The 55,394-nt window shown below is 70.9% G+C and carries 54 protein-coding genes and 1 tRNA gene (1 of these 55 running past the window's edge); 6 read left to right on the top strand and 49 right to left on the bottom strand.

The annotated features are described in order from the left end of the window. From NYP07_RS10185 to rpsB, 24 genes are all read right to left on the bottom strand, one after another. Window positions 1-772, bottom strand: the 5' portion of a protein-coding gene (locus tag NYP07_RS10185; RefSeq protein ID WP_268149983.1) for a DUF2325 domain-containing protein. 416 nt of this gene lie to the left of the window's left edge; 772 of the gene's 1,188 nt are visible here — the first part of the coding sequence; it begins with the start codon at window positions 770-772; its stop codon lies off the left edge, out of view. Beyond that, window positions 765-1,373, bottom strand: coding sequence for an energy transducer TonB (locus NYP07_RS24050; protein WP_268149981.1), 609 nt, complete (start codon window positions 1,371-1,373; stop codon window positions 765-767). The genes NYP07_RS10185 and NYP07_RS24050 overlap by 8 nt, the downstream gene beginning before the upstream one ends. Continuing rightward, complete coding sequence (locus NYP07_RS10175) at window positions 1,370-2,158, bottom strand: ATP-binding cassette domain-containing protein (protein ID WP_268149979.1); 789 nt, start codon at window positions 2,156-2,158, stop codon at window positions 1,370-1,372. Before NYP07_RS10175 ends, NYP07_RS24050 begins: the two co-directional genes overlap by 4 nt. Further along, window positions 2,155-3,207, bottom strand: coding sequence for a FecCD family ABC transporter permease (locus NYP07_RS10170; RefSeq protein ID WP_268149977.1), 1,053 nt, complete (start codon window positions 3,205-3,207; stop codon window positions 2,155-2,157). Before NYP07_RS10170 ends, NYP07_RS10175 begins: the two co-directional genes overlap by 4 nt. Next, window positions 3,191-4,024 carry a heme/hemin ABC transporter substrate-binding protein gene (locus NYP07_RS10165; protein WP_268149975.1) on the bottom strand — a complete coding sequence of 278 codons (834 nt, stop codon included), beginning with the start codon at window positions 4,022-4,024 and terminating at the stop codon, window positions 3,191-3,193. Before NYP07_RS10165 ends, NYP07_RS10170 begins: the two co-directional genes overlap by 17 nt. Then, on the bottom strand, window positions 4,021-5,088 hold the full coding sequence (locus tag NYP07_RS10160) for a hemin-degrading factor (protein ID WP_268149974.1): 1,068 nt from the start codon (window positions 5,086-5,088) through the stop codon (window positions 4,021-4,023). The genes NYP07_RS10165 and NYP07_RS10160 overlap by 4 nt, the downstream gene beginning before the upstream one ends. 11 nt (window positions 5,089-5,099) lie before the next feature. Next, on the bottom strand, window positions 5,100-7,223 hold the full coding sequence (locus NYP07_RS10155) for a TonB-dependent receptor domain-containing protein (RefSeq protein ID WP_268149973.1): 2,124 nt from the start codon (window positions 7,221-7,223) through the stop codon (window positions 5,100-5,102). 75 nt (window positions 7,224-7,298) lie between these two features. Continuing rightward, window positions 7,299-7,475 (bottom strand): hemin uptake protein HemP, encoded by a 177-nt coding sequence (gene hemP, locus NYP07_RS10150; RefSeq protein WP_268149971.1) that lies wholly within the window; start codon window positions 7,473-7,475, stop codon window positions 7,299-7,301. Between the two features lie 236 nt (window positions 7,476-7,711). Further along, a complete protein-coding gene (locus NYP07_RS10145; protein ID WP_268149970.1) occupies window positions 7,712-8,482 on the bottom strand; it encodes a TrmH family RNA methyltransferase in 771 nt (256 codons plus the stop codon). Continuing rightward, window positions 8,479-9,096: a ribonuclease HII gene (gene rnhB, locus NYP07_RS10140; protein WP_268149969.1), complete on the bottom strand. Its 618-nt coding sequence runs from the start codon at window positions 9,094-9,096 to the stop codon at window positions 8,479-8,481. The genes NYP07_RS10145 and rnhB overlap by 4 nt, the downstream gene beginning before the upstream one ends. After that, window positions 9,068-10,204: a lipid-A-disaccharide synthase gene (lpxB, locus tag NYP07_RS10135; protein WP_268149968.1), complete on the bottom strand. Its 1,137-nt coding sequence runs from the start codon at window positions 10,202-10,204 to the stop codon at window positions 9,068-9,070. Before lpxB ends, rnhB begins: the two co-directional genes overlap by 29 nt. 5 nt (window positions 10,205-10,209) lie before the next feature. Next, window positions 10,210-10,998 carry an acyl-ACP--UDP-N-acetylglucosamine O-acyltransferase gene (lpxA, locus tag NYP07_RS10130; protein WP_378990576.1) on the bottom strand — a complete coding sequence of 263 codons (789 nt, stop codon included), beginning with the start codon at window positions 10,996-10,998 and terminating at the stop codon, window positions 10,210-10,212. Beyond that, window positions 10,998-11,459: a 3-hydroxyacyl-ACP dehydratase FabZ gene (fabZ, locus tag NYP07_RS10125; protein ID WP_268149966.1), complete on the bottom strand. Its 462-nt coding sequence runs from the start codon at window positions 11,457-11,459 to the stop codon at window positions 10,998-11,000. The genes lpxA and fabZ overlap by 1 nt, the downstream gene beginning before the upstream one ends. After that, window positions 11,456-12,484 (bottom strand): UDP-3-O-(3-hydroxymyristoyl)glucosamine N-acyltransferase, encoded by a 1,029-nt coding sequence (gene lpxD / locus NYP07_RS10120; RefSeq protein ID WP_268149964.1) that lies wholly within the window; start codon window positions 12,482-12,484, stop codon window positions 11,456-11,458. The genes fabZ and lpxD overlap by 4 nt, the downstream gene beginning before the upstream one ends. A gap of 10 nt (window positions 12,485-12,494) precedes the next feature. Beyond that, window positions 12,495-13,004 carry an OmpH/Skp family outer membrane protein gene (locus NYP07_RS10115; protein WP_268149962.1) on the bottom strand — a complete coding sequence of 170 codons (510 nt, stop codon included), beginning with the start codon at window positions 13,002-13,004 and terminating at the stop codon, window positions 12,495-12,497. After that, a complete protein-coding gene (gene bamA / locus NYP07_RS10110) occupies window positions 13,004-15,250 on the bottom strand; it encodes an outer membrane protein assembly factor BamA (RefSeq protein WP_268149960.1) in 2,247 nt (748 codons plus the stop codon). The genes NYP07_RS10115 and bamA overlap by 1 nt, the downstream gene beginning before the upstream one ends. A 93-nt stretch (window positions 15,251-15,343) precedes the next feature. Next, window positions 15,344-16,714, bottom strand: a complete 1,371-nt coding sequence (rseP, locus tag NYP07_RS10105; protein ID WP_268149958.1) for an RIP metalloprotease RseP — start codon at window positions 16,712-16,714, stop codon at window positions 15,344-15,346. Next, a complete protein-coding gene (gene ispC, locus NYP07_RS10100; RefSeq protein ID WP_268149956.1) occupies window positions 16,711-17,877 on the bottom strand; it encodes a 1-deoxy-D-xylulose-5-phosphate reductoisomerase in 1,167 nt (388 codons plus the stop codon). The genes rseP and ispC overlap by 4 nt, the downstream gene beginning before the upstream one ends. Beyond that, window positions 17,874-18,710: a phosphatidate cytidylyltransferase gene (locus NYP07_RS10095; protein WP_268149954.1), complete on the bottom strand. Its 837-nt coding sequence runs from the start codon at window positions 18,708-18,710 to the stop codon at window positions 17,874-17,876. The genes ispC and NYP07_RS10095 overlap by 4 nt, the downstream gene beginning before the upstream one ends. Window positions 18,711-18,721: 11 nt before the next feature. Beyond that, entirely contained in the window at window positions 18,722-19,474 is a 753-nt protein-coding gene (uppS, locus tag NYP07_RS10090) for a polyprenyl diphosphate synthase (protein ID WP_378990572.1), read from the bottom strand. Then, window positions 19,471-20,031 (bottom strand): ribosome recycling factor, encoded by a 561-nt coding sequence (frr, locus tag NYP07_RS10085; protein WP_268149952.1) that lies wholly within the window; start codon window positions 20,029-20,031, stop codon window positions 19,471-19,473. The genes uppS and frr overlap by 4 nt, the downstream gene beginning before the upstream one ends. Before the next feature lie 27 nt (window positions 20,032-20,058). Further along, window positions 20,059-20,769 carry a UMP kinase gene (gene pyrH, locus NYP07_RS10080; protein ID WP_268149950.1) on the bottom strand — a complete coding sequence of 237 codons (711 nt, stop codon included), beginning with the start codon at window positions 20,767-20,769 and terminating at the stop codon, window positions 20,059-20,061. Between the two features lie 88 nt (window positions 20,770-20,857). Beyond that, entirely contained in the window at window positions 20,858-21,751 is an 894-nt protein-coding gene (tsf, locus tag NYP07_RS10075) for a translation elongation factor Ts (protein ID WP_268149948.1), read from the bottom strand. Window positions 21,752-21,820: 69 nt separating this feature from the next. Next, complete coding sequence (rpsB, locus tag NYP07_RS10070; RefSeq protein ID WP_268149946.1) at window positions 21,821-22,567, bottom strand: 30S ribosomal protein S2; 747 nt, start codon at window positions 22,565-22,567, stop codon at window positions 21,821-21,823. 196 nt (window positions 22,568-22,763) lie between these two features. Between rpsB and NYP07_RS10065 the strand changes: the two genes are divergently transcribed. From NYP07_RS10065 to NYP07_RS10055, 3 genes are read left to right on the top strand one after another with little or no spacing between them, the layout of a single operon-like run. Beyond that, window positions 22,764-24,089, top strand: a complete 1,326-nt coding sequence (locus NYP07_RS10065) for an amidase (protein ID WP_268149944.1) — start codon at window positions 22,764-22,766, stop codon at window positions 24,087-24,089. Next, window positions 24,089-25,327, top strand: a complete 1,239-nt coding sequence (locus NYP07_RS10060; protein ID WP_268149942.1) for an FAD-dependent oxidoreductase — start codon at window positions 24,089-24,091, stop codon at window positions 25,325-25,327. The genes NYP07_RS10065 and NYP07_RS10060 overlap by 1 nt, the downstream gene beginning before the upstream one ends. A gap of 1 nt (window position 25,328) precedes the next feature. Beyond that, a complete protein-coding gene (locus tag NYP07_RS10055; RefSeq protein ID WP_268149940.1) occupies window positions 25,329-26,690 on the top strand; it encodes an NAD(P)H-hydrate dehydratase in 1,362 nt (453 codons plus the stop codon). 4 nt (window positions 26,691-26,694) lie between these two features. Here the strand turns inward: NYP07_RS10055 and rnr are convergent, their stop codons facing one another. Next, complete coding sequence (gene rnr / locus NYP07_RS10050) at window positions 26,695-28,995, bottom strand: ribonuclease R (RefSeq protein ID WP_268149938.1); 2,301 nt, start codon at window positions 28,993-28,995, stop codon at window positions 26,695-26,697. Window positions 28,996-29,064: 69 nt separating this feature from the next. Here rnr and NYP07_RS10045 point away from each other — a divergent pair. Further along, window positions 29,065-29,149, top strand: a tRNA-Leu gene (locus NYP07_RS10045). 199 nt (window positions 29,150-29,348) lie between these two features. Here the strand turns inward: NYP07_RS10045 and NYP07_RS10040 are convergent. From NYP07_RS10040 to NYP07_RS09945, 20 genes are all read right to left on the bottom strand, one after another. Further along, a complete protein-coding gene (locus tag NYP07_RS10040; protein ID WP_132574344.1) occupies window positions 29,349-29,870 on the bottom strand; it encodes a phosphoribosyltransferase in 522 nt (173 codons plus the stop codon). Between the two features lie 30 nt (window positions 29,871-29,900). After that, window positions 29,901-31,232, bottom strand: a complete 1,332-nt coding sequence (locus tag NYP07_RS10035; RefSeq protein WP_268149935.1) for an adenylosuccinate synthase — start codon at window positions 31,230-31,232, stop codon at window positions 29,901-29,903. A 44-nt stretch (window positions 31,233-31,276) separates the two neighbouring features. Next, a complete protein-coding gene (locus tag NYP07_RS10030) occupies window positions 31,277-32,440 on the bottom strand; it encodes an ATP phosphoribosyltransferase regulatory subunit (protein WP_268149933.1) in 1,164 nt (387 codons plus the stop codon). A 63-nt stretch (window positions 32,441-32,503) separates the two neighbouring features. Next, on the bottom strand, window positions 32,504-32,686 hold the full coding sequence (locus NYP07_RS10025; protein ID WP_268149931.1) for a DUF2065 domain-containing protein: 183 nt from the start codon (window positions 32,684-32,686) through the stop codon (window positions 32,504-32,506). Beyond that, complete coding sequence (hflC, locus tag NYP07_RS10020; RefSeq protein WP_268149929.1) at window positions 32,683-33,585, bottom strand: protease modulator HflC; 903 nt, start codon at window positions 33,583-33,585, stop codon at window positions 32,683-32,685. Before hflC ends, NYP07_RS10025 begins: the two co-directional genes overlap by 4 nt. Window positions 33,586-33,600: 15 nt before the next feature. After that, on the bottom strand, window positions 33,601-34,848 hold the full coding sequence (hflK, locus tag NYP07_RS10015; protein ID WP_378990568.1) for an FtsH protease activity modulator HflK: 1,248 nt from the start codon (window positions 34,846-34,848) through the stop codon (window positions 33,601-33,603). Beyond that, on the bottom strand, window positions 34,845-36,089 hold the full coding sequence (gene hflX / locus NYP07_RS10010) for a GTPase HflX (RefSeq protein WP_268149927.1): 1,245 nt from the start codon (window positions 36,087-36,089) through the stop codon (window positions 34,845-34,847). The genes hflK and hflX overlap by 4 nt, the downstream gene beginning before the upstream one ends. Window positions 36,090-36,099: 10 nt before the next feature. Continuing rightward, window positions 36,100-36,342: an RNA chaperone Hfq gene (gene hfq / locus NYP07_RS10005; RefSeq protein WP_268149925.1), complete on the bottom strand. Its 243-nt coding sequence runs from the start codon at window positions 36,340-36,342 to the stop codon at window positions 36,100-36,102. 77 nt (window positions 36,343-36,419) lie between these two features. Beyond that, window positions 36,420-37,751, bottom strand: coding sequence for a ribosome biogenesis GTPase Der (gene der / locus NYP07_RS10000; RefSeq protein WP_268149923.1), 1,332 nt, complete (start codon window positions 37,749-37,751; stop codon window positions 36,420-36,422). A gap of 10 nt (window positions 37,752-37,761) precedes the next feature. Continuing rightward, window positions 37,762-38,898 carry an outer membrane protein assembly factor BamB gene (gene bamB / locus NYP07_RS09995; RefSeq protein WP_268149921.1) on the bottom strand — a complete coding sequence of 379 codons (1,137 nt, stop codon included), beginning with the start codon at window positions 38,896-38,898 and terminating at the stop codon, window positions 37,762-37,764. Continuing rightward, window positions 38,895-39,566 (bottom strand): YfgM family protein, encoded by a 672-nt coding sequence (locus NYP07_RS09990; RefSeq protein WP_268149919.1) that lies wholly within the window; start codon window positions 39,564-39,566, stop codon window positions 38,895-38,897. The genes bamB and NYP07_RS09990 overlap by 4 nt, the downstream gene beginning before the upstream one ends. Before the next feature lie 33 nt (window positions 39,567-39,599). Continuing rightward, the gene (gene hisS, locus NYP07_RS09985; protein ID WP_268149917.1) at window positions 39,600-40,907 is read right to left on the bottom strand and encodes a histidine--tRNA ligase; all 1,308 of its coding nucleotides are present in this window, start codon (window positions 40,905-40,907) and stop codon (window positions 39,600-39,602) included. Continuing rightward, window positions 40,904-42,166: a flavodoxin-dependent (E)-4-hydroxy-3-methylbut-2-enyl-diphosphate synthase gene (gene ispG / locus NYP07_RS09980; RefSeq protein WP_268149915.1), complete on the bottom strand. Its 1,263-nt coding sequence runs from the start codon at window positions 42,164-42,166 to the stop codon at window positions 40,904-40,906. Before ispG ends, hisS begins: the two co-directional genes overlap by 4 nt. Further along, window positions 42,166-43,059, bottom strand: coding sequence for a helix-turn-helix domain-containing protein (locus NYP07_RS09975; RefSeq protein WP_268149913.1), 894 nt, complete (start codon window positions 43,057-43,059; stop codon window positions 42,166-42,168). The genes ispG and NYP07_RS09975 overlap by 1 nt, the downstream gene beginning before the upstream one ends. A gap of 34 nt (window positions 43,060-43,093) precedes the next feature. Then, a complete protein-coding gene (gene pilW, locus NYP07_RS09970; RefSeq protein WP_268149911.1) occupies window positions 43,094-43,876 on the bottom strand; it encodes a type IV pilus biogenesis/stability protein PilW in 783 nt (260 codons plus the stop codon). Window positions 43,877-43,893: 17 nt separating this feature from the next. After that, window positions 43,894-45,006, bottom strand: a complete 1,113-nt coding sequence (rlmN, locus tag NYP07_RS09965) for a dual-specificity RNA methyltransferase RlmN (RefSeq protein WP_268149909.1) — start codon at window positions 45,004-45,006, stop codon at window positions 43,894-43,896. Window positions 45,007-45,134: 128 nt separating this feature from the next. After that, window positions 45,135-45,563: a nucleoside-diphosphate kinase gene (gene ndk, locus NYP07_RS09960; protein WP_132574374.1), complete on the bottom strand. Its 429-nt coding sequence runs from the start codon at window positions 45,561-45,563 to the stop codon at window positions 45,135-45,137. 103 nt (window positions 45,564-45,666) lie between these two features. Next, on the bottom strand, window positions 45,667-47,655 hold the full coding sequence (locus NYP07_RS09955; protein WP_268149906.1) for a pseudouridine synthase: 1,989 nt from the start codon (window positions 47,653-47,655) through the stop codon (window positions 45,667-45,669). Continuing rightward, window positions 47,652-48,359, bottom strand: coding sequence for an SMC-Scp complex subunit ScpB (scpB, locus tag NYP07_RS09950; RefSeq protein ID WP_268149904.1), 708 nt, complete (start codon window positions 48,357-48,359; stop codon window positions 47,652-47,654). Before scpB ends, NYP07_RS09955 begins: the two co-directional genes overlap by 4 nt. Window positions 48,360-48,611: 252 nt before the next feature. Beyond that, entirely contained in the window at window positions 48,612-49,634 is a 1,023-nt protein-coding gene (locus NYP07_RS09945) for an RluA family pseudouridine synthase (RefSeq protein WP_268149902.1), read from the bottom strand. Between the two features lie 43 nt (window positions 49,635-49,677). Between NYP07_RS09945 and NYP07_RS09940 the strand changes: the two genes are divergently transcribed. Then, complete coding sequence (locus tag NYP07_RS09940; protein ID WP_268149900.1) at window positions 49,678-50,493, top strand: outer membrane protein assembly factor BamD; 816 nt, start codon at window positions 49,678-49,680, stop codon at window positions 50,491-50,493. Between the two features lie 18 nt (window positions 50,494-50,511). On the opposite strand, the gene NYP07_RS09935 is transcribed toward NYP07_RS09940, so the two are convergent. Together NYP07_RS09935 and NYP07_RS09930 are read right to left on the bottom strand one after the other, a co-directional pair. Then, a complete protein-coding gene (locus NYP07_RS09935) occupies window positions 50,512-52,563 on the bottom strand; it encodes a DNA repair helicase YoaA (protein WP_268149898.1) in 2,052 nt (683 codons plus the stop codon). Then, a complete protein-coding gene (locus tag NYP07_RS09930) occupies window positions 52,550-52,753 on the bottom strand; it encodes a YdcH family protein (RefSeq protein WP_268149896.1) in 204 nt (67 codons plus the stop codon). Before NYP07_RS09930 ends, NYP07_RS09935 begins: the two co-directional genes overlap by 14 nt. A 65-nt stretch (window positions 52,754-52,818) precedes the next feature. Between NYP07_RS09930 and NYP07_RS09925 the strand changes: the two genes are divergently transcribed. Next, window positions 52,819-53,586, top strand: a complete 768-nt coding sequence (locus NYP07_RS09925; RefSeq protein ID WP_268149894.1) for a PP2C family protein-serine/threonine phosphatase — start codon at window positions 52,819-52,821, stop codon at window positions 53,584-53,586. A gap of 3 nt (window positions 53,587-53,589) precedes the next feature. On the opposite strand, the gene NYP07_RS09920 is transcribed toward NYP07_RS09925, so the two are convergent. Then, window positions 53,590-54,174, bottom strand: a complete 585-nt coding sequence (locus tag NYP07_RS09920) for a hypothetical protein (RefSeq protein WP_268149892.1) — start codon at window positions 54,172-54,174, stop codon at window positions 53,590-53,592. Continuing rightward, complete coding sequence (zapE, locus tag NYP07_RS09915; RefSeq protein ID WP_268149890.1) at window positions 54,174-55,274, bottom strand: cell division protein ZapE; 1,101 nt, start codon at window positions 55,272-55,274, stop codon at window positions 54,174-54,176. The genes NYP07_RS09920 and zapE overlap by 1 nt, the downstream gene beginning before the upstream one ends. Window positions 55,275-55,394: the final 120 nt, after the last annotated feature.

The raw sequence follows: 55,394 nt of genomic DNA, 5'->3' as shown, positions 1-55,394 counted from the left end.
GCCGCGCCACGTCGCGCTGCAGCGCCTGGTTGCGCTCGATCTGCTCGGCCAGCCGCTCGCGCAGCTGCTCGCGCTCTGGCAGGTTCGGCCGCGCCGCCTGCCAGTGCTGGAGCTGCTCCTGCGCGTGCGCGAGCTGGGTCTGCAGCGCGATCAGCGCGGCACGCTGGCGCATGCGCTCCTGCTCCCAGGCCTGCTGCTCGCGGGCGCGCTCCCGGCCCCAGGCCGTCACGCGCTGCTGAGCGTCGGCGTAGTCGCTCGCCAGGGCCTGGTGCTCGGCAGCCAGCTCGCGGTGGCGGGCCAGATCCACGCGCTGGGCGGCGCCCAGCTGGTGCTGCAGCATGTGGACCTGGCCGAGCACGCGCATCTCCAGCCATTCGTCGCAGCGCGCATGCGTCAGCGTCGCCCACAGCGCGCCGGCGATCTCGCCCTGGGCCGCGCGCTGGCGCCACCACGCCATCAGCGTGTCGCGGCACTTGGCCTGCGCGGCCTGGCGCAGGTCGAGCGAGAAGCGCTGCTCCAGGTCCTTCTGCAAGGCCTCGGCCACCGCGTTGCGGCGCGCCGCGGCGGTGACGAGGCTGCAGTGCAGCGTGTAGTCGTCCTCGTCGCCCTGCAGCACCAGCAGCTTCCTGGCGAGCACGCGCACGCGCTCCAGCGGCACGCAGACGCCGATGACGGGGCAATGCGCATGGCTGCCCAGCTCCCACAGGCGGCGGCGGCGCGAGCCGGTGACGGGGGACGGGGCCGCGTGCGCGGCACAACAGGCTTCAGCCATTGGAAGTCTCCAGGGTAAAACGGACAGGGAACTCCACCCAGCTGCCGACGGGCTGGGTACCGCGCAGCGCCGGCTGGAAGGGGCAGCGGCGGGCCTGCGCCACGGCCGCGTCGTCGAACAGGCGCCAGCCGCTGCTCGCGGCCAGCAGGATCTGACCCGCGCGGCCCAGCTCGTCCACCCAGACGCGCAGGCGCACGACGCCCTCGATGCCGCGCTCGCGCAGCGACGGCGGGTGCGGCGCCGGTGCGCAGGCGGTGCGGCGGGCGGCTTGCAGCGGCGGCTCGGCATCGCGCGCTGCCGGCGGCACCACGAAAGCGACCTGCACCGGCGTGGCGGCCGGGGTCATCGCGACGGGCGCGGCGGGGCCGGGCCCATCGGCCGGCACATCGAAGCTGGGCGGCGCGACGGAGGCGACCGCGGGCACGACCAACACGGGCGGCAGCGCCCGCGGTGCCGGCGCCACCGAGGCCGCCGTGGCCGGCAGCAGCCGCACCACCAGCTCGCGCCGCACGGCCGGCGCCGCGCGCTGGACCGGGGGGCACAGCGCCAGCAGCAAGGCGCCATGCAGCGCCGCCACGGCCAGCAGCGGCGCGGCTCTCACGCAGCGGCCTCCGGCCGGCGGGCCGACAAGGCCCAGTCGCCGGCCGCCGTCGTCAGCACCTGCAGCCGCAGGCCGAACAGCGTCTCCAGCGCCGGCAGCGCGGCGGTGCCGGCGGGCAGGTCCGCCTGCAGCTGGCCGCGGCGCACGAGCAGCAGGCGCTCGAAGCCGTTCAGCGCCTGCTGGATGTCGTGCAGCACGGCCACCAGCGCATGGCCGCGCTCGCGGCAGAAGCGGCCCAGCGTGTCCAGCAGCTCCAGTTGCAGGCCCGGGTCCAGCGACGCCAGCGGCTCGTCCACCAGCAGCAGGCCTGGCCTCGCGTCGGCCAGTTGCGCCAGCACGCGGGCCAGCTGCACGCGCGCCTGCTCGCCGCCGGAGAGCTGGTCATAGCGGCGGCCATGCAGGTGGCCGGCGCTGGCCCAGGCCAGGGCCTGGCGCACCCAGCGGTCATGGTTCTCGCCAGTCGAGCCAGACCAACGGCCGAGGCTGACGATCAGCTCCACCGGCAGCCCGAACGCGACCTGGTGCGACTGCGGCAGCACCGCGCGGCGGCGCGCGCGCACGCGCGGCTCCAGCGCGGCGGCGGGCCGGCCGTCCAGCAGCACGCGGCCCGTCGTCGGCGCGATGTCGCCGGACATCAGCGTCAGCAGCGTCGACTTGCCCGCGCCGCTGGGGCCCAGCAGCGCGACGCGCTCGCCGGCGTCCACGCGCAGGTCGAAGGGCCCGAAGCCCTGGCCGTGGCGGGCCAGCACGGCGTCGTCGAGCAGCAGCAGGCGATGCGTGCTCACCAGCCGCCTCCGATCTCGCGCTGCGCGCGCTTCAGCAGCACGAACAGCACCGGCGCGCCGAACAGCGCGGTCAGGATGCCCACCGGCAGCTCGGCCGGCACGGCCAGCGTGCGCGCGGCCGTGTCGGCCAGCAGCAGCAGCATCGCGCCGAACCACGCGGCCAGCGGCAGCAGGCGCCGCGCGTCGGCGCCGACGAGGCCGCGCGCCGCGTGCGGCGCCAGCAGCCCGACGAAGCCGATCAGCCCGCACCAGGCCACGGCCAGCCCGCTGAGCAAGGCCAGCGCCAGCACCAGCAGGCGCCGCAGCCGCGCCACCGGCACACCGACCTGCGCGGCCACGCGCTCGCCCAAGGCGAGCGCGTTGAGCGCCTGGCCCCAGCGGCACGACATCGCGAGCGCACCGACGACCGCCGCGCCCAACGCCGCGACGACCGGCCAGCTCGCCAGCGCCAGCGAGCCGAGCTGCCAGAAGGTCAGGTTGCGCAGCTGCTCGTCGGTCGCGACATAGGTGCACAGGCCCACGGCCGCCATCGCCAGCGCGTTCAGCGCCAGGCCGGCCAGCAGCAGGCCGGCCACGGCGCCCGGCACCAGCAGCCGCGCCAGGCCCTGCAGCAGGCCGCACATGACCCAGGCGCCCAGCAGCGCCGCGGCTGGCACCGCGACGGGCCGCCACGCGGCCGGCAGGCCGCCGGCCCAGGCGGACGGCAGGGTCAGCATCAGTGCCACGGCGCAGATCGCGCCGCTGGGGATGCCCAGCAACGCGGGCTCGGCCAGCGGGTTGCGGAACAGGCCCTGCGACAGCACCCCGGCCAGGCCCAGCGCCGCGCCGACGACGACGGCGAACGCCACGCGCGGCAGGCGCAGTTGCGCGAGCACCACCGCGCCCTGCGTGTCGTCGCCGCGCAGCAGCGCCTGCCAGTCGGCCAGGCCCAGCTTCAGCGCGCCGCTGTTGGCGGCGACGACGATGGCCACGCCCAGCAGCGCGAGCGCGAGCGGCCAGCCCGGCACGGCGGGCCGGCGCATCAGCGCCCGGTCAAGCCGCGCGTCCATGCAGCTTGCCCGTCAGTTCGGCCAGCGCCTGCGGCAGCCGCGGCGTGAAGCCCAGCAGCAGCAAGGCCTCCATGCCCGCCACGCGGCGCGCGCGGCCGGCGGGCGTCAGCGCGAGGCCGGGCGCCTTCAGCAAGCCATCGATCCCGCCCTGCGCCTCCAGGCCCTGGTCGGTGCAGAGGATGACGTCGGGCGCGGCCTGCAGCGCCGCCTCGGCCGTCAGCGGCCTGTAGCCCTGCACGCCGGCGAAGGCATTGCGCGCGCCGGCCAGCGTCAGCATCGCGTCGGCCGCGGTGCCCTCGCCCGCCACGCGCAGCTGGCCGCCGGCATGGGCCAGCACGAACAGCACGCGCGGCAAGGAGCCGGCCGGTGGCTTGGGCCGGGCGGCCCAGTCCTGCTGCAGCTTCGCGATGAACTGCTGCGCCTCGCGCTCGCGGCCGGACAGCATGCCGATGCGCTTCGTGCGCTCGACCACGCCGTCGAAGCGGTGGTGTTCGTCCAGCACCTCCACGCGCACGCCGGCGCGCTTGAGCTGCGCCAGCACCTGCGGCGGCCCCGCCTCGCCGCCGGCCAGCAGCAGCTGCGGCGCGAGGGCCAGCACGCCCTCGGCGGACAGCGTGCGCGCATAACCGACCTGCGGCAGCCGGGTCGCGTCGACCGGGAACAGCGACGTCGTGTCGACACCGGCCAGCTGGCCCTGCGCGCCGAGCGCGAACACCGTCTCCGTGACCGCGCCGCCGACGCTGACCACGCGGGGCTGCGCCTGGGCCAGCCCCAGCCCGGGCAGCAGCCCCGCCAGCAGCAACTGGCGCCGTTTCATGCGGTGCACCCTGCGGCTTCCTGGCTCCAGGCCCGATCGTCGACCAGGCCGTCCAGCAGCTGCCGCCATGCGCAGCGCTCGGGCTGGCCGGGCTTGCGCCGGCCGAAGAACTGCGCGATCAGCTCGCCGTCCGGCGCGTACAGCTCCAGCGAGCTGACGAGGCCGTCGACGGTGGGCTTGCGCACGGCCCAGGCTTCGGCGATGGCGTCCTCGCGCAGATGCAGGTTGAAGCACGCGTCCAGCACGTTGAGCCACGGCCCCATGACGGCCACGCGCTTGATCGGGCCGCCGTGGATCTGGATGACGCCCTTGTTGCCGACGAACACCATGATGGGCGTGCCGTTGGCCGCCGCGCCCTCCAGCAGCACGCGGGCGGCGTGCGGGTCCACGCGCTGCGCGAACTCGGGCGCGGCCAGGTGCATGGCGGTGCGGCGCGTCAGGCCGTGCCGGCGCAGCAGGCCGAAGAACTCGTGCGTGTCGCGCAGCGCCGCCCAGCCGGCGCGGAAGGCGTCGGCGTCCACGCCGGGCGCGTCCACCGGCGCCGGCGGCGCGGCGTGGCGCCACTGCGGCGCGGGCGCGTCGGGGTCGGCCCAGCTGGCGCGCAGCGCCTGCCAGGCGGCCAGCTGGGTGGCGGGCCGCGCGAAGACCTTGTGCACGGCCACGCCCTGCGCGTCGAAGAACTGCAGGCTCTGCTGCTCGCCCTCCCTCACGGCGTAGCCATGCGCCCAGTGGCTGTAGAACAGCCGCAGGTCGATGTCCTCGCCCAGCGCCATGCCTATCTCGCGGCCGGGCTCGCCCTGGGCGCTGAGATGCTCGTAGACGCCGGTGCGCTCGTGCACGCAGTGCGCATTGCGCGTCAGCGCCATCAGCTCGCCGGCGCGGCTCAGCTCGGCCAGCAGGCGCGGAAAGTCGCGGCGCAGGCGCCGGGCCTGCAGGCCGCCGGCCGGCGCGCCGACGTGGGCGTCGACGAGCATGCCCTCGGTGACGCCGAGCGCGGCGGCGATGTCGCGGTGGCGCGTGGCGCCGGCGGCGCGCGCGTCGAGATAGGCCTGGCGCAGATCCATGCGGGTCTCCTTCACAGCTGGGCTTGCAGCACGAGACCAAACTGACGGCCTGGCGCGGTGTACGCATCCAGCGCAGCGCTGGTCGCGGCGAGGCCGCGCACATCGGCCCAGCGCCAGTAGGTGCGGTCGGTCAGGTTGTCGACGCGGGCCTGCAGCGACCACACGGGCGTGATCTGCCAGCCGGCGGTCAGGTCCAGCACCGTGTAGCCCTTGGGCAGGAAGGGGTTGGTCGCATCGACGCGGCTGGCGGCCTTGCCCTGGGCGCGCAGCACGGTGGCTTCCCAGTGCCAGGCGGCTCGCTGCTGGCGCAGGCTGGCCGAGGCCTTGGCGGGCTCGACGGTGTCCAGCGCGTGGCGCACGCCCTTGCGGTCGTAGTCGCCGCGCGTGCGGGCGTAGGCCAGCCCCAGGCGCCACTGCCTGTCGAGCTGGCCGCTGAGCCTGGCCTCCATGCCACGGATGCGGGCCTCGTCGAGGTTGACGGACTGGAACACCAGCGGGTCGGCCGTCGTGCCGGCACCGGCGACGACGGTCTGCTGGATGAAATCGTCGTAGCGGTTGTCGAAGGCCGCGAGCTGCCAGCGCCAGCCGCCCAGCTCGCCGCGCAGGCCCAGCTCGCGGCTGTCGGCGCGCTCGGCCTTCAGGTTGGGGTTGCCGATGGACTTGTAGCCCTGGGCGGGGTTGCTGAAGCCGCTGTTGACCTGCGACGGCGTCGGCGCCTTGAAGCCCCTGGCCCATTGCGCATAGGGCGCGAGGCCGGGTGCGGCCTTCCACACGGCGCCGATGCGCGGCGTCACGGCGCTGTCGCCGAGCTCGACGATGGCGGCGCCGTAGCCGTCGGCCGAGGGCTTCAGCGAGAAGTGCTCGTAGCGCAGCGCGGGCAGGAACTGCCAGTCGCCTTCGGTGAACTCGCCCTGCACGAAGGCGCCGACGAGGCGGTAGCCGGTGTCGGGGAAGGGCTTGGACGGCAGCGTGTCGCCGACGGACGCCGTGGTGCCGTCGCGCAGGCCGGCCATGGTGTTGCGGCTGGCGTCCAGGCCCAAGGTGACGCGCTGCGCACCCCAGCCGATCTGGCCGGTGGCGGACAGGCCGGTCAGCGTCTCGTCGTAGCGGTTGTCGCGCGAGCGGGCGGTGCTGGTGCGGTCCTCGAAGGCGTACTGCGCGACGCGCGAGTCCTGGTGGTAGACCTGCACGCCGGCCTGCTGAAGCCACTCGGCGTTGGGGTCGTCCAGCGTCCACGCCAGCGACGCGCGGCCGCGGCGGCTCCTGTCGTCGGCCTTCAGGTCCAGCGTCGTCGCGCTGCGCGCGGACAGCACCTCGACCTGGTCGCGCTGGCGCACGCCCTCCAGCGTGGCCTCCAGGCGCTGCTGCGCGTTCAGGCGGTAGCCGGCCTTGGCAAGCAGCGTATTGCGCGCGCGGTCCAGCGGGTCGGCTCGGGTGCGCGCGGCACCGTCGCCGCCGACCGTGCCCTTGTTCGCCAGCTCGTGCGAGCGCCGCGTGGCACCCTGCAGCAGCCAGTCCCAGCCACCCGAGCGCCAGGCGCCGGCCAGGTTCAGCGCGGCGCCGTCGTCGCCGCCGTAGGCCGAGGCCTGGGCGCGCAGGCCGAAATCATGGCCGGGCTTGAGCAGGTCGCCGGCGCGCAGCGTGCGCACGGCCAGCGCGCCGGCCAGGCCGTCGCTGCCGAACTGCGTGGACGCGGGGCCGCGCAGCACTTCCAGCTGCTGTGCGCCCTCCAGGTTCAGCAGGCCCGCGCGACCGGTCGCGAACGGGCCGAAGCTGAAGGCCTGCGGCATGCGGATGCCGTCCACCAGCATCAGTACCTGGTTGCCTTCGAGGCCGCGGATGTTGATGCCTTCGTTGCCGGCACGGCCGGTGGCGCTGGCGGCGAGGCTGAAGCGCGGGTTGGGCGCGCGCACGGCAAGGTCCACCTCGTCGCGCAGCAGCTCGCGCAGGTCGCGCGCGCCGGCCTTGGGCTTGAACACGCCGACCGTGGCGGGCACTTCGTCCACGCGGCGCTCGCCGCGCGTGGCGGTGTTGGTCAGCTCGGGCAGCTCGGTGGCGGCGGCTTCAGCTCGGGTTTGGGCCTGGGGGCAGGCACCGGCGCAGGCAGCGGCCAGCGCGATGGCGGTCTTCAGCACGGGGGCTCCGGAAAAAGAGCGCGGGCTGGCTGCGGCTGGCTGGCGCGGGTCTCGAAAGAAGGGAAGGCGGGCGGCTTACTTGGTCAGGATCAGCTTGCCCAGGGACGTGATGCGCAGGCGGTAGACCTGCTGCTGGTGGACGATGAGAACCTCGCCCTGCGGACCGAGCAGCGTCGCGCTGTCGATGCGGCGGGCTGCGCCTGGCGCCGGAGGCCGGGCCGGGGGTTGGGGCGCTTGGGAATCAGCGAGCATGCCAACACTGTAATGAGAATCATTCTCGATTGCAAGCTGTCGGCACCACCTGGCGGTGCATGCGCTCTTCGTCGACCGAGACGGTGGGCGCCGGGAAGCCCCGGGGCGGCGAAGGCGCCGACCGGAATCGCGGGGAACTCTTGCAGCCCCTCGGGCTCGCAGCAGACGGCGGCACCGCGCTGCGGGCAGAGGTGGAACTTCACGCAGGCGCGATTCCGCAGCCGCCCCGCCCGGGGTCAGGCCTTCTGCCGCTCGCTCTCGTAGAGGCAGATGGCCGCCGCCGCCGCGACGTTGAGCGACTCCTCGCCGCCCGGCTGCGGGATGCCCACGGTCAGCGCGCAGCGGGCCATCAGCGCGGGTGACACGCCCTGGCCTTCGTGGCCCATGACCCAGGCGCAGGGCGAGGGCAGCGCGACGCGGCTCAGCACATGCTCGGTGTGCGAGCTGGTCGCGATCAGCGGCACGGCCAGTGCGGCGAGGTCGTCGGCCGCCAGGCCCTCGACGAGGCTCAGGCCGAAATGGGCGCCCTGCCCGGCCCGCACGACCTTGGGCGACCACAGCGCGGCCGTGCCCTTGAGGGCCAGCACCTGGCGCACGCCGAAGGCCGCCGCGCTGCGCAGGATGGCGCCGACATTGCCGGCGTCCTGCAGCCGGTCCAGCACGACGCTGGCGGCGTTCGCGGCGATGGCCGCTGCGGCCGGCAGCGCCAGCTCCGCGCCGATCTGCGCCGGCGATTCCAGGCCGCTGAGCGTCTTGAACAGCGCCGCGGGCACGACGAGCACGCGCGGCGCCGACTCGGCCAGCGCACGCAGTGCGGCCTCCTGCAGGGCCGCCTCGGTGGCGACGACGAGGGCCGGCGTCCAGCCGCGCTGGCGGGCCGCGCGCAGCAGGTGGTCGCCCTCGATCCAGACGCTGCCGGTCTTGCGGTAGCCGCCCGGCTCGGAGCTGAGCTTGCGCAGCCGCAGCAGGGCCGGGTTGTCGCGGGACGTGATGGCGTCGATCTTCATGGGCAGACCTCCCGCACGGGGGCGAAGCTGCGCCGGTGCCAGGGGCTGGCGCCGTGCTCGCGCAGCGCGGCCAGGTGTTCGGGCGTCGGGTAGCCCTTGTGGGCCAGGAAGCCGTATTGCGGATGGCTTTCGTGCATGCGTTCGCAGAACAGGTCGCGCGCGACCTTGGCCAGGATGCTGGCGGCCGAGATGGCCTGCACCTTGGCGTCGCCCTTCACGATGGCCTCGGCCGGCATGGGCAGCACGGGGATGCGGTTGCCGTCCACCAGCACGCGCGTCGGCTTCAGGCGCAGGCCGGCGACGGCGCGCTGCATGGCCAGCATGGTCGCCTGCAGGATGTTCAGGCGGTCGATCTCCTCGGCGCTGGCCTCGGCGACGCAGCAGCACAGCGCCTTGGCGCGGATCTCGTCGAACAGCCGCGCGCGCCTGGCCGGGCTCAGCACCTTGGAGTCGGCCAGGCCGGCGATGGGCTGCAGCTCGTCGAGGATGACGGCGGCCGCGAACACCGGGCCGGCCAGCGGCCCGCGCCCGGCCTCGTCCACGCCGGCCACGAGGCCGGGCGGCGTCCAGTCGAGAGCGCCCTGCTCAGGCGCCGATGAGTGTCGCGATCGCATCGCTGGCACGCCGTGCGGTGTCTTGCCGCAGCAGCTCGTGGAGTTGGACAAAGCGCGCGTGCAGGGCTGCGCGCCGCGGCGCATCGGCCAGCAGGCCTTCCGCCTCGCGGGCCAGCGCCTCGGACGTGCAGGCCTGCTGGATCAGCTCCGGCACGAGGAATTCGCGCGCCAGGATGTTGGGCAGGCCGACCCAGGGCAGCAGGCCCCGGTCCTTCATGCGCCACCAGTTCAGCCGGTTCATCCGGTAGGCGATGACCATGGGGCGCTTGAACAGCGCGGCTTCCAGCGTCGCCGTGCCGCTGGCCACCAGCGTCAGGTCGCAAGCCGCGAGCACCGCGTGGGACTGGCCGTCGACGAGCTGGATGTCCGCGCCACCCACGTCCCTGAGCAAGGGCTCGACGAGGCCGCGCAGGCCCGGCACGACCGGCATCACGAAGCGCCGGCCGGGCCGGGCCAGCAGCTTCGCGGCGCCGATCAGCGCCGGCGCGATGTAGTGGATCTCGCTCCTGCGGCTGCCGGGCAGCAGCGCGATGACGGTGTCTTCTTGCGCGAGCTTCAGCGCCTCGCGGGCCGCGGCGCGCGGCGGCTCCATCGGGATCGCGTCGGCCAGCGGGTGGCCGACATAGGTCGCGCCGATGCCGGCCTGGTGCAGGATCTCGGGCTCGAAGGGGAAGAGGCAGAGCACATGGTCGGCCGCGGCCTTGATCTTCTCGATGCGCTCGGGCCGCCAGGCCCAGATGGACGGGCAGACGAAATGGACGGTCTTGATGCCGGCCTCGCGCAGCCGCGTCTCCAGGCCGAAGTTGAAGTCGGGCGCATCGACGCCGATGAAGACGTCGGGCTTGTTCGCGATCAGGCGCGTGCCGAGCTGCTTGCGGATGGACAGCAGCTCGCGCAGGTTCAGCAGCGCATCCACATAGCCGAAGATGGACAGCTTGCTGTGCGGCCACCAGGTCTCGAAGCCCTGGGCCAGCATCTTCGGGCCGCCGATGCCTTCGGCCTTCAGCCTCGGCCAGCGCGCGTGCAGGCCTTGCAGCAGCAGGCTGGCGAGCAGGTCGCCGCTGGCCTCGCCGGCCACGAATCCGAAGCGTGGCGCGGATTCCGTCATTGGGCTTATCGGACGATGCCGCGGGTGGAGGCGGCAAGGAAGGTCAGCATGGTGTCGATGTCGCCATCGGCCGCACCGCCTTCCGTACCACGCAGGCCTTCAATGGCCGCCCTGGCCTCGTCCAGCGTGTGGCCGCTGCGGTAGAGCAGCTTGTAGACCTGGCGGATGACGCCGACGCGCTCGGCGCTGAAGTCGCGGCGCTTCAGGCCGACGACGTTGACGGCGCGCGCGGCCAGCGGGTTGCCGTCCACCGTCATGAAGGGCGGCACGTCCTGCGCGACATGGGCCTGGAAGCCGATCATCGCGTGGTCGCCGATGTGCATGCGCTGCAGGATGCCGGTCAGGCCGCCGATGGTGACCCAGTCGCCCACGGTCACATGGCCGGCGAAGGTCACACCATTGGCCAGCACGTTCTGGTTGCCGATGACGCAGTCGTGGGCCAGATGGCAGTAGGCCATGATCCAGTTGTCGTCGCCCACCGTCGTCTCGCCGCGGTCCTGCACCGTGCCGATGTTCAGCGTGCAGAACTCGCGGACGGTGTTGCGGTCGCCGATGACGAGCCGCGTCGGCTCGCCGGCGTACTTCTTGTCCTGGTTGGCTGCGCCGATGGAGCCGAACTGGAAGAAGCGGTTGTCCCGCCCGATGCTCGTGTGACCCTCGATGACGCAATGCGGGCCGACCTTGGTGCCGGCGCCAATCGTCACATGCGGGCCGATCAGCGTGTAGGCGCCGACCTCGACGCTGCTGTCGAGCTGCGCGCCGGGGTCGACGATGGCGGTCGGGTGGATGGCCATCAGGCTTCGATGCGCCGCATCGTGCACATCAGCTCGGCCTCGGCAGCAACCTGGTCGCCCACCAGGGCCTTGGCGGCGAACTTGTAGATGCCCGCCTTGGCGCGGCCCAGCGCCACTTCCAGGATGAGCTGGTCACCCGGCTCCACGGGGCGCTTGAAGCGCGCACCGTCGATGCCGGCGAAATAGACCACGGACTTGTCGTCCAGCACCATGTCCATGCTGCGCAGGGCCAGCAGCGTCGCGGCCTGGGCCAGGGCTTCGAGGATGAGCACGCCGGGCATCACCGGGCGGTGCGGGAAATGGCCGAGGAAGAAGGGCTCGTTGATCGAGACGTTCTTGATCGCACGGATGCGCTCGCCCTTGACCAGCTCGACGACGCGGTCCACCAGCAGGATGGGGTAGCGGTGCGGCAGGCGCTGCAGGATTTCGTGGATGTCCATCGTGATCGTGTCGGTCGTCATTTCTTTTCAAGCGCGCGGACACGCTCTCTCAGGGTGTGGAGCTGGCGCAGCGTCGCCGCGTTCTTCTGCCAGCTGGAATTTTCTTCGAAGGGGTGCGGGCCGCTGTAGACGCCCGGCGCGGCGATGCTGCGCGTGATGGTCGTGGCGGCCGAGATGTGCACGCCGTCCACGATGTTGAGGTGGCCGATGATGTTGGCCGCGCCGCCGATGGTGCAGTTCGCGCCGATGCGCGTCGAGCCGGCCACGGCCGCGCAGCCCGCCATGGCCGTGTTGCGGCCGATGTGCACGTTGTGCGCGATCTGGATCAGGTTGTCGAGCTTCACGCCGTCCTCGATGACGGTGTCGGCCAGCGCACCCCGGTCGATGCAGGTGTTGGCGCCAATCTCGACGTCGTCGCCGATGCGCACATTGCCGAGCTGCTCGATCTTGACGTAGCCGCTCTTGCTGGGCGCGAAGCCGAAGCCGTCCGCGCCGATGACGACGCCGCTGTGCACGATGCCGCGCGCGCCGATGCGGCAGCCGTGGCCGAGCACGACGCGCGGCGCCAGCCGCGTGCCCGCGCCGACCGCGGCGCCGCGCTCGACGACGCAGTGGGCGCCGATGCGGGCGCCGTCGCCGATGACGGCATCGGCTTCGACGACGGCCAGCGGGCCGATCTCGACGCCCTGCCCCAGCCTGGCCTCGGGCGACACGACGGCGCTCGGGTGTACGCCGGCGCTGGCCCGGGACCGCGCCCGCGCGGCCCACCACTGCGTCAGGCGCGCGAAGTAGAGATAGGGGTCGGGCGTGACGATGGCCGCGCCGCGTGCGGCCGCCGCCTCGGCAAGCGCCGGCGCGACGATGACGCAGCCGGCGCGCGTCGTCGCGAGCTGGGCCTGGTAGCGCGGGTTGGCGAGGAAGCTGATGCCGTGTTCGTCGGCCTCGTCCAGCGGCGCGATGGCGGCGATGCGGAGTTCGGACCCACCAAGCAAATCGCCGCCCAAGGCGGCGATCAGGTCGGAGAGCGCGACGGTCGTCGAGCTCATTGCGTCCGGCTTACTTCTGCGCGTTCAGCGCGTCGATCACCTTCTTCGTGATGTCGACACGGGCGCTGAAGTGGATGGCGTCCTGCAGTATCAGGTCGTACTTCTCGTTGTCGAAGATCTGCTTGATGACGCGGTTGGCCTTCTCGACGACGGCCGACAGTTCCTCGTTCTTGCGCTGGTTCAGGTCTTCCTGCCACTCGCGCTTCTTGCGCTGCAGGTCGCGGTCCTGCTCGACGATGTCGCGCTGGCGGCGGTTGCGCTCGGCCTCGGCCAGCGTGGGTGCGTCCTTCTCGAGCTTGTCGGCCGCGCCGCGCAGCTTGGCTTCCAGGTCGCGCAGGTCCTTCTCGCGCTTGCCGAACTCGGCTTCCAGCTTGACCTGGGCGGCCTTGGCCAGGTTGGCCTCGCGCAGCACGCGCTCGCTGTTGACGTAGCCGATCTTCAGTTCCTGGGCCTGCACGGCCGGGGCGGCCACAACCATGGCGGCGGCCAGAGCCGCCGATTGCAAGAGCTTGCTGATCATCAGAATGCAGTCCCGATCTGGAATTGGAATTTCTCGATTCTATCCGTGCGCAGCTTGCGGATAGGCTTGCCATAGCTCAGGCGCAGCGGGCCCATCGGCGAGATCCACGACAGGCCCACGCCGGCCGACACGCGGATGGTGTCGAGCTGCAACTTCTCGTTCGTGCCCCAGACATTGCCGGCGTCGACGAAACCGAAGATGCGGAAGCTCTTGTCGTTGCCGCTGCCCGGCACCGGCAGATAGAGCTCGGCATTGGTGTTGAAGCGGCGGTTGCCGCCGCTGTAGGAGCCGGTAATGTCATTCGGGCCAAGCGAGCCGGCCTCGAAGACCCGCACCGAGCCCAGGCCGCCACCATAGAAGTTCTTGAAAAGGGGATAGGGCTTGCCGCCCAGGCCCACGCCCCAGCCAAGTTCGCTGTTGAGGCCCAGCGTGATCTTGTTCGTGACGTCGAAATACTGCTGGTACTGCAGGTTCAGGCGCGCGAACCGGACTTCGCCGAGTGGGCTGATTTCGAGATTGACACGCTGGTAGCGGCCCTTCAGCGGCGAGATGATGCTGTCTCGGCTGTCGCGCTGCCAGCCCACGGTCAGCGGGATGGAGTTGCTGTGCTGGCCGAACTGGTTGACGAATATGAAGTAGCTGTTGGGCAGGCCCTTGGACGTCGTGATGTCGGTTTGCTCGTAGCCGACACCGAAGAACACCGTGTCGACCTCGGAGAAGGGCACGCCGAAGCGCACCGCACCGCCCTTGGTGATGTACTGGTATTCCTCGCCCAGCGTGTTGATCGGGCGGGTCGTGCGGTAGAAGACGTCCAACGAGCGCGACACGCCGTCCACCGTGAAATAGGGGTCCACGGTGCTGACCTGCAACTGGCGGCCGGTGCGCGCCGTCGAGATGTCGATGCCCAGGTAGTTGCCCGAGCCGAAGACGTTGTCCTGACGGATGGAGCCGGTGAAGGACAGCTTGGTCTGGCTGGAATAGCCCGCGCCGACGGTGATGGCGCCGGTGGGGCGCTCGACGACGGTCAGGATCACGTCGACCTGGTCCTGGGCGCCCGGCACCTCCTGGGTGTCGATGGTGACTTCCTTGTCCTTGAAGTAGCCCAGGCGCTCGACGCGGTCGCGCGAGGCCTTGATCTTCTGGCCGTCGTACCAGGCCGCCTCGAACTGGCGGAACTCGCGGCGGATGACCTCGTCGCGCGTGCGCGAGTTGCCGGAGATGATGACCTTGCGCACATAGACGCGGCGCTGCGGTTCGGCGACGAAGGTGACGACGACCTGGCCGGTCGCGCGGTCGATCTCGGGCTTGCTGTCGACGCGCGCGAAGGCGTAGCCATAGGTGCCGAACAGGTCGCTGAAGGCGCGCGTCGTGTTGGCGACCGCCTCGCCCTGGTAGGCCTGGCCGGGCTTCAGGAAGACGAGGTGCTTGAAGTCCTCCTCGCGGCCGAGATAGTCGCCTTCGAGCTTGACGCCGGTGACGGTGTAGGGCTGGCCTTCGCTGACGGTGATCGCGATGCTGATGCTCTGCTTGTCCGGCGAGATCGTCACCTGCGTGGACGTGACGTTGAACTCGAGGTAGCCGCGGTTCAGGTAGTAGCTGCGGATGGTCTCGAGGTCCGCGTTCAGCTTGGCGCGCGAGTAGCGGTCGGTCTTGGTGTACCAGGTCAGCCAGCCGGTGGTCGTCTGCTCCAGCAGGCCCAGCAGCGTGCTCTCGGAGAACACCTTGGAGCCGAGGATGCGGATCTCGGCGATCTTGGCCGGCTCGCCCTCGGTCACGTTGAAGCTGACGTTGACGCGGTTGCGCTCGATCGGCGTGATGGTGGTCGTGACCTCGGCGCCGTAGAGGCTGCGGGTCAGGTATTGCCGCTTGAGCTCCTGCTCGGCGCGGTCGGCCAGCGCCTTGTCGAAGGGCTTGCCCTCGCCGATGCCGACGTCCTTCAGCGACTTGGTCAGCGCCTCGGTGTCGAACTCCTTCAGGCCGACGAAGTTGACGTTGGCGATGATGGGGCGCTCGTCGATGATGACGACGACGGCATTGCCCTCGATGCTGATGCGCACGTCCTTGAACAGGCCGGTGGCGAACAGCGCGCGCAGCGCGGCGGCACCCTTTTCATCGTTGTAGGTGTCGCCGATGCGGAAGGGCAGCGACGCGAACACGGTGCCCGGGTCGGTGCGCTGCAGGCCTTCGACGCGGATGTCCTTCAGCACGAAGGGGTCGACGGCCCAGGCCAACCCCGACTGGAACATCCCCGTGAGAGCCAAAGCCAGGAGACTGAGGCGGGAGGGGCGATGCTTCGCTCCCGAACTGTGGAAAGAGGACATGCGAGACAGGGAGGGAGTTCAGTGCCAGCCCGCGAAGCGGGAGACAAGGTCGTTGGAAAGGGCCAAGGCCATCATCAGCATCAGGATCAGCGCGCCTGCGCGCTGCAGTTGCCGTTGCCACCATTCAGGGACGGGGCGGCCACTCAGACCCTCGAAAAGATGATACATGAGGTGCCCGCCATCGAGCATCGGCAGCGGCAGCAGGTTCAGCACGGCCAGGCTCATCGAGATGCGGGCCAGGAAATCGATGAAGGGCGTGACGCCCGCGCGCGCCGACTGGCCGGCGTAGTCGGCGATGGCCAGCGGCCCGCTGAGGTTCTTCACCGAGGCCTCGCCGATGAGGATGCGGCCGAGCAGGCGCACCGTCGTGGCGGCCATGTCCCAGCTCTGCTCGATGCCCGACCACAGCCCGTCCGCGAAGCCCCGGCGCACCAGCACGCGCTCGGGCGGCGCACCGACATAGACCTCCAGCCGCGCGACGCTGCCGCCGGCTTCCTGCAGCAGCCGCGGCGCGACGTCGAGCTCGACGACCTGGCCGGCGCGCTCGACGCGCCAGGCCATGCGGCGCGGCTGGTCGCCGTCATGGGCGTTGCGGATGGCATCGCGCAGCTGGCCGGCATCCAGCACCGTGCGGCCGTCGATGCTGAGCACGCGGTCGCCGGCGACGAGACCCGCCTGCGCGCCAGCGCCGCCGGGCGTCACGCGGCTGATCAGCGGTTCCTGCAGCGGGTTCAGCCCGATCTCGGCCAGCAACTGCGCGTCGGGTGCGCGCCCGGCCAGCCGCTCGACATCGAGCTTCACGCTGTGCGCGCCATGGCCCTGCGCGTCGGTGACGCTCAGCTGCAGCCCCTCGCCCAGGGCCTGCGCACGCGCGACCGCCGCCGTCAGCGCCGGCAGGGATTCGATGTCCTGCCACTGCTGGCCGTCGGGCGACACGGCCCGCACCCAGTCGCCGGCCTGCAGGCCGGCCCGCTCGGCCAGCGAGCCCGACGCCGGCGTGCCGAGCACGGGCCTGGGTAGCTCGACGCCGACCCAGGCGACGACCGCGAACAGCAGGATGGCCAGCAGCCAGTTCGCCGCCGGCCCGGCCGCGACGATGGCCGCGCGCTGCCGCAGCGGCCGCTGGCCGAAGGCCTGCTCGCGCTGCTGCTCCGGCACCGGGCCGTCGCGCTCGTCCAGCATGCGCACATAGCCGCCCAGCGGCAGCGCGCTGAGCGTGAACTCGGTGCCGTCGCGGCCGACGCGCCGCCACAGCACGCGGCCGAAGCCGATGGAGAAACGCAGCACCTTGACGCCGCAGGCCCGCGCGACGCGGTAGTGGCCCCATTCATGCACGGCGATCAGCAGCGCGACCGCGAACAGAAAGGGCGGCAGGTCCGCAAGACTCATACGAGGCGCCGGGCGTGGTCGCGAGTGCGCGCGTCGAGGTCCAGCAGGGCCTCGATGCTGCCGCAGTCGCCCGGCTGCACGTCGGCCAGGCATTGCGAGTTGATCGCGTGGATGCGATCGAAGCGCAGGCGGCCGTTCAGGAAGGCATCCACCGCCACCTCGTTGGCCGCGTTCAGCACCGTCGTGCTGCCTTCCGCGCCGCGCAGCGCCTGCCAGGACAGGTGCAGGCCCGGGAAGCGGACCGCATCGGCCTCCTCGAACGTGAGGCTGGGCGTGGTCAGCAGGTCCAGGCGGCTGGCGCCCGACGTGATGCGCTCGGGGAAGGACAGGCCGTAGGCGATGGGCACGCGCATGTCGGGCGTGCCGAGCTGGGCCAGCACGGACTGGTCGCGGCAGACCACCATCGAATGGATGATGCTCTGCGGATGGATCAGCACGCGGATCTGCTCGGGCGCGAGGTTGAACAGCCAGCGCGCCTCGATGACCTCCAGCGCCTTGTTCATCATCGTCGCCGAGTCGACCGAGATCTTGCGGCCCATGACCCAGTTCGGATGGGCGCAGGCCTGGTCGGGCGTCACGTCGGCCAGCGTCTTCGGGTCGCGCGTGCGGAAGGGGCCGCCGGAGGCCGTCAGCACGATGTGGTCAATGCGCTCGTGCCAGGTCGCGCGGTCTTCCGGCAGGCACTGGAAGATGGCCGAGTGCTCGCTGTCGATGGGCAGCAGCGTGGCGCCGCCGGCCTCCACCGCCTGCATGAACAGCGCGCCGCCGACGACGATGGCCTCCTTGTTGGCCAGCAGCAGGCGCTTGCCGGCACGGGCCGCGGCGATGGCCGGCGCCAGGCCGGCGGCGCCGACGATGGCGGCCATCACCGTGTCGACGTCCGGATGGGCGGCAACCTCGGCCAGCGCCGCGGCGCCGTCCAGCACCTCGGTGCGGCTGCCCGCCTCGCGCAGACGTTCACGCAGCCGCGCAGCGGCCTCGCGCTGAGGCATCACGGCAAAGCGCGGCTGCCAGGTCAGGCACTGGGCCAGCAGCTCGTCGACGCGGCTCATTGCGCTCAGCGCGACGACCTCGTAACGATCAGGGTGGCGCGCGATGACGTCCAGCGTGTTGACGCCGATGGAGCCGGTCGAGCCCAGCACGCAGACGCGTTGACGATTCATAGGGAGATCAGGGCAAGGGCCAGCGGGAAGACCGGCAGCAGCGCATCGATGCGGTCCAGCACGCCGCCATGGCCGGGCAGCAGGCCGCTGCTGTCCTTGGCGCCGACGGCACGCTTGACCAGGGATTCGAACAGATCGCCGACGACGCTCATCGCGGCCAGGAAGACCAGGGCCAGCAGCGAGACGACGCCGTGGCGCTGCACGAGCAGCGTGTAGAGGCTGGGCGAGTCGACGGCGAGCCTCACGTCGATGACGTGGACCCACACGAAGCCGAGCAGGATGACGCCGGCCAGGCCGCCCCAGACGCCTTCCCAGCTCTTGCCCGGGCTGATGGCCGGCGCGAGCTTGCGCCTGCCGAAGGCCCGGCCGCAGAAATAGGCGGCGATGTCTGCCATCCACACGAGGCAGAACACCGACAGGATGAAGTTGATGCCATGCACCTTGGCCTGCACGATGGCCAGCCAGGCGCCCCAGAGCAGCAGCGCGCCCAGCGCCAGGCGCCCGCCGCGGGCGATGCGTGGCCAGCCGGCCGGCCCGGCGCGCAGCGCATAGGCGCCGCCCAGCACCCAGACCAGGCTGGCCAGCGACCAGAGCCAGGCCGGCGGCGCGTTCAGCCCGCCGATCAGCAGCGTCCAGACGCAGGCCAGCGCCAGCGCCACGCCCGCCGCGATGGCGCCCGTGCCGGGCAGGCCGTTGAGCCGCGCCCACTCCCAGCCGGCCGCACCCATCATCGCGACGGTGACCCAGGCGAAAGGCCAGGGCGAGGCCTGGAACAGCACCGGCAGCAGCACTGCCAGCAGCACGACGGCGGTGATGACGCGTGTCTTCAGCATGAGGCTTGCCTTCAGGCCGCGGCCGGCGGCGCTTCCTTGACGCCGCCGAAGCGGCGGTCGCGCGCGTGGAAGGCCGCGATGGCCGCATCCAGCTCGCGCTCGCCGAACTCGGGCCACAGGCAGTCCGAGAACACGAACTCGGTATAGGCCGCCTGCCAGAGCAGGAAGTTGCTGATGCGCACCTCGCCGCCCGTGCGGATGAAGAGGTCGGGGTCGGGTGCATAGCTCATGGCCATGAACTCCGACAGCCTGGCCTCGGTCAGCTCCGCGGCCGGCACGCCGGCCTCGATGGCCTTCCTGCAGGCCTGCACGATGTCCCAGCGGCCACCGTAGTTGAAGGCGACGTTCAGCGTCAGCTTGCTGTTGTGGGCGGTGCTGGTCTCGGCCTCGTTCCAGGCGTTGCGCAGCTTGTCGGACACGGCATCGCGGTCGCCGACGATGCGGATGCGCACGCCCATCGCACCCATCTTGGCGAGGTAGCGGCTGACGGCGGCCAGCACCAGGCCCATCAGGCCGGAGACCTCGTCGCTCGGGCGCTTCCAGTTCTCGCTGGAGAAGGCGAAGACGGTGACGTACTCGATGTCGCGCTCGACGCAGGCCTGCACGACCTTGACCAGCGAGTCCACGCCCGCCTTGTGGCCGAAGAAGCGCGGCAGGAAGCGCTTCTTGGCCCAGCGGCCGTTGCCATCCATGACGATGGCGACATGGCGCGGCGGCGCGGGGCGGTCTTGCGCCACGGCTGGCTTGCCCAGGACGGCGCTCAAACCGCGAGGATCTCGGCTTCCTTGGCCGAGATCAGCTTGTCGATCTCGTTGATCACGCGGTCGGTGAGCTTCTGCACCTCGTCAAGGCTGCGGCGCTCGTCGTCCTCGCCGATTTCCTTGTCCTTCAGCAGCTTCTTGGCCTGCTCGTTGGCGTCGCGGCGCAGGTTGCGCACGGCCACCTTGGCGTCTTCGCCGGCGTTGCGCACGACCTTGGTCAGATCCCTGCGGCGCTCCTCGGTCAGCGGCGGCATCGGCACGCGGATCAGGTCGCCTTGGGCTGCGGGGTTCAGGCCCAGGTCGCTCTCGCGGATGGCCTTCTCGATCTTGGCGCCCATGCCCTTTTCCCAGGGCTGGACGGAGATGGTGCGCGCGTCCAGCAGCGTCACGTTGGCCACCTGCGAGATGGGCACCATGGAGCCGTAGTAGTCGACGCTGACCTGGTCCAGCAGGCCCGGGTGGGCACGGCCGGTGCGGATCTTGTGCAGTTCGCCCTTCAGTGATTCGACCGACTTGGCCATCTTGGCCTCGGCGTTCTTCTTGATGTCTGCAATGCTCATGATCTGTCTCTCGTCAACTGATTCAGGTTAGACGTGCACCAGCGTGCCTTCGTCCTCGCCCTGCACGACGCGCTTCAGCGCGCCCGGCTTGAAGATGCTGAAGACCTTGATCGGCAGCTTCTGGTCGCGGCACAGCGCGAATGCGGCGCCGTCCATCACCTGCAGATTGCGCGTGATGGCCTCGTCGAAGCTGATGCGCGCGTAGCGCTTGGCCTCGGGGTCCTTCTTGGGGTCGGCCGTGTAGACACCGTCGACCTTGGTGGCCTTCAGCACGATCTCGGCACCGATCTCGGCGCCACGCAGGGCCGCCGCCGTGTCGGTCGTGAAGAAGGGGTTGCCGGTGCCGGCGGCGAAGACGACGACCTTGCCCTCTTCGAGGTATTGCAGCGCCTTGGGGCGCACATAGGGCTCGACGACCTGCTCGATCGCGATGGCCGACATCACGCGGGCCGTCATGCCTTCCTGGCGCATCGTGTCGGCCAGGGCCAGCGAGTTCATCACCGTGGCCAGCATGCCCATGTAGTCGGCCGTGGCGCGGTCCATGCCGACCGAGCCGCCCGCCACGCCGCGGAAGATGTTGCCGCCGCCGATGACGACCGCCACCTCGATGCCCATCTGCGTCACCTCGCGGACCTCCTGCACCATGCGGACGATGGTCGCGCGGTTGATGCCGTAGGCGTCGTCGCCCATCAGGGCTTCACCGGAGAGTTTGAGCAGGATGCGCTTGTACGCGGGCATGGATGTCCTCAGCAGATTCGGGGGGCCTGTCGGTGGCCCGGAAGTTTAAAGGGCGCCAACTTGGCGCCCTTTCATTTCACAAGAGTCTTTACTGACCCTTTGCAGCCGCCACCTGGGCGGCCACTTCGGCCGCGAAGTCGTCGACCTTCTTCTCGATGCCTTCGCCGACCACGTAGAGCGTGAAGCCCTTGACCGCCGTGTTCACCGACTTCAGGTGGGCGCCCACGGTCTGCTTGCCGTCGGCGGCCTTCACGAAGACCTGGTCCAGCAGCGAGACTTCCTTCAGGAACTTCTGCACCGAGCCTTCGACCATCTTGGCGACGATGTCGGCCGGCTTGCCGGATTCGGCCGCCTTCTCGGTGGCGATCTTGCGCTCCTTCTCGACCAGCTCGGCCGGCACGTCGGCGCTGGACAGCGCGGCCGGCTTCATCGCGGCGATGTGCATGGCCACGTCCTTGGCGGCGACGTCGTCACCTTCGAACTCGACGACCACGCCGATGCGGGTGCCGTGCAGATAGGTGGCCAGCTTGCTGCCGGCGTAGCGCTGGAAGCGGCGGATCGTCATGTTCTCGCCGATCTTGCCGATCAGGCCCTTGCGCACGTCTTCCACGGTCGGGCCGAAGCCTTCCTGCGACAGCGGCAGGGCCGACAGTGCGGCCACGTCGGCCGGGTTGTGCTCGGCGACCAGGCCGGCCAGCGCGTTCACGAAGGCCAGGAAGGCGTCGTTCTTCGAGACGAAATCAGTCTCGCAGTTCACTTCGATCATCGCGCCGTTGCCATTCACGACGGCGGCGGCGACCACGCCTTCGGCGGTGATGCGCGAGGCGGCCTTGCCGGCCTTGTTGCCCAGCTTGACGCGCAGGATCTCTTCGGCGCGGCCCAGGTCGCCGTCGGCCTCGGTCAGCGCCTTCTTGCACTCCATCATCGGGGCGTCGGTGCGGGCACGCAGTTCGCCCACCATGCTTGCGGTGATTGCAGCCATTTCAGTTCTCCAGATTTCGGTTGGCAAAAGGGGCCTCGCGGCCCCTTTCAATGCAGGGTCGAAAGGCGATCAGGCCTCTTCGGAGACCTCGACGAACTCGTCGCCGGCGGGGGCGACGGCAGCCAGCACGTCGGCGGTGGCGTTGGCCTTGCCTTCGAGCACGGCGTCGGCCACGGCACGGGCGTACAGGGCCACGGCCTTGGCGGAGTCGTCGTTGCCGGGGATGACGTAGTCGATGCCTTCGGGCGAGTGGTTGGTGTCCACCACGCCGATGACGGGAATGCCGAGCTTCTTGGCTTCGGCGACGGCGATCTTGTGGTAGCCGACGTCGATGACGAAGATGGCGTCAGGCAGGGCGGTCATGTCCTGGATGCCGCCGATGTTCTTTTCCAGCTTGGCGATGTCGCGCTGGAACAGCAGGGCTTCCTTCTTGATCGCGGGCTGGGTGCCAGCCTCGACCTGGGCCTGCATGTCCTTCAGGTTCTTCAGCGAGGTCTTGACCGTCTTGAAGTTGGTCATCATGCCGCCGAGCCAACGGGCATCGACGTAGGGCATGCCGGCGCGCTGGGCTTCGGCGGCGATGAACTCGCGGGCCTGGCGCTTCGTGCCGATCATCAGGATCGTGCCGCGCTTGGCCGCCAGCGAGCGCACGAACTTCATCGCATCGTTGAACGCGGGCAGCGTCTTCTCGAGGTTGATGATGTGGATCTTGTTGCGATGGCCGTAGATATACGGGGCCATCTTGGGGTTCCAGAAGCGGGTTTGGTGGCCGAAATGGACGCCGGCTTCCAGCATCTCGCGCATCGTGACAGACATGGTCTTACCTCGAAGGTTGGGTCTAAAATCCGGCCCGAATTGCGCGATGTGAAACAAACGTTCGATCTTGTGTCGATCCGTTCAGCTTCAACTTCGTCGCGCAGCACCTTGGTTGGGCCGGTTTGCGATTTGTCTCGCTGCCACACAAGAAGAACCAGGTGCAGTCAGCAAAACCCGACGAGTATATACCGAATCCATGCCTGACGACCTGAGCCGCGCGCTTGAGGGCCTGCGGTCGGGTCGCCTGAGCGCGGCCGGGCTGCTGGACGAGAACCTGGCCGCCGCCCGCGGCGAGGCCTGCGAGCACGCCTTCATCCGCCACTTCCCCGCGCCTCGGCAGCTCGCGGCGCCCGACGCGCCGCTGGGCGGCCTGGCCATCTCCGTCAAGGACCTGTTCGACGTCGCCGGCCAGCCGACGACGGCCGGCTCGCGCGCGCTGGCCGACGCCGCGCCGGCCGCGGCCGACTGCCCGGCCGTCGCACGCCTGCGCGCCGCCGGCGCCACGCTGGTCGGCCACACCAACCTCAGCGAGTTCGCCTTCTCCGGCGTCGGCATCAATCCCCGCCACGGCACGCCGGTCAATCCGGTCACGCGGGCGCTGGACGGCCAGCGCCGCATCCCCGGCGGCTCCAGCTCGGGCGCGGCCGTCAGCGTCGCGGCCGGCGCGGCCGGCGCGGCCTGGGCGGCACTGGGTTCGGACACCGGCGGCTCCATCCGCATCCCGGCGGCGCTGCACGGCTTGGTCGGCTTCAAGAACACGGCGCGGCTGACGCCCATGGACGGCGCCATCCCGCTGGCCCGTTCGCTGGACACGGCCTGCGCCATCACGCGCTCGGCGCGCGACGCCGTGCTGCTGCACGAGATCCTGTCGGGCCGGCCGGTCGCGCGGCTGAACCGGCCACTGCCGGACTGGCGCCTCGCCGTGGCCCGGCCGCTGTTGCAGGACGGCCTGGACGCCGGCGTTGCCGCCGCCTTCGAGCGCAGCCTGGCCGCGCTGCGCGCCGCCGGGGCCCGCATCGTCGACATCGACCTGCCGGCCCTGCACGATCTGCCGCCGCCGCAGGCCCGCGGCGCCCTCGTCGCCGCCGAGGCCTGGGCCTGGCACCACGAGCTGCTGAGCCGCCGCGAAGCCGACTACGACCCGCGCGTGGCCTGGCGCATCCGCCAGGGCGAGCGTGTCACGCCCGAGATCCTGCAGCTCGCCCTGGCCGCGCGTAAGCGCTACATCGCCAGCATGGAAGCCTCGCTGCGCGACATCGACGCCGTGCTGTCGCCGACCGTGCCCGTCGTCGCGCCGCTGCTGCAGCCCTTGGTCGACAGCGACGAGGCCTTCTTCGCGGCCAATGCGCTGCTGCTGCGCAACCCCGGCCTCGTCAACGCGCTGGACGGCTGCGCGATCAGCCTGCCCTGCCAGCGCCCGGGCGAGCTGCCCGTGGGCCTGATGCTGTGGGCGCCGGCGCTGCGCGATGACGCGCTGCTCAATCTCGCCCTCATCCTCGAACCCCTTCTTCCGACTCACTGATGCGCATCGCCATCGTCGGCGCCGGCCTTGCCGGCGTCTGCACCGCCTACGAACTGGCCGCGGCCGGCCACGAGGTCACCGTCTTCGAACGCCGCGGCAGCGTGGCCGAGGAGGCCAGCTTCGCGCCGAGCGCGCTGCTCGCGCCCGCACTGGCCCTGCCCGGCCTGCTGCCCGCCCCCGCCGTCGGCACGCTGCGCTGGCGCTGGAGCCGCCGCCAGGCGCGCCGCAGCCCGGCCCAGGCCGCCCGCGAGGCCCAGGCCCTGCAGCTGGCCCGCCTCGGCCACCAGCGCCTGCAGGCGCTGCGCCGCGCGCTGCCGCTGGACGACGAGGCCGCCGACGGCGTGCTGGTGCTGCTGCGCGAGGCCCGCCAGCTGGCGGCGTTGCAGCCGCGCCTGGACGCACTCGCCGCCGCCGGCCTGGCCGTGCAGGTCGTCGACGCCGAGGCCTGCCGCCAGCGCGAGCCCGGCCTCAATGCCGAGGCCCCGCTGCACGGCGGCCTGGTGCTGGGCCCCGGCAGCGTCGGCAACGGCCGCCTCTTCGCGCAGCAGCTGCGCGCCCAGGCCCAGCGCCTGGGCGTGGCCTTCCGCTTCCACAGCCTCGTCACCGGCCTGCGCGCCGAGGCGCGCGCGGTGCAGCTCAGCCACGAGCCTGCGACGGGCACGCCCGCAGCCACGCGGCGCGAGGCCGGCGACACCCAGCCCCAGGCACTCGGCCCGCAGACCGAGGCCTTCGACAGCGTCGTGCTCTGCGCCGCCCTGGGCGCCGTCACGCTGCTGCAGGCCGCCGGCCAGGCCCTGCCCGTGGCGACCACCAGCGACGCCACCTTGACGCTGCCGCTGCGCCTGCTGGAGGCCCACCCCGAGCTCGGCCCGCAGGCCGGGCTGCTGGACGCACGCGAAGGCATCGCCATCGCACGCATCGGCCAGCGCGTGCGCGTCACCGGCCCCGTCGGCGCGGCCGACCACGCCCATCTGCACAAGGCACTGCAGCACTGGTTCCCCGGCTGCGTACTGCAGGGCCAGGCCCAGGCCAGCACGCGCCAGCGCCTGCTGATGCCCGACGGCCTGCCCGTGGTCGGCGCCAGCGCGCTGCCCGGCGTCTGGCTGTTGCTGGGCCAGGGCGGCGAGGCCGGCCATGGCTGGAGCCTGGCCTGCGGCGCGGCCCGCGTGCTGGCCGATGCTCTCGCTGGCCTGACGCCCGAGCTGGACAGCTCGGCCCTGTCGGCCTCACGATCCTGACATGCCCCATCTGCTCGCCGCCGACCGCTGCTGGCCGCTGCACGACCTCGCCGCGACGCGGCGCCTGGAGGCGCGTGCGCTGGCGCAGCGCCCCGACCTGATGCAGGACGCCGGCCTGGCCGTCGCCAAGCTGGCGCTGGCACTCTGGCCCGGCAGCGGCCCGGTCTGGGTGGCCTGCGGGCCGGGCAACAACGGCGGCGACGGCCGCGTGGCCGCCCGCCTGCTGCGCGAGCACGGCGTTCCCGTCGTGCTGACGCCCGACGAGCCCGTGCCGGCAGAGCGCCCCGCCCTCGTCGTCGACGCGCTGCTCGGCATCGGCCTGAACCGGGCACCGAGCACGGCCCTGGCGGCGACGATGGCCGCCGTGCAGGCCTGCGGCGCCCCCATCCTGGCCGTCGACCTGCCCAGCGGCCTGCGCGCCGACACGGGCCAACCGGCCGGCGCGGCCGCCGTGCGCGCCGACCACACGCTGACGCTGCTGACGCTCAAGCCCGGCCTCTTCACCGGCGAGGGCCGCGCGCATGCGGGGCAGATCTGGTTCGACGACCTCGGCGTTGCGGCGGACGAACCCGCCAGCGCCGACCTGCTCGGCCCGCTGGAGCTGCGCGAGCGCCGCGCAACGGCGCACAAGGGCAGTCATGGACAGGTGCTGGTCGTCGGCGGCGCGCCCGGCATGCAGGGCGCGGCCCGGCTGGCCGCGCGCGCGGCGCTGGCCTGCGGCGCGGGGCGGGTCTACCTGGACCTGCTGGGCGCGCCCGCCAGCGAGCCGGCGGACCCGCAGCGGCCCGAGCTGATGCGCGGCCGGCTGGGCACGCTGCGCGAGGCCGTGGGCGTCGTCGGCTGCGGCGCGGGCGAGGCCATCGCCGCGGCGCTGCCGGAGCTGCTCGCCAGGCTGCCTCGCCTCGTGCTGGATGCCGACGCGCTGAACGCCATCGCCGCCGATCCGGCACTGCAGGCGCTGCTGCGCGCCCGCGCCGCCGGCACGACGCTGCTGACGCCCCACCCGCTCGAAGCCGCGCGCCTGCTGGGCCGCGACACGGCCGCCGTGCAGGCCGACCGCCTCGCTGCGGCGGCCGAGATGGCCGCGCGGCTGGCCTGCACGGTCGTGCTGAAGGGCTCGGGCAGCGTCGTCGCGACGCCGGGCCAGCGCCCCGCCGTCAACCCCAGCGGCGGCCCGGCGCTGGCGACGGCCGGCAGCGGCGACGTGCTGGCCGGCTGGCTGGGCGGGCTTTGGGCCCAGGCCGCCACGACCGGCGCCCATCGCGTCGCCTGCGCCGGCGTGTTCGCACATGGACGCGCCGGCAAGGCGAGCGGCGTGCTGCGGGCCGCCGACCTGGTCGAACGCCTGGCGACCCAGGCCTGAGCGCTCAACGGCGCTTGCGCGCCGGCGACTTGGCCGCCGCCTTCTTGGCGGCCTGACTGGCCGCCTTGCGCGCCGCCTTGACCGGGTGCAGCGCCGCGACGGTGGCCTTGCGGCTCTGCTTCACATCGCGGTCAGCCTGGCGCACATCCTCCAGCGCCTCGACGGCGGTCTTGGGCGTGCGCTTCCTGGCCGGCGCCTTGCCCGAGGGCTTGGCGCCCACGCCGCGGCTCGCCGGCCGCGCGTCGTCGGCATCCCGCACGAGGCGGAAGTCGATGCGCCGCCCGTCCAGGTCGACGCGGCTGACCTGCACCTGCACGCGCGCGCCGGTGGCGTAGCGGATGCCGGTGCGCTCGCCGCGCAACTCCTGGCGCGCCTCGTCGAAGCGGTAATACTCGCCGCCCAGCTCGGTGATGTGGACCAGGCCCTCGACGTAGAGCGCATCGAGCAGCACGAAGAGGCCGAACGACGTGACCGCGCTGACGGTGCCGGCGAACTCCTCGCCGAGGCGGTCGCGCATATAGCGGCACTTCAGCCAGGCCTCGACGTCGCGGCTGGCCTCGTCGGCGCGGCGTTCGTTGGCGCTGCAATGCGCGCCGACGACCTCCCAGCGCTCGGCCTCGTTGCGGGCCTCGGCCGGATTCGGCGGCGCGGCGCGGCCCGGGCGCTTGGGCGCCTGGGGCACGTTCATCTTGGACGCATCCAGCGTGTAGCGCTTGTTGCCGAGCAGGGCCTTGATGACGCGGTGCACCAGCAGGTCGGGGTAGCGCCGGATCGGGCTCGTGAAGTGCGTGTAGGCCGGATAGGCCAGGCCGAAGTGGCCGGAGTTGGTGCCGGTGTAGATGGCCTGCTGCATGGAGCGCAGCAGCATCTGGTGGATCTGCTGCGCGTCGGCGCGATCCTTAGTGGCCTCGGCGAGCTGCTGGAACTCGCGCGGGCTGGGGTCGTCGGAGATCCCGAAGCCGATGCCCAGCGAGCGCAGATAGGCCTGCAGCGTCTGGCGCTTCTCGGGCGTGGGGCCTTCGTGCACGCGGTAGAGCGAATGGTGCTTGGCGCCCTGGATGAAGTCCGCCGAGCAGGTGTTGGCGGCCAGCATGGCCTCCTCGATGAGCCGGTGGGCGTCGTTGCGCGTGCGCGGGATGATCTTCTCGATGCGGCCGTTGTCGTCGCAGACGATCTGCGTCTCGGTGGTCTCGAAGTCGATGGCGCCGCGGCGCTGGCGCTCGGCCAGCAGCGCGCGGTAGACCTCGTGCAGATGCAGCAGATGCGGCACCAGCTCGCGGCGCTTGGCGGCCTCGGGGCCGTGGGTATTGGCCAGGATGGCCGCGACCTCGGTGTAGGTGAAGCGTGCGTGCGAGCAGATGACGGCCGGGTAGAACTGGTAGGCCGCGACCGTGCCGTCGGCCGCGACGACCATGTCGCAGACCATGCTGAGCCGGTCCTCGTAGGGGTTCAGTGAACACAGGCCGTTGGACAGCTTCTCCGGCAGCATCGGGATGACGCGGCGCGGGAAGTAGACCGAGGTCGCGCGCTCGTAGGCGTCGGCGTCCAGCGGTTCGCCGGGCTTCACGTAGTGCGACACGTCGGCAATGGCGACCAGCAGCCGCCAGCCCTCGACGGCCTTCTTGCCGCGGCCCTGCTTGAAGGGCTCGCAGTAGACGGCGTCGTCGAAGTCGCGCGCGTCCTCGCCGTCGATCGTGACGAGGGGCACGTCGCGCAGGTCGATGCGATGCTTGAGGTCGGCCGCGCGCAGCTTCTCGGGCAGCTTGGCGCTCTGCGCCAGCGTGTCGGGGCTGAAGCGGTGCGGCACGTCGTACTTGCGCACGGCGATCTCGATCTCCATGCCGGGGTCGTCGATCTCGCCGAGCACCTCGACGACACGGCCGACCGGCTGCGAATACAGCGACGGCGGCTCGGTCAGCTCGACGGCGACGACCTGGCCGGCGGTCGCGTTGGCGATGCCGTTCTTCGGGATCAGGATGTCCTGGCCCATGCGCCGGTCCTCGGGCGCGACGAGCCAGACGCCGGACTCCAGCAGCAGCCGGCCGATGATGGGCCGCTTCTTGCGCTCGAGGATCTCCAGCACCCGGCCCTCGGGCCGGCCGCGCTTGTCGAAGCGCGTCACGCGCACGCGCAGGCGGTCGCCGTGCATGACGGCGTGGGTCTCCTGCGAGGACAGATAGATGTCGGCCGAGCCGTCGTCGGGGATCAGGAAGCCATGGCCATCGCGATGGCCCTGCAGCGTGCCCTCGACCTCGCCGAGCAGCCCCGCGCCATCGGCGGCTGGAGCGTTGGTTGTGTTCTTCAAGTTTTTGATGATATAGTCTCTGTTTTCCTGAAACGGCCCAGGACTTCGTTAGGAAGTTTTGAGCACCTTGCCCAGGTGGCGGAATTGGTAGACGCACTAGTTTCAGGTACTAGCGGGTAACTCCGTGGAGGTTCGAGTCCTCTCCTGGGCACCAAACAGAAAAGGCCAGCACGAAAGTGCTGGCCTTTGTCGTTTGAGGCTCAGGAAGCGATGTCCAGTGGACTTCGCGAGAGGACGAGAAAAGCTTGGAGCTGCGCTCCAAGCCGGGGTCGCGCTTGCGTGACCGAGTCCCCGCCGATGCGCCCTCGATGGGCGCTTCGGCGAGTCTTGCCTGACACCCATCTTCAGTCGATTCAAACGACGAACTTCTTCGCCAACTGCTCCGGCCCCATGCCGTCGTACTCCTCGAACGGCTGGTGGATCCACGGCGAGGTTTCCAGCATCTCGCAGTAGTAGTCCGGCGTGTAGGCCGACACCTTCTTGGTCCAGAGCACGGCCGAGCGCAGCTCGGTGATGGCCGGCATGCCCCGCAGGCGCTCCACCACGGCCTTCAGCGTGACGCCGGAGTCGGCCAGGTCGTCCACCAGCAGCACGCGGCCGGCCAGCTCGCCCTTGGGCATGGTGATGTACTTGGCCATGTCCAGCCGGCCCTGGATGGTGCCGGCCTCGGCACGGTAGGAGCTGGTGGACATGATGCCCAGCGGCTTGTCGAACACGCGCGACAGCACGTCGCCCGGGCGCATGCCGCCGCGGGCCAGGCAGAGGATCTGGTCGAACTGCCAGCCGGAGGCATGCACCTTGAGTGCCAGCCGCTCGGTCAGCAGGTGGTACTCGTCCCAGGATACGTAGAGGTGTTTGCCGTCGTCGGTCAACATGGTGGCGTTGTCTCCGTGGTGTGATGGTGGTCAGGCGGAATACGGGTGGCGCAGCACGATGGTGTGTTCGCGGTCGGGGCCGGTCGAGACCATGTCGATGGGCGCGCCGATGACTTCCTCGACGCGCTTCAGGTAGGCGTGCGCATTGGCCGGCAGCGCGTCCCAGGAGGTGATGCCGAAGGTCGTCTCGGTCCAGCCGGGGAAGGTCTCGAAGACCGGCTTGCAGGCCTCGATCTCGTCGCCGTCCAGCGGCAGGATGTCGAGCAGCCGGCCGTCGAGCCTGTAGCCGACGCACATCTTGATCTCGGGCAGGCCGTCCAGCACGTCGAGCTTGGTCAGGCACAGGCCGGTGATGCCGTTGATGATGATGGAGCGCTTCAGCGCGGCGGCGTCCAGCCAGCCGCAGCGGCGCGCGCGGCCCGTGACGGTGCCGCGTTCCTGGCCGACGGTGGACAGGTGGTAGCCGACGGTGTCGGGCACTTCCCAGTCGAGTTCCGTCGGGAAGGGGCCGGAGCCGACGCGCGTCGTGTAGGCCTTGGTGATGCCCAGCATGTAGTGCAGCAGCTGCGGGCCCACGCCCGCGCCGGCAGCGGCATTGCCGGCCACGCAGTTGCTCGACGTGACGTAGGGATAGGTGCCGTGGTCGATGTCCAGCAGCGTGCCCTGGGCACCTTCGAACAGGATGTTCTGGCCGGCCAGGTGGGCCTTGTGGATCATGTAGCCGACGTCGGCCAGCATGGGCTTGATCTGCTCGGCCATCTTCATGGCCTGCTCGAAGATGGGCTCGAACTGCAGCGTCTCGCCGTGCAGATAGCCGGCCAGCGCGAAGTTGTGCAGCTCCAGCAGCTCGCGCAGCTTCTTGGCGAAGCGCTCGGGATGCTTCAGGTCCTGGGCGCGCAGCGCGCGGCGGGCCACCTTGTCTTCGTAGGCCGGGCCGATGCCCTTGCCTGTCGTGCCGATCTTGCCGCTGCCGCTGCTCTCGCGCAGCGCCTCGCGCGCCTTGTCGACGGCGACGTGGAAGGGCAGGATCAGCGGGCAGCTCTCGCTGATGTAGAGGCGCGAACGCACCTCGACGCCGGCCTTCTCCAGGCGCTCGATCTCGCCCAGCAGATGGGTCGGGTCCAGCACGACGCCGTTGCCGATGTAGCAGGCCACGCCGTCGCGCATGATGCCGCTGGGGATCAGCTGCAGGGCCGTCTTCACGCCCTTGATGACCAGCGTGTGGCCGGCGTTGTGCCCCCCTTGGAAGCGCACGACACCCTGGGCGTGGTCGGTCATCCAGTCGACGACCTTGCCCTTGCCCTCGTCACCCCACTGGGTGCCGACGACGACCACATTGCGTCCACGCGCGATTTGGCTCATGTTGATTGCCTGTATTGCTTGAAATGGGAAGTGGGCGCCGCGCCTTACCGCGTTCGGACGACCCAGCCAGGGTGCTCGCGAACCAGCTCGCGGTCACAGTCGAATTCATCGGCTTCGTGTTCGTGGCCGGGCAGCACGCAGACCACGGTCTCGCCCTGCTCTCGCAGCGCCCGCACGGCCTGGCGCAGCGAGGCGTCCTCGCCCCAGGGCGCGCGCACGGCTGCCCGCAGCTTTGTTGCCGGCACCAGCGTCACCAGCGTCTTCAAGTCCAGGCTGAAGCCCGCGGCCGGGCGGCGGCGGCCGAACACGGCGCCCACCTCGTCGTAGCGCCCGCCGCGCAGCACGGCGTCGGCGCAGCCCTGGGCATAGGCCGCGAAGCGGATGCCGGTGTAGTAGGCATAGCCCTGCAGGTCGGCCAGGTCGAAGCCCAGGCTGACCTCGGGGTGGACGGCCGCCAGATGGCCGGCCAGCCAGTCCAGGTCGGCCAGCGCCGCCTTGACGAGGGGGTGGCCGGGCAGGCGGCGCGCGGCCTCGGCCAGCACCTCGCGGCCGCCGAACAGGCTGGGCAGCGCCAGCAGGGCCGCGCGCGTTTCGGCCGGCATGCCGGCCGTCAGCGCCGCCAGCACGGCCACGTCCTTGGCCGCCAGCGCCGCGGTCAACGCATCCAGGGCTTCGGGCGCGAGCGGCACGCCGTCGAGCACGCCGCGCAGCAGGCGGGCATCGCCCAGGTCCAGCATGACGCGCGTGAGGCCGGCGCGGCGCAGCGCGTCCAGGGCCAGGTCTTGCACCTCGAGGTCGGCCTCCAGGCCGGCATGGCCGTAGACCTCGACGCCGAACTGCAGCGGCTCGCGGCTGGTGTTGAGGCCGTCGGGCCGCGTGTGCGCGACGGGGCCGCAGTAGCACAGCCGGGTCACGCCCTGGCGGTTCAGCAGATGGGCGTCGATGCGGGCGACCTGGGGCGTCGTGTCGGCACGCAGGCCCAGCGACCGGCCGGAGAGCTGGTCGACCAGCTTGAAGAGCTTGATCTCGGAGCCGCTGCCGGTGCCGGACAGCAGCGATTCGAGATGCTCCAGCAGCGGCGGGATGACGAGCTCGCAGCCATAGCTGCGGGCCATGTCTAGCAGTTCCCTGCGCAGCTCTTCGATGCGGCGCGCCTGCGAAGGCAGGACATCGGCGATGTGCTCGGGCAGCAGCCAAGCAGAGGACATGGGCGAAGGCTAGGCGGTTAAAAACGGCATTCTACCTATGCCCTTCCCGGCCGAGCCTTCAGATCAGCGCAACCAGAGCAGCCCCAAAAGACCCATGAGGATGCTGGCCAGCCCGATGAAGCGGATCTGGCCGTCGCTCATGGCCAGGATGCGGCTGAAGACCTCGCGCCAGCGCTGCGGGCTGACGAGGGGCAGCAGCCCCTCGATGACCAGCATCAGCGCACAGGCCGTCAGCAGCGCATTCACTTGTGTGCCGGTGCGGGCGCAGGGCCGGCGCCGCCCGAACTTCCCCTCATTGCCTTGAAGAAGTCGCTGCTGGGGTCGACGACCATCACGTCGCTCTTCTTCGCGAAGCTGGCGCGGTAGGCCATCAGCGAACGGTAGAACTGCGCGAACTGCGGGTCGCGGCCGAAGGCTTCGGCATAGATGGCCGACGCCTTGGCATCGCCGTCGCCCATGACCTTCTGCGCGTCGCGGTAGGCCTCGGCAACGATGATCTCGCGCTGGCGGTCGGCGTCGGCACGGATCTTGTCGCCCTCGGCCGCTCCGGTGGAGCGGGCTTCGGCGGCCACGCGCTTGCGCTCGGAGTCCATGCGGCGGTAGACCGAGTCGGTGATGCTGGACGCGAAGTCGACGCGCTTGATGCGCACGTCGACGACCTCGATGCCGAACTGCTTGGCCTCGTCGGCCAGGCGCTTGCGCACATCCTGCATGATCTTCTCGCGCTCGGTCGCCAGCACGGCCAGCACGGTCCGCTTGGTCACCTCTTCGTTGAAGGCGGCCTGCACGACGGGCGCCAGCCGGTTCTCGACGTTGCGGGTGTCCGGTCCGCTGTTGCGGATGAACTGGCGGGCATCGACGACGCGCCACTTGATGAGCCAGTCGATGACCAGGCTCTTCTTCTCGGCCGTGAAGATGGGGCGGGACTCGGGGCTGTCCAGGGTCTGCACGCGGCGGTCGAGCAGCACGACGTTCTGCAGCGGCGGCGGCAGCTTGAACTTCAGGCCCGGCTCGGTGATGACTTCCTTGATCTCGCCGAGCGCGTAGACGGCGGCGAACTGGCGCTGGTCGACGATGAAGAGCATCGACGACAGCAGCATCAGCACGACGAGGGCACCGGCGAGGATGGCGGCAATTCGGTTCATTCGGTAGGTCCTCGATCAGCGGCCGTCGCGGCTGCGCTGGTTGTCACGGCTGCGCAGGTCGTTGGCGCCGGGCAGCGTCGCCGGGTCGGGCACCACGCTGGCGGGCTGCGGCGGCGACACGGTGACGGTGCTGCCGCCCTGCTGCAGCAGCTTGTCCAGCGGCAGGTAGAGCATGTTGGAGCCCGTGCGGCTGTCCACCATGACCTTGCTGACGCTGCTGTAGATCTGCTGCATCGTGTCGATGTAGATGCGGTCACGCGTGACCTGGGGCGCCTTCTGGTACTCGGCCAGCACGCTCTTGAAGCGCTGTGCATCGCCCTCGGCGGTCGCGACGACGCGGGCCTTGTAGCCCTCGGCCTGCTCGCGCAGCTTGGCGGATTCGCCCTGGGCGCGCGGGATGACCTCGTTGGCGTAGGCCTGGGCCTCGTTCTTGGTCTGTTCCTTGTTCTGGCCGGCCTTGAAGGCGTCCTCGAACGCGGCCTGCACCTGCTCGGGCGGCTGCACGCTCTGCACGTTGACGTTCTTGATCTGGATGCCGGCCTTGAGGCGGTCGAGCTGGGTCTGGATGGATTTCACCAGCTCGGCCGCGATCGCGTCGCGCTGCTCGTAGAGCACGGAGTCCATCGTGCTCTTGCCGACGATCTCGCGCACGGCCGACTCGGCCGCCAGCGTCACGGCGTCCTTGGGCAGCACGTTCTCGTAGAGGAAGTCGCGCGCATCCTTGATCGTGTACTGCACGGTGAAGCGGATGTCGACGATGTTCTCGTCCTGGGTCAGCATGGACGAGTCGCGCAGGCCGGTGGCCGGAACGACGGAGTTGCGGCCCACGTCGACCTGCTGCAGCTGCGTGACCGACACGATCTCGTGCTGCTGGAAGGGAAATGGCAGACGCCACTGGAAGCCCGCCTCCACCGTCTTGCTGTACTTGCCGAAGGACGTGATGACGCCCTGCTGGCCTTCCTGCACGATGAAGAAGCCGCTGGCCAGCCAGCCCAGCGCGACGACGCCGGCGATCAGGCCGATGCCGATGCCGGCCCCCTTCATGTCGGGCGAACCGCCCGAGCCGTTGCCGCCGGAGGGGCCGCCGCTGCGGCCGCCGAACAGGCCCGAGAGCTTGCGGTTGAAGTCGCGCCAGAGCTCGTCCAGGTCGGGCGGGCCGTCGTTGCGGCCGTTGTTCAACAGCCGGCCCGCGGCTCTCGCGACCGGCGTCATCAGGCGCCGGGCCCAGGGGCTGCGGGGCGGAGTGTGGAGAGTGCTGCTCATGCCTGGGAAGGGTCTGAGGAAGAGGGCTCGGGATCGTCCGACGCATCGACGTCGAAACGTGGGTCCCGCTCATCGGGAATCAAGGGCTGGGCCTGCATGGCCGTCGCGATCAGCCGGCGCAGCTCGGCCAGGCCGCTGCCGCTCAGCGCGCTGACGAAGACGCGCGGCGTGGGCTCGGTGCTGCCATTGGGCCGCAGCATCGCATCGACGATCTCGCGCGGCCGCTGGTCGTCGGGCAGCAGGTCCTGCTTGTTGTAGACCAGGATCTGCGGCACGCCGCCGGCGCCGATTTCCTCCAGCACGCGCTCGACCTCGGCCATCTGCTCGTCCAGCACCGGGCTGGCGGCGTCGACGACGTGCAGCAGCAGGTCGGCGTCGGCCGCCTCCTGCAGCGTCGCGCGGAAGGCCTCGACGAGCTTGTGCGGCAGGTCGCGGATGAAGCCGACCGTGTCGGACAGCGACACGCTGGCGCCGGCCTGCTCCAGGTAGAGGGAGCGGGTCGTCGTGTCCAGCGTCGCGAACAGCTGGTTGGCCGCATAGGCCCGCGCCTTGGTCAGCGCGTTGAACAGCGTGCTCTTGCCCGCATTCGTGTAGCCGACCAGCGAGACCTTGAAGACGCCGTTGCGCGCCCTTGAGCGGCGCTGCGTGCTGCGCTGGCGCTGCACCTGCTTGAGCCGCTCCTTGGTCTTCTTGATGCGCTCGTCGATCATGCGGCGGTCCAGCTCGATCTGCGCCTCGCCGGGGCCGCCGCGCATGCCGATGCCGCCGCTCTGGCGCTCCAGGTGGCTCCAGCGCCGCACCAGGCGCGTGGCCAGGTATTGCAGCCGCGCGAGCTCGACCTGCAACTTGCCCTCGTGGCTCTGCGCGCGCTGGGCGAAGATTTCGAGGATCAGCGCGGTGCGGTCGGCCACCGGCACGCCCAGCACACGCTCGAGATTGCGCTGCTGGGCCGGCGAGATGGCCTGGTCGAACAGCACCGTGTGGGCCTGGTGGGCCTGCACGAGGAGCTTGATCTCGTCGGCCTTGCCGGAGCCGACGAACAGCGCCGCATCGGGCGCCGGGCGGCGCGCGATGACCTTGGCGACCGGCGTATCGCCGGCCGACTCGGCCAGCAGGGCCAGCTCGTCCAGGCTCTCGTCAAAGCCCTGCTTGGCGGATTGCCGACCGAAATCGACACCCACAAGAATGGCGCGCGCCGCCTCGGAGGGCGGCGTCGCGGCGGGAGAGGAAGTCGCGGACAAGGGCGCGGGATCAGGCTTCGGCGGGACCGTCGCCAGCGTGGAAGTTGACCGCGCGGCCCGGCACGACAGTGGAGATCGCGTGCTTGTAGACCATCTGCGTCACGGTGTTGCGTAGCAGCACGACGTATTGGTCAAAGGATTCGATATGGCCTTGCAGCTTGATGCCGTTGACCAGGTAAATGGAAACCGGCACATGCTCTTTGCGCAGCAGGTTCAAAAAGGGGTCCTGCAAAAGTTGGCCTTTGTTGCTCATCGGTATGCTCCGAGTTATCGGGTGAGGGACTACGGGTTGGACCTTAACACAGCGTCCCGGCGGGACTGGGGGGCACCCTAGTTCTTTTCGGTGAACGGGTTCTTCGACGAACGCAGCTCGATCTTCAGCGGCGTGCCGACCAGCTTGTAGTGGGCGCGGATGCGGCCTTCCAAGTAGCGCTTGTAGACCTCGGTGACGCCTTCCAGCGCATTGCCGTGGATGACGACGATGGGCGGGTTCTGACCGCCCTGGTGGGCGTAGCGCAGCTTGGGCCGCGACAGCCCGGCGCGCTTGGGCTGCTGGTGCTCGACGGCCTCCTGGATAAGGCGGGTCAGCACCGGCGTCGTCATCTTGCGGTAGGCCGAGGCATAGGCGTCGGCCATCGCGTTCCACAGCGCCGACAGGCCCTGGCGCTTCAGCGCCGAGATCTGGTGCAGCGGCGCGAACTTCAGGAAGGCCAGGCGCTGCTCGATCTGGCGCTTCAGCGTCTCGCGCTGGTAGCTGTCGACGGCGTCCCATTTGTTGACGGCCAGCACGACGGCGCGGCCGCTGTCGAGGATGTAGCCGGCGATGTGGGCGTCCTGGTCGGTCACGCCCTGCGTGGCGTCCAGCAGCAGCAGCACGACGTGGGCGTCGGCAATGGCCTGCAACGTCTTGACGACCGAGAACTTCTCGATGGCCTCGAACACCCTGCCCTTGCGGCGCAGGCCGGCCGTGTCGATGAGCTTGAACTTCTGGCCGTTGCGCTCGAAGTCGACCGCGATGGCGTCGCGCGTCGTGCCCGGCATGTCGAAGGCGACAAGGCGCTCCTCGCCCAGCCAGGTGTTGATCAGCGTGCTCTTGCCGACATTGGGGCGGCCGGCCACCGCGAGGCGGATGACGCCCTCGTCGGGCGCGTCCTCGCCGCGCTCGGTCGCGTCGAAGGGCTCCAGCACCGCGTCCAGCAGGCTGCGGATGCCCTGGCCGTGCGCCGACGAGATGGGATGCGGCTCGCCCATGCCGAGCTCGTGGAACTCGGCCAGCAGCGGCGACTCGACCATGCCCTCGGCCTTGTTGACGGCCAGGTGCACGCGCTTGTTGACGCTGCGCAGATAGCGCGCGATGTCGCTGTCGTGGGCCGACAGGCCCAGGCGCACGTCGACGACGAAGATGACCGCATCGGCCTCGGCGACGGCCTGCTTGGTCTGCTTGGCCATCTCCTTGACGATGCCGGTGCTGCTGTCGGGCTCGAAGCCGCCGGTATCGATGCAGATGAATTCGCGGTCGCCCAGGCGGCCGTCGCCGTAGTGGCGGTCGCGCGTCAGGCCGGCAAAGTCGGCCACGATGGCGTCGCGCGACTTCGTCAGGCGGTTGAACAACGTCGACTTGCCCACGTTGGGGCGGCCGACCAGGGCAATAACAGGTTTCATCTCGCAGGCTTCATTCGGCCTTGATCGCGAACAGGCCGCCGTTCCTGGTCGCGAACAGTGCCGTGTCGCCCAGCAGCGCGGCGGTGACGACCGCGGAGCCGTCGGTGGCGATGCGCGAGCGGGTCTTGCCGGTGCCGCGGTCCAGCAGATGGACCTGGCCTTCGAAGTCGCCGATCAGCACCTGCTTGGCCGTCACGAGGGGCGCGGAGAGCTTGCGCAGCTGGAACTGGTCGGCCGACCAGGCCAGGTCGCCGTTGGCCAGCTTCCAGGCCGACAGGCGGTCCGACGCGTCGCCGGCGACGACGACCTGCTCGTCCGCACCGATGCCGTTGGCGCCGCCGACGAGGCGGTTCCACACGGCGCTGCCGCGCTCGGCGTTCACGCAGCCGACCGAGGACTGGAAGGCGCGCGCGCAGATCAGCTCGCCCTGGCGCACGGCCGGGCCGACCAGATCGGCCAGGCGCTCGACCTCGTTGGTGCCGCGCGGCGTGGCCACGCTGGCCTCCCAGCGCAGACTGCCGTTGACCGGGTCGACCCCGGCCAGGCGCGGGCCCTGGCCGACGATCAGCGTGTCCTTGTAGGCCGTCAGCACGCCGGCCTTGGCCAGCGTCAGCGGCTCGCCGGGGCGCTTCAGTTCCCAGATCTTGCGGCCGTCCAGCGCATCGAAGGCCAGCACCTGGCGGTCCAGCGTCAGCGCGAAGACGCGCTCGCCGGCCACCAGCGGCGCCGCGACGACGGGCGTCGGCAGCGTCTTCTTCCAGGCGACGCGGCCGGCGTCCAGCACGACGAGCTCGTTGTCGCGGTTGACGACGGCGGCGAAGCGGCCGTCGCTGCCGACGCCGGCCAGCAGCTTGGCGCCGGCCTCGCCGCGCCAGAGCTCGCGGCCATCGGCGGCGGCCAGCGCGCGCACGGCGCCGTCGCTGCTGGCGACGACGAAGCGCTCACCCGGCGTCGCGATGCTGAGCGGGAAGTTGATGCTGTCGCCCTTGCTGCTCCAGACGACGCGGCCGGTCGCGGGGCCGGACAGGGCTTCCAGCGCGGCGGGCTTGTTCTTGCTGTCGCCAAACCAGGAGTTCCAGGTCGAGCTGATCGTCGAGCAGCCGGACAGCGACGCTGCAAGCAGCGAGATCAGGACGGCGCGCTTCATTGCGCGGCTCCGGTTGCGGCCTCGACGGCCGTGGGCACGCCCAGCGTCGCGAGCTTGGCCTCGATGACGCTGCGGTAGTTCTGCGTCTTCTCGATGCCGGCCAGCGCCTTCTGGTACTCGGCCTTGGCCGCATCGCGCTTGTCCTGCAGCAGCAGCGCGTCGCCGCGGCGGTCGGCCACCAGCGCGGCGAACTCGGGCGACTTGATCGCGTCCAGCGTCTTCAGCGCGTCGTCATAGGCCTTGGCGTCGAGCTGCAGGCCGGCCAGGCGCAGGCGGGCGATGTCGCGGTAGGGCGGCTCGGAGCCCTGCTCGGCCACCCAGGACAGGCTTTGCCTGGCGTCGTCGGCCTTGTCCTTGTCGAGCTGCAGCTTGGCGACCTGCAGGCCGGCCTGGGCCGCATAGCCGGTGGCGGCGAAGCGGGCCTTCAGGTCGCCCGCGGCGGCGGCGGCCTTGTCGAGGTCCTGCGCGGTCAGCGCGCGCTCGAACTCGTCGTACATCGCGCCCGCCTTGGCGGCCTGGTCGCGCTGGTACCAGTTCCAGCCCTGCCAGGCCGCGAACGCGGCCAGGGCCGCGGTCAGCACCCAGGTGATGAGGTTGCCCCAGCGCTTCCAAAACGCTTTGACTTGTTCGAGTTGTTCTTGTTCTTCGAGGTCGAGATGCGATGCCATGAGGGAGACAGCTGTGCGGGGCAGGGCCCGGGATTATGCGGTGCGGAGTTCGGCGGCCCAGTCGGCCACCGAGGCGAGGGAGCGGCCGACCTGTTCGGCGCCGGTGCGCAGGGACTTCAGGCCGACCTCGCCGCGCGCGAGCTCGTCGCCGCCGAAGACCAGCGCGAAGCGCGCGCCGGAGGCGTCGGCCTTCTTGAACTGCGACTTGAACGAGCCGCCGCCGGCGTGCATCTGCACGGCGACGCCTTCGGCGCGCAGCGCTTCCAGCGTGGGCAGGATGCGCGGCAGCTCGGCCGGGTCGGGCACGATGGCGTAGGCGTCCGGTGCCGCGGCGGGCGACTGCAGGCCCAGCGTCTCCAGCAGCAGCAGCAGCCGTTCCAGGCCCATGCCGAAGCCCACGGCCGGCGTGGCCTTGCCGCCGAGCTGCTCGACGAGGCCGTCGTAGCGGCCGCCGGCGCAGACGGTGCCCTGCGCGCCCAGCTTGTCGGTGACCCACTCGAAGACGGTGAGGTTGTAGTAGTCCAGCCCACGCACCAGGCGCGGGTTGATGCGATAGGCCAGGCCGACCGCATCCAGCAGCGCCTTCACGCCGTTGAAGTGGGCCAGCGACTCCGCACCAAGGAAGTCCAGCAGCTTCGGCGCCCCTTCGGCCATGGCCTGCATGGCGGGGTTCTTGGTGTCCAGCACGCGCAGCGGGTTGGCGTACATGCGGCGCTGGGCCTCCTCGTCGAGCACGTCCCGGTGCTGCTCCAGGTAGGCGATCAGCGCGGCACGGTGGGCGGCGCGCTCGTCCGGCTGGCCCAGGCAGTTGATCTCCAGCGAGACGTCCTCGCCCTCCTTCAGGCCCAGTTCGCGCCACAGCGTGCGCGCCAGCAGGATGACCTCGGCATCGACGTCGGGGCCGGCAAAGCCCAGCGCCTCGATGCCCATCTGGTGGAACTGGCGGTAGCGGCCCTTCTGCGGCTTCTCGCGGCGGAACATGGGGCCGACGTAGTAGAGCCGGCGCGGGCTGTCGCGCAGATAGCTGTGCTCGATCATGGCCCGCACGACGCCGGCCGTGCCCTCGGGGCGCAGCGTCAGGTGCTCGGCCTGGCCGTGCTTGTCGGCGCGGTCCTCGAAGGCGTACATCTCCTTCTCGACGATGTCCGTCACCTCGCCGATGCCGCGCACGAACAGCGCCGTCGGCTCGACGATGGGCACGCGCACATTGCTGTAGCCGTAGCGCTGCAGCACACCGCGCATCGTGGCTTCCAGCGCCTCCCAGCGCGCCGATTCCGGCGGCAGGATGTCGTTCATGCCCTTCACCGCCTGCAGCGGCTGGACCTTCCTGTTGTCACTCATGCGGTAGCCGTCGCGCCGAAGCGCTTCTCGATGTAGTGCTCGACCAGCGCGTGGAACTCCTGCGCGATGTTGTCGCCGCGCAGCGTCACGGCCTTCTCGCCGTCGATGAAGACGGGCGCCGCCGGCGCCTCGCCGGTGCCGGGCAGGCTGATGCCGATGTCGGCATGCTTGCTCTCGCCGGGGCCGTTGACGATGCAGCCCATGACGGCCACCTTCATCTCCTCGACGCCCGGGTATTTGCCGCGCCAGACCGGCATCTGCAGGCGCAGGAAGTCGTCGATCTGCTTGGCCAGCTCCTGGAAGGTGGTGCTGGTGGTGCGGCCGCAGCCGGGGCAGGCCGTCACGCTGGGGTTGAAATGGCGCAGGCCCAGGGCCTGCAGGATCTCCAGCGCGACGACGACTTCCTGGGTGCGCGACTCGCCCGGCTGCGGCGTGAGGCTGACGCGGATGGTGTCGCCTATGCCTTCCTGGGCCAGGATGCCGAGTGCCACGGACGAAGCGACGGTGCCCTTGGTGCCCATGCCGGCTTCGGTCAGACCCAGGTGCAGCGCATAGTCGCAGCGTCGTGCCAGCTCGCGGTAGACCGAGATCAGGTCCTGCACGCCGCTGACCTTGCAGCTGATGATGATGTTGTCCGGGTTCATGCCCAGCTCGCGGGCATAGCCGGCCGAGGTCAGCGCCGACTCGACGAGGGCCTGATACATGACCGGCTTGGCGTCCCAGGGCTGTTGGCGCCGGGCGTTCTCGTCCATGAACTGCGCGAGCAGCTCCTGGTCCAGGCTGCCCCAGTTGACGCCGATGCGCACAACCTTGTCGTAGGTCATCGCCGCCTCGATCATCTGCGCGAACTGCCTGTCCTTCTTCTCGCCCTTGCCGACGTTGCCGGGGTTGATGCGGTATTTGGACAGTGCCCGGGCCATGGCCGGGTGCTCGGTCAGCAGGCGGTGGCCGTTGTAGTGGAAGTCGCCCACCAGCGGCACGTCGATGCCCATGCGGTCGAGCTGCTCGCGGATATAGGGCACCTGCTCGGCCGCCTCGGGCGTGTTGACGGTGATGCGCACCATCTCCGAGCCGGCGATGGCCAGTTCCTTGACCTGGATGGCCGTGCCAATGGCGTCCACCGTGTCGGTGTTGGTCATGGACTGCACGCGCACCGGCGCGTCGCCGCCGACGGTGACGACGCGACTGCCCCAGGCCACGCGGGCCTGGCGGCTGCGGCGCGGTGCCGGCATGGCTGCGGGAATGATCGTTTCGCTCATCAATTCAACTCCAGACGCGCGACGTTGTTGCTGGCGCGGGCGTTCAGGTCGACCGGCGCGCCGCGCCATTCGACGCGGGTGCCGCCGACGTTGCCGACGCGCAGCCTGTAAGGCGCGGCACCGCCGAATTCCTGCTGCTCGCCCTGGCGCAGCACGCGCGAGACCAGCACCTGGCCCTTGGCGTCGACGACCTCGACCCAGCTCTCTGCGCTGGCCGTGATGCGCAGCGCCTGGCCCTCGGGCACGACGGGCGCCGAGGCCGGCTGGGCGACGGCCGGCGGCGGCGCGACGTCGCGGACCTGCAGCGGCGCCGATGCGACCGGCAGCGGCGCGGCAGCGGCTGCCGAGCCGGCCTCCTCGGGCGCCGACACCGCGGGCGGCGCGGCAACGAATTCCGTTGGCGGGGCGCTGGCGGCGACGACCGCGGACGCGGCCGGCGCCGCCGCGCCGCGCTCGGGCAGCCAGCCGGCCGGGATCCAGTAGACCGCCGCGGCGGCGATCAGCAGCAGCAGCGGGCCCCAGACGACCGGCCGGGCCAGCAGGGCCAGCACGCCGCCGTCGATGGCGCCGGCGCCGCGCTCGCGGAAAGGCTGGTTCAGGCCCGGCGGCACGTCGAACTCGCTCGTGCGGGTGCGCGGCAGCAGGGCCAGCACGGGCGCCGGGTCGACCTTGAGCGCGCGGCACATGGCTGTGGCCAGCGCGCGCGCGAACGTGGCGTCGGGCAGCTCGTCGAAGCGGTCGGCCTCCAGCGCCTCCAGCTTGGCCTGGGGCACCTTCAGCATGACGGCCAGGGCCGCGATGTGCAGGCCGCGCTGCTGGCGCGCATTCCTCAGCCAGGCGCCTGCACTGCTGGCACTGCGTTCACTGGCACGACCCTCTGGGATGGGTTCCATCGTCTCGTTCTTGTTGTCGCCGCGGCGGCGGCTGTCAGTCGTAGCGACCGGCGTCCAGCGCCTGGGTCTCGGGCGTCTGCGGGTATTTGCGGCGCAGCTGCTGGGCGAGCTCATCGACCGTGCTGGCATTGCCGAGCCGGCGCTCGATGCGCAGCTGCAGCCACAGGCTCTGCGCATTGACCTGCTCGGGCTGCTCGTTGACCCGCTTCACATAGAAGCGCGCGCGCTCCAGCTCGTTGTTGCGGAACAGCACCTCGGACAGGTTGACCGCGATGGCAGGGTTGCCGGCGTCGAGCTCGAAGGCGCGGGCCAGCGTCTTCTCGGCCACCAGCATGCGGCCGGAGCGGGCCTCGCAGACGCCCTTGGCCAGCAGCGTGCGGGCGGGCGCGCGGTAGGTTGGCTGCGCCAGGGCCTGGTCGAACAGCGCGTCCGCCGTGGGCCAGCGCTGCTGCTGGCACGTGAACCAGCCGTAGTTGTGCAGCGTGTCGGGGTCTTTGGGGTAGACGGCCAGCGCGCGGCGGAAGGCCTCCTCGGCGAGCTGGTTCTCGCCCATGGCCGCATAGACCAGGCCGCGCAGGTTCACGGCCTCGCGCATGTCGGGCTTGGCCTGCAGTGCGAGCTTGAGCTCGTCCAGCGAGGTGCTGAACTGGCCGCGCGAGAAATAGCCCTGGGCCAGTTCGAGGCGGATGCCGGCGCGGCGGTCGGCGTCGGTCTGGTCGGAGTCGGTCTTGATCTCGTGGTCGGCGGCCGGGGCCGTGCCCGTGTTGGCGCAGGCGGCAAGCAGCACGGAAACCAGGACGGGCAGCAGTCGCTTCATCGGTGTCTCGGCAGTGGTCATCCGGCGGATTTGGCCACGTTCACCGGCGCCCTGACCATGCGGATATGCGCGCGGGTGCGGTCCTGCACCTCGCCGGCCAGCTGGCCGCAGGCGGCGTCGATGTCGTCGCCACGGGTCTTGCGCACCGTCGTCACGATGCCGGCCTGGATCAGCACCTCGGCAAAGGCCTGCACGCGCGCATTCGTGCTGCGCGTCAGGCCCGAGGCCGGGAAGGGGTTGAACGGGATCAGGTTGATCTTGCAACTGATCTTGTTCTTGAGCAGCCTGACGAGTTCCCGAGCCCGCTCGGGCGAGTCGTTCACCTCCTGCAGCATGCAGTATTCGAAGGTGATGAAGTCGCGCGGCGCCTTCTCGAGGTAGCGCTTGCAGGCGGCTAGCAGCTCGGCGATGGGGTATTTCTTGTTCAGCGGCACGAGCTGGTCGCGCAGCGGGTCGGTGGGGGCGTGCAGGCTGACGGCCAGCGCGACGGGGCAGTCCTCGCGCAGCCGGTCGATCATCGGCACGACGCCCGAGGTCGAGACCGTCACGCGGCGGCGGCTGAGGCCGTAGCCGTGGTCGTCCAGCATGGTCCTGAGCGCCGGCACGAGCTGGTCGTAGTTCTGCAGCGGCTCGCCCATGCCCATCATCACGACGTTCGAGATCACCCGTTCGTCCGTGTTCTGGCGCCTGCGCAGCGAATGCTCGGCAAACCACAGCTGGGCGACGATCTCGGCCGTCGTCAGGTTGCGGCTGAAGCCCTGGTGGCCGGTCGAGCAGAAGCGGCAGCCCACCGCGCAACCGGCCTGGCTGGAGATGCACAGCGTGCCGCGGTCGTCCTCGGGGATGAAGACCGCCTCGACCGCATTGCCTGCGCCGACATCGAACAGCCACTTGATCGTGCCATCCGCCGAGACGTGTTCGGAAATGACGTCCAGGGCCTGGACGCGTGCCCGGCCGCCGAGCTTCTCGCGCAGCGACTTGGCGAGGTCGGACATCTGCTCGAAGTCCGACGCGCCCTTCTGGTGGATCCAGCGGAACAGCTGGGTCGCACGGAATTTCTTTTCGCCCAGTTGCTCGCAGTAGGCGGCCAAGCCTGGCAGATCGAATCCCAGCAGGTTGACCGTATCCATTTGCAATCTCCAAGCGCCCCACCGTCGCCGGCTAGTGTCTTACTTAGCGACTGCAGCGGAACTGGCTTTGCCAGGCCGCTAGCAGTGCCCCTTGAGGGGCCGGCGTCAGCCGGTAGGGGTGGGCTCGATCAGCGACCCGAGTAGACGTTCATGCCGGGGAAGAAGAAGGCCACTTCGACGGCGGCCGTCTCGGCAGCGTCGGAGCCGTGCACCGCGTTGGCGTCGATGCTGTCGGCGAAGTCGGCGCGGATGGTGCCCTTCTCGGCCTTCTTCGGGTCGGTGGCGCCCATCAGGTCACGGTTCTTCAGGATGGCGCCTTCGCCTTGCAGGGCCTGGATCATGACCGGGCCGGAGATCATGAAGTTGACCAGGTCGTTGAAGAAGGGGCGGGCCTTGTGGACGGCGTAGAACTGCTCGGCCTCGACGCGCGACAGGTGAACCATCTTGGCAGCGACGACCTTCAGGCCGGCGGCTTCGAAGCGGGCGTAGATCTGGCCGATGACGTTCTTCGCCACGGCATCGGGCTTGATGATGGACAGGGTGGTTTCGATCGCCATGGTGTTCTCCTGATGGGGCGTACTGGACAAAGCCTGCGATTGTAGCGGGCAGGGATGACCCTGATTGCGTCATCCACCCGGGTTTCGCGGCCTCGGCCTCGTCTCAGCGGTGCCGGCCGCCGAAACCGCCGCCCGAACGGCCACCACCGCCGCCGCCGCCCTTGCCGCCGCGGCCACCACCACCGCCGCCGCCACGGCGCAGATAGGCGTCGCCGCCGATATAGCCCATGGAGGTCTGCATCGGATCGGGCTCGCGCGGGCCGCCCTTGTTGCCGCCCTTGGCGGGCTTGTGGCTGGCCTGCTGGCTGCCGCCGGCGCCGAAGCCCTGCGGGATGCCGCGCTTGCCGCCCGTCGCATGGCGGCGGTCGAAGGTCTGCTCCAGCGGGTTGATGTGGTGCGGGATGAAGCCGTCGTCATCCTCGTCGTCGTCACGGCGCTGCACGCGCTCCTCGCGCGGCGGGCGCGGCTGCTGGGGCTCGGGCGGGCGGCTCGGGCGCGGGCCGACGCCGGCGTGGCGGCCGTCGGCGCGGCGGTTGTTGCGCTCGTTCTTGCCGCCCTGCTGCTGGCCCCTGCCCTGGCCTTGGCCCTGCTGCAGACCTTGGCCGCTATTGGACGTATGGCCCGCCAGGCGGCGGATGACGCGCACGTCGTCGTCGCCCAGTTCGACCCAGACGCCGCGCTTCAAGCCGCGCGGCAGCACGACGGTGCCGTAGCGGATGCGGATCAGGCGGCTGACCACCATGCCGACCGCCTCGAAGAGCTTGCGCACCTCGCGGTTGCGGCCTTCGGTGATGACGACGCGGTACCAGCGGTTGGCGCCCTCGCCGCCGCCGTCCTCGATGCTCTTGAAGGACGCCGTCTGGCCGTCGACGCCGACGCCCTCCAGCAGCCTGGCGCGCTGCTCGTCGCTCAGCGAGCCCAGCACGCGGGCCGCGTACTCGCGCTCGACGCCAAAGCGCGGGTGCATCAGCTGGTTGGCCAGCTCGCCGGAGTTCGTGAACAGCAGCAGGCCTTCGGTGTTGATGTCCAGACGGCCGACGGACTGCCACTTCTGGCCCTGCACGCGCGGCAGCGTGCGGAACACGGTCGGGCGGCCCTCGGGGTCGTTGAAGGTCGAGACCTCGCCGGTGGGCTTGTGGTAGGCCAGGATGCGCGGGCTGGGCGGCGAGATGCGCACGCGCACCTCCTTGCCGTTGACGCGCACACGGTCGCCGAAGGAGATGCGCTGGCCGACATGGGCGACCTCGCCGTTGACCTCGATCTTGCCGTCGGCGATCCAGTCCTCGATGTCGCGGCGCGAGCCGATGCCGGCCTGGGCCAGCACCTTCTGCAGCTTGGGCGCATCGGCATCGGGGGCCAGCACGCGCCTGCCCTCGCCCTCGCCCTCGCCATCGCCGTCGCCCGCCTCGGCCTCGTCGCCGTCGGCAGCGACGGGTTCGGGCCGCAGCTGCGGCGGCTCGCCGGCCGGGCCTTCGGACTCGGCATCCAGGCTGCCCGACAGCACATCGGCAAAGCGCGCGCCCGCGGCTTCGACCAGCTCCGGCGCCAGCGCCGGACCGGGCAGCTCGCCCGCAGCGCCGGCCACCGCCTGCCCATCCGCCTGGCGCTCTGCGCGCTCCTTGCGGTTGCGCCGGCGGTTGCGGCGGCCGCCCCGTTCGCCATCCTCGCCCGCATCGCCCTCGCCATCCCCGCCCTCTTCTTCCGCAGCGCCGGCATCTCGCGCCGGTTCGGCCGGCGCCTCGTCGGCGAGCGTGAAGATGGGGGCGGGCTGGGCGACGGCCACCGACTCGGAGGCCTCGATGGCCTCGGCAGCCGCTGCGGCCGTCTTGCGCGGCGCGCGCTTGCGGGCCGGAGCCGGTGCATCCTCGGCCGGAGCAGCCACCACTTCGGTGGCAGCGGCTTCGGCGGCCACCTCGTCGGCGGCCTTGCGGCGCGTCCGCTTCACCGGCACGGCCGCCTCGGCGGCCTCGGCCGTTTCGGGCGCAGCCTCGGCTGCGGCCTTGGCCGGCGCGCGGCGGCGCTTGGGCGCGGCGGGCGCCTCGGCGTCAGCGGCGGGAGGCAGGGGCTTGTCTTGGTCGGCGGCGTCGTTCATGCGGATTCGGGCTGGGGTTGTGGGGGCGGGTCGCTGGGGTCGGCGGGATCGGGATTGGGAATGGCGGGCGTGCCGTCGGCGCCGAACAGGCTCGGCGTGGCGGCCGCCTCGGCGGCGTTTTCCACGGCCGGCGCGTGTTCGGCGGGCGCATCGAGCAGCCGGCCTTGCAGCGCCTCGAAGGCCGGCGGTTCGCTGCCGACGTCAAGCGCCGGCAGCTGCTCCAGGCTGGCCAGGCCCAGGTCGTCGAGAAAGGCCTTGGTCGTCGCATACAGCGCCGGGCGGCCCGGCGTCTCGCGGTGGCCGATGGCCTCGATCCAGCCGCGGTCTTCGAGCTGCTTGACGATCTGGCTCGCGACGACGACGCCACGGATGTCCTCGATGTCGCCGCGCGTGACCGGCTGGCGGTAGGCAATGATGGCCAGCGTCTCCAGCACGGCACGCGAGTAGCGCGGCGGCTTCTCGGGGTGCAGCCGGTCGAGGTACTCGCGCAGCTCGGGCCGGCTCTGGAAGCGCCAGCCCGAGGCCAGCGCGACCAGCTCCACGCCGCGACCGTCCCAGTCGCGGCCCAGCTCGTCGAGCAGGCCGCGCAGGCTGTCGGCGCCGAGCTCGTCGGCGAACAGGCTGCGCATCTCGCGCAGCGTCAGCGGCTGCGAGGCACAGATCAGCGCGGTTTCAAGGACGCGCTTGGCATCCTGGGTATTCATGAACTCAACTTCGCACCCTCAATGGGTAGAGCTCTGGCGTTGCCCCGGGTCTGGACGCTTTCGATCAAGCGTTCGTCAGGCGGGCGGGGCGGGTCTTTGCTTGCACTGGGCGCGGCCTGTGGCCTTCAACGGGCCAGGCGGATGCGCCTGCGGGGGTTGGCGGCTTCCGGGAGGACTTCGATCCCGCGACGGGCTGCAGCCACTTCGGACAACAGCGCTCAGGCACGACAACCTGGGCGTATTGTAGCCTCGTCAGTCGGGCAGGCCGGCGGCACCGACTTGCGCCCAGGCCGCGGCCATGTCGGCGGGCAGCGGCGCCGCCAGCGTGATGGCCTCGCCGGTGATCGGGTGCGTGAAGCCCAGCCGCGCCGCATGCAGGGCCTGGCGCGCCAGCCCCAGCGCCGGCGCGCCGCCGTACAGCGCGTCGGCCAGCAGCGGGTGGCCGCTGTGCATCAGGTGCACGCGGATCTGGTGAGTGCGGCCGGTGTGCAGCACGCAGTGCACGGCGCTGACGGGCCGGCCCTGCCCCCCGTTCTCGACGAGGCCGACGCCGAGCGGGAAGACATCGGTGCGCGCCGGCTTGCCGAGGTTGGCGGGCGCCACGGCCATCTTCACGCGCGACACCGGGTCGCGGCGCAGTGCCTTCTCGACGACGAAGGCCTCGTCGACCCGCCCCCAGGCCAGGGCCAGGTACTCGCGGTGCACCTCGCGCGCCGCGATCTGGCGGGTCAGCGCGGTCACGGCCTCCAGCGTCTTGCCGACGACCATCAGGCCGCTGGTGTCCTTGTCCAGCCGGTGCACGATGCCGGCGCGCGGCAGGCCGGCCGCCGCGGGGTGGTGCGCCAGCAGGCCGTTCATCAGCGTGCCCGACCAGTTGCCCGCCGCCGGATGCACGACCAGGCCGGCCGGCTTGTCGACGACCAGCAGGTGCTCGTCCTCGAAGGCGAGATCCAGCACCATCGCCTCGGCGCGGAAGGCGCGGCTCTCGTCGGTGGGCTGCAGCTCGACCTCGACGCGCTGGCCGGCGCGCAGCTTGTGGGCCGCCTTCTGCAGCGCGCGGCCATCCACCGCCACGCAGCCGCGCTCGATCAGCGACTGCAGATGGTTGCGCGAGAACTCGGGCGCCAGGCCCGTCAGCCAGCGGTCCAGGCGCTCGCCATGGCCCGCGGCATCGACCTCGGCCATGCGGCGCTCCGGCGCGTCCTCGGTGGCGGCATCCTCGCCGGCCTCGTCTTCCGGGTCGTCGAGACCCCCCGCCCTATACTTCGCGCCCATTGTTCAGTGTGACAGGGCCGGCATCGCCACCCCGACTTCAGACATGTTTGTTGAGAATTTCAAGGCCGGCCGCACCCTGCTGGGCGCCTTCATGATGGCCGCCGCGCTTGGCCTGAGCGGCTGCGGTTCCACGTCCAAGGACGACCCGAACTCCCAGGCGGCGCTCGACAAATTGTATGCAGACGCCAAGGACGACCTGAACTCCGGCAGCTACGACCGCGCCATCAAGTCGCTCGAGAAGATCGAGGGCCGCGCCGCCGGCACGACGATGGGCCAGCAGGCCACGCTGGACCTGGCCTGGGCCAACTACAAGACCGGCGAGCGCGCACAGGCCATCGCGACGCTGGATCGCTTCATCAAGCTCAACCCCTCCAGCCCGGCGATGGACTACGCCCTCTACATGAAGGGCATCGTCAACTTCAACGAGGATCTGGGCCTGTTCGGCCGCCTGGCCCACCAGGACGTCTCCGAACGCGACCAGCAGGCCTCGCGCGAGGCGCTGCTGGCCTTCAGGCAGCTGATCGAACAACACCCCGACTCCAAGTACGCGGCCGAGGCGACGACGCGGGTCAACTTCATCACCAACACGCTGGCCGCCTACGAGATCCACGTCGCGCGCTACTACTTCAACCGCAAGGCCTATGTCGCCGCGGCCAACCGCGCCCAGTCGGCCGTCGCCGAGTTCCAGCACGCGCCCGGCATCGAGGAAGCGCTCTACATCATGGGCGAGAGCTACGACCAGCTCGGCCTCACGCAGTTGCGCGACGACGCGCGCCGCGTGCTGGACAAGAACTTCCCCGACAGCGAGTTCGCCTCCAACGGCGGCAAGCGCAAGAAGGCCTGGTGGAAGTTCTGGTGATCTGAATCGAACGGGCCGTCAGGCCCGTTCTTCATTGAGCTGCTGCAACCAGGCCAGCGCCTCGGCCTCGTTGGCGACGGGCGTCATCGGCGGCAGCGCCGCGCGCAGCCGGCGGCCGTAGTTCATGCCCGCCATGCGCGGGTCGCAGACCACCAGCAGGCCGCGGTCGGTCTCGGTGCGGATCAGCCGCCCGGCGCCCTGCTTCAGCGCGATGGCCGCCTCGGCAACGAAATACTCCGAGAAGGCATTGCGCCCCTCGGCCTCCAGGCGCTTCACGCGGGCCTCCACGAGCGGGTCGTTGGGCGGCGGGAAGGGCAGCTTGTCGATGACGACGCATTGCAGCGCGTCGCCCGGCACATCGATGCCCTCCCAGAAGCTGGCCGAGCCGACCAGCACCGAGGCCGGGTTGTCGACGAAGCGCTGCAGCAGCACGCGCTTGGGCGCCGCGCCCTGCTGCAGCACGGCGATGGCGTCGCCGCCCTCCTCGAAGCGCTCCCGCAGCGCGTCGGCCACGGTCTGCAGATTGCGCAGCGTCGTCGTCAGCACGAAGGTGCGGCCCCCCAGCGCGCGCGCCAGCCGCGAGGCCAGCAGCGCGACGCTGGCCGGGTGGTTGGGCTCGGCCGGCTTCGGGAAGCCGCGCGGCACATAGAGCCGCGCATGGCCCGGGTAGTCGAAGGGGCTGCCGACGCGCAGCACCTCGGCGCCGGTCAGGCCGGCCGGCTCGGTGAACCAGGTCAGGCCCTCGTCGTCGCCCAGCGTGGCCGACGTGAAGACCCATGCCTTGGGTGGACCTTCGAGCTGCTGCTGCATCGCATCGCGGATGTCCAGCGGCGACTCGACGAGGCGGGCCGAATGCGGGCTGATGTCGATCCAGCGCACGTCGCCCGGCTCGGGCTCGACGGCGAAGGCCTTGGCGAGATCACGCAGCTCCTGGGCACGCTCGCACAGCCGCGCGAAATCGGGGGAGGATTCGCGCACGGCGGTCAGCGCCTCCAGCGCGGCCGCCGTGGCCTGCTCGACACCCGCCAGCGCCGCCGCGAAGGCCGGCTGGGTCGCGCGTTCGCGCCAGCCGAGCTTGAGCGTGCCGCGCAATTCGCGCCCCGCCGTGGCCAGCGGGCCGGCCGCGGCCAGGCGCAGCTCGCGCGCCGCCTTCTCGACGCCGGCATGCAGGGCCTGCCAGTCGTGCACGCCGCGCGCATGGGCCAGGCCCTGGGCCAGCGTGTCGCGGGCGAAGTCGATCAGCGCGGCCGTGCCCAGCAGCGTGCCGAGGAACTGCACGCCGGCCTCGGCCAGTTGGTGGGCCTCGTCGAAGATGGCGATCTCGACGCTGGGCAGCAGCTCGGCCACGCCGCTGTCGCGCAGCGTCACGTCGGCAAAGAAGAGGTGGTGGTTGACGACGACGACGTCGGCCTCCATGGCCTCGCGCCGCGCCTTCACGACGTAGCAGGCCTTCCAGTCGGGACAGTCCTGGCCCAGGCAGTTCTCGCGGCTGGAGCTGACGATGGGGATGATGGGCGAGCGCTCGTCCAGGCCGTCGATCTCGGCGAAGTCACCGGTCGCGGTGCCCAGCGCCCAGCGCTCGATGCGGGCCAGGGACAGCGCCGTGCGGCGGTCCGGGAATTCGCCGGACACGCGCGCCTCCTTCATGCGATGCAGGCAGAGGTAGCTGCCGCGGCCCTTCAGCAGCGCCAGGCGCACGGGCGTGTTCAGCGCCTTGGTCAGCCGCGGCAGGTCGCGCAGGAAGAGCTGGTCCTGCAGGCTCTTGGTGGCCGTGCTGATGAGGGCGCGGCTGCCGGCCAGCAGTGCCGGCACGAGGTAGGCGAAGGTCTTGCCGACGCCGGTGCCGGCCTCGACGACCAGGGCCTGGCGGCGGCTCAGCGCGCGGGCCACGGCCCGGCTCATCTGCAGCTGGGGCTCGCGCGGCTTGTAGCCGGGATCCAGCCGCGCCAGCGGGCCGCCGGCGTCGAAGGCGGCCTCGACGGCCTGTGCAAGTTCGTCGGCGGCGGGCGGTGCGGGAGGGGTGGCCCGATCGAGGGCGTCGAGCCAGTCGTCCAGGTCAGGCTCGGTCATCGGGCTCGGTGGTGGTTTCGAGCCGGGCGATCATGTCGCGCAGCGCCAGGCGGCGCTTCTTGAGCCGCTGCAGGGCCAGCTCGTCCACGGGCGACTGTTCCACCAGGCGGTCGATCATCGCGTCCAGGTCGGCATGCTCGATCCGCAACTCGATGAGCCGCCGCGACAGCGAGTGAAGTTGTTCATCCATCGGGAGGGGTTTACGAGGGCGGGGCGCGCTGGGGCCAGGGCGGGCGACCCAGTATAGTTTTCGGCATGCCGCCCAACCCCGCAGGATTCCGACTCAACGCCGCCACCGGCACCCATCGCGGGGACCGGGCCTATCAGCAGGACCAGGTGGCCGTCGTCGCCCACCCGCGCATCGATGGCTGCATGATGGGCATCGTGGCCGATGGCATGGGCGGCAAGAGCGGTGGCCGCAAGGCGGCCGACCAGGTCATCCTGACCGCGCGCCAGCTGTTCGAGCGCTACTCGCCCGAGGACGAATCGCCCGCCGAGCTGCTCGGCCAGATCGCGTCCGAGGCGCATCTGATGATCAAGCTGACGGCCATCTCCGCCGAGGAGGAGCCGCACAGCACCATCGCCAGCTTCATCGTCACCAGCGACCGCTGCATGCACTGGGTCCACTCCGGCGACTCGCGCATCTACTGGTTCCGCGGCGCCCGCCTCGTGAAGCGCACGCTGGACCACTCCTATGTGCAGCGCCTGGTCGACGAAGGCCAGTTGACCGAGGCCGAGGCCAGCTCGCATCCGCAGAGCAACCTGCTGACGGCCTGCCTGGGCACGGTGCAGGATCCGACCTCGACCTCGGAGCGCTTCGAGGGCCTGGAGGTGGGCGACACGCTGATGTGCTGCAGCGACGGGCTCTGGCACTACTTCACGGCCCAGGAGCTGGGCAGCGTGCTGTTCAGCCTGCCGCCGCGCGAGGCGGCCGAGCTGCTGGTCAGCAAGGCGCGCCAGCGCGCCCGCGGCGGCGGCGACAACCTGTCGCTGGCCATCGTCAAGCTCGAAGTGCTGGACTGACGCCTATTGCGGCGCTGAAGCACCCGGCAGCGGCAGCGGCGCTGCCGCGGGCTTGGTCCGGCGCTGCTCGCGCGCCTCGTGGTCGGCCATGCGCTGGCGCCGGGCTTGCTCGCGCTGCCGCAGCTGCTCGCGGCGCCTGGCCGCAGCGGCCTGGGCCTCGGCCTGCTCGCGCCGGCTCTCGGCCTCGCTGGCGCCGAGGGCCCGTGGCGCGTGGGAGGCCGGCGAGGCGGGCGCCGCTGGCAGGGGCGCGGCGACGACACGCTCGCGGCGCTGACCCTCGTCCTGGGCCGCGTTGAGATCGCGCTCGCGAACACGCTGGGCCTGGGCCTGGGCGCGCGCGCGGCGCTCCTCGGCGGCCAGTTCGTGCTCGCGCTTCACGAGCGGCGCCAGGGCCGCGTGGCGACGCTGGCGCACGTCCTCCAGGCAGGAGGCGACGGCGAACTGCTGCTCGCAGGCCTGGGTCTCGCCCGCAAAGCGCTGCTCGATGGCGGCGCGCTGGGCGGCGACCTCCGCGCGGTTGGGCGACTGGCTCGGCAACGGGGCCGAAGCCGCCACGGCGGCCAGCAGAAGAACGAGGGAGGTGGTCATCAGGTCAGCGATGTGTCGACTTCACGGCGGGCCAGCGCAAGGTACTCCGCCGAGCGCATTTCCTGCAAGCGCGACACGGTGCGCGGGAACTCGTGGGCCAGCGGACCCTCGGTGTACAGAGCTTCGGCCGCCACCGCGGCCGAGATGATGAGCTTGACGCGGCGGTCGTAGAGCACGTCCACCAGCCAGGTGAAGCGGCGCGCCTCGCTGGCCAGGCGCACCGGCATCTCGGGCACGTCGGACAGGATGACGGTGTGGAACTGGCTGGCCAGTTCCAGGTAGTCGTTCTGCGAGCGCGGCCCGCCACAAAGGGTTGCAAAGTCGAACCAGACGACACCGCCGGCGCGCCGCCGCGCATGGATCGCGCGGTGCTCGATCATCAGCTTGCGGTCCTCGTCCTGGGCCTCGGCGAGCGACTCGAAGGCCCGGGCCAGCGCCGCCTCGTTAGCCTCGTTCAGCGGCGTCAGGTAGAGGTTCATGTCCTCCAGCGTGCGGCGCCGGTAGTCCGTGCCGGCATCGACGTTGATGACCTCCAGGTGGTCCTTCAGCAGCGCTATGGCCGGCAGGATGCGGTCGCGGTGCAGGCCGTTGGGGTAGAGCTCGTCGGGATGGAAGTTGGACGTCGTGACGATGGACACGCGGTTGCGAAACAACGCGTCCAGCAGCCGGTGCAGGATCATCGCGTCGGTCACGTCGGCGACGTGGAACTCGTCGAAGCAGATCAGCCGGAAACGCCGCGCGATGCGCTTGCCCAGCTCGTCCAGCGGGTCGGCGATGCCCTTGAGCTCCTGCAGCTCGCGGTGCACCTCGCGCATGAACTCGTGGAAGTGCAACCGCGTCTTGCGCGTCAGCGGCACGGCCTGGAAGAAGCAGTCCATCAGGAAGCTCTTGCCGCGGCCCACGCCGCCGTACATGTAGACGCCGCGCGGGATGGGCGGGCGCACCAGCAGCTTGGTCACCGCATTGGTGCGGCGGGCCTTGTAGGCGGCCCATTCGTCCTGGCAGCGCTGCAGCGACGAAACGGCGCGCAACTGCGCGGCGTCGGCCTTGAAGCCGCGCTCGGCCAGGGTCTGCTGATAAAGCTCGGTGACAGAGGTCATCAATCGAGTAGGGTGAGGGGTCGCCCCCTCAGCCCTCTCACACCACCGGACGTGCGGGTCCGCATCCGGCGGTTCAAGTAAAACGCTGGAGTTGCTGGTGGGTATCCACCAGCGAGACCA

It is taken from the genome of Pelomonas aquatica (genome assembly GCF_026712205.1).
GTDB lineage: Bacteria > Pseudomonadota > Gammaproteobacteria > Burkholderiales > Burkholderiaceae_C > Pelomonas > Pelomonas aquatica.
Note: the sequence above shows the minus strand (reverse complement) of the source record. Positions and strands in the feature narration are given on the sequence as shown.

Coding starts and splice junctions, on each gene's coding strand:
- NYP07_RS10145 (WP_268149970.1), bottom strand. CDS start 8,482: ATGAAGATCGACGCCATCACGTCCCGCGACAACCCGGCCCTGCTGCGG.
- NYP07_RS09935 (WP_268149898.1), bottom strand. CDS start 52,563: ATGACCGAGCCTGACCTGGACGACTGGCTCGACGCCCTCGATCGGGCC.
- NYP07_RS10055 (WP_268149940.1), top strand. CDS start 25,329: ATGCCCCATCTGCTCGCCGCCGACCGCTGCTGGCCGCTGCACGACCTC.
- NYP07_RS10095 (WP_268149954.1), bottom strand. CDS start 18,710: ATGCTGAAGACACGCGTCATCACCGCCGTCGTGCTGCTGGCAGTGCTG.
- zapE (WP_268149890.1), bottom strand. CDS start 55,274: ATGACCTCTGTCACCGAGCTTTATCAGCAGACCCTGGCCGAGCGCGGC.
- fabZ (WP_268149966.1), bottom strand. CDS start 11,459: ATGACGACCGACACGATCACGATGGACATCCACGAAATCCTGCAGCGC.
- rpsB (WP_268149946.1), bottom strand. CDS start 22,567: ATGTCTGTCACGATGCGCGAGATGCTGGAAGCCGGCGTCCATTTCGGC.
- bamB (WP_268149921.1), bottom strand. CDS start 38,898: ATGAAGCGCGCCGTCCTGATCTCGCTGCTTGCAGCGTCGCTGTCCGGC.
- NYP07_RS09975 (WP_268149913.1), bottom strand. CDS start 43,059: ATGGAACCCATCCCAGAGGGTCGTGCCAGTGAACGCAGTGCCAGCAGT.
- pyrH (WP_268149950.1), bottom strand. CDS start 20,769: ATGCCCGCGTACAAGCGCATCCTGCTCAAACTCTCCGGTGAAGCCCTG.
- hfq (WP_268149925.1), bottom strand. CDS start 36,342: ATGAGCAACAAAGGCCAACTTTTGCAGGACCCCTTTTTGAACCTGCTG.
- NYP07_RS09925 (WP_268149894.1), top strand. CDS start 52,819: ATGCCGCCCAACCCCGCAGGATTCCGACTCAACGCCGCCACCGGCACC.
- NYP07_RS09940 (WP_268149900.1), top strand. CDS start 49,678: ATGTTTGTTGAGAATTTCAAGGCCGGCCGCACCCTGCTGGGCGCCTTC.
- lpxB (WP_268149968.1), bottom strand. CDS start 10,204: ATGACGGAATCCGCGCCACGCTTCGGATTCGTGGCCGGCGAGGCCAGC.
- NYP07_RS10165 (WP_268149975.1), bottom strand. CDS start 4,024: ATGAAACGGCGCCAGTTGCTGCTGGCGGGGCTGCTGCCCGGGCTGGGG.
- lpxA (WP_378990576.1), bottom strand. CDS start 10,998: ATGGCCATCCACCCGACCGCCATCGTCGACCCCGGCGCGCAGCTCGAC.
- rseP (WP_268149958.1), bottom strand. CDS start 16,714: ATGAGTCTTGCGGACCTGCCGCCCTTTCTGTTCGCGGTCGCGCTGCTG.
- rnhB (WP_268149969.1), bottom strand. CDS start 9,096: ATGCGATCGCGACACTCATCGGCGCCTGAGCAGGGCGCTCTCGACTGG.
- frr (WP_268149952.1), bottom strand. CDS start 20,031: ATGAGCATTGCAGACATCAAGAAGAACGCCGAGGCCAAGATGGCCAAG.
- NYP07_RS09930 (WP_268149896.1), bottom strand. CDS start 52,753: ATGGATGAACAACTTCACTCGCTGTCGCGGCGGCTCATCGAGTTGCGG.
- NYP07_RS10065 (WP_268149944.1), top strand. CDS start 22,764: ATGCCTGACGACCTGAGCCGCGCGCTTGAGGGCCTGCGGTCGGGTCGC.
- ndk (WP_132574374.1), bottom strand. CDS start 45,563: ATGGCGATCGAAACCACCCTGTCCATCATCAAGCCCGATGCCGTGGCG.
- der (WP_268149923.1), bottom strand. CDS start 37,751: ATGAAACCTGTTATTGCCCTGGTCGGCCGCCCCAACGTGGGCAAGTCG.
- NYP07_RS10115 (WP_268149962.1), bottom strand. CDS start 13,004: ATGATCAGCAAGCTCTTGCAATCGGCGGCTCTGGCCGCCGCCATGGTT.
- lpxD (WP_268149964.1), bottom strand. CDS start 12,484: ATGAGCTCGACGACCGTCGCGCTCTCCGACCTGATCGCCGCCTTGGGC.
- ispC (WP_268149956.1), bottom strand. CDS start 17,877: ATGAATCGTCAACGCGTCTGCGTGCTGGGCTCGACCGGCTCCATCGGC.
- NYP07_RS10035 (WP_268149935.1), bottom strand. CDS start 31,232: ATGAGCCAAATCGCGCGTGGACGCAATGTGGTCGTCGTCGGCACCCAG.
- NYP07_RS09945 (WP_268149902.1), bottom strand. CDS start 49,634: ATGGGCGCGAAGTATAGGGCGGGGGGTCTCGACGACCCGGAAGACGAG.
- ispG (WP_268149915.1), bottom strand. CDS start 42,166: ATGAGCGAAACGATCATTCCCGCAGCCATGCCGGCACCGCGCCGCAGC.
- NYP07_RS09990 (WP_268149919.1), bottom strand. CDS start 39,566: ATGGCATCGCATCTCGACCTCGAAGAACAAGAACAACTCGAACAAGTC.
- pilW (WP_268149911.1), bottom strand. CDS start 43,876: ATGAAGCGACTGCTGCCCGTCCTGGTTTCCGTGCTGCTTGCCGCCTGC.
- NYP07_RS10160 (WP_268149974.1), bottom strand. CDS start 5,088: ATGGATCTGCGCCAGGCCTATCTCGACGCGCGCGCCGCCGGCGCCACG.
- hemP (WP_268149971.1), bottom strand. CDS start 7,475: ATGCTCGCTGATTCCCAAGCGCCCCAACCCCCGGCCCGGCCTCCGGCG.
- rlmN (WP_268149909.1), bottom strand. CDS start 45,006: ATGGATACGGTCAACCTGCTGGGATTCGATCTGCCAGGCTTGGCCGCC.
- NYP07_RS10040 (WP_132574344.1), bottom strand. CDS start 29,870: ATGTTGACCGACGACGGCAAACACCTCTACGTATCCTGGGACGAGTAC.
- NYP07_RS10060 (WP_268149942.1), top strand. CDS start 24,089: ATGCGCATCGCCATCGTCGGCGCCGGCCTTGCCGGCGTCTGCACCGCC.
- NYP07_RS09920 (WP_268149892.1), bottom strand. CDS start 54,174: ATGACCACCTCCCTCGTTCTTCTGCTGGCCGCCGTGGCGGCTTCGGCC.
- hisS (WP_268149917.1), bottom strand. CDS start 40,907: ATGAGTGACAACAGGAAGGTCCAGCCGCTGCAGGCGGTGAAGGGCATG.
- tsf (WP_268149948.1), bottom strand. CDS start 21,751: ATGGCTGCAATCACCGCAAGCATGGTGGGCGAACTGCGTGCCCGCACC.
- hflK (WP_378990568.1), bottom strand. CDS start 34,848: ATGAGCAGCACTCTCCACACTCCGCCCCGCAGCCCCTGGGCCCGGCGC.
- bamA (WP_268149960.1), bottom strand. CDS start 15,250: ATGTTCCAGTCGGGGTTGGCCTGGGCCGTCGACCCCTTCGTGCTGAAG.
- hflC (WP_268149929.1), bottom strand. CDS start 33,585: ATGAACCGAATTGCCGCCATCCTCGCCGGTGCCCTCGTCGTGCTGATG.
- NYP07_RS09955 (WP_268149906.1), bottom strand. CDS start 47,655: ATGAACGACGCCGCCGACCAAGACAAGCCCCTGCCTCCCGCCGCTGAC.
- scpB (WP_268149904.1), bottom strand. CDS start 48,359: ATGAATACCCAGGATGCCAAGCGCGTCCTTGAAACCGCGCTGATCTGT.
- NYP07_RS10170 (WP_268149977.1), bottom strand. CDS start 3,207: ATGGACGCGCGGCTTGACCGGGCGCTGATGCGCCGGCCCGCCGTGCCG.
- NYP07_RS10030 (WP_268149933.1), bottom strand. CDS start 32,440: ATGTCCTCTGCTTGGCTGCTGCCCGAGCACATCGCCGATGTCCTGCCT.